This is a genomic window from Bacillus sp. FSL M8-0350 (genome assembly GCF_038593345.1).
Classification (GTDB): Bacteria; Bacillota; Bacilli; order Bacillales; family Bacillaceae; genus Bacillus; species Bacillus safensis.
Window position 1 is genome coordinate 2,413,456 of sequence record NZ_CP151985.1, and the last position, 57,153, is coordinate 2,470,608.

At 41.8% G+C, this 57,153-nt stretch carries 62 protein-coding genes (1 of these 62 only partly in view); 8 read left to right on the forward strand and 54 right to left on the reverse strand.

Features of this window, described 5'->3' with window-relative positions:
• On the reverse strand, positions 1 to 272 hold the 5' end (the start) of the coding sequence (locus NSS80_RS12630) for a DEAD/DEAH box helicase (RefSeq protein ID WP_024423009.1). 1,048 nt of this gene lie to the left of the window's left edge; only the first 272 of its 1,320 coding nucleotides appear in the window; it begins with the start codon at positions 270 to 272; the stop codon falls past the left edge of the window.
• Between the two features lie 155 nt (positions 273 to 427).
• Here NSS80_RS12630 and vrrA point away from each other — a divergent pair, with 155 nt between their 5' ends.
• Both vrrA and NSS80_RS12640 read left to right on the forward strand, forming a co-directional pair.
• Complete coding sequence (gene vrrA, locus NSS80_RS12635) at positions 428 to 1,132, forward strand: VrrA/YqfQ family protein (RefSeq protein WP_025092954.1); 705 nt, start codon at positions 428 to 430, stop codon at positions 1,130 to 1,132.
• A gap of 157 nt (positions 1,133 to 1,289) precedes the next feature.
• Complete coding sequence (locus NSS80_RS12640; protein ID WP_024423011.1) at positions 1,290 to 2,234, forward strand: 4-hydroxy-3-methylbut-2-enyl diphosphate reductase; 945 nt, start codon at positions 1,290 to 1,292, stop codon at positions 2,232 to 2,234.
• Between the two features lie 37 nt (positions 2,235 to 2,271).
• On the opposite strand, the gene NSS80_RS12645 is transcribed toward NSS80_RS12640, so the two are convergent.
• The 25 genes from NSS80_RS12645 to rpsU form a co-directional block, all read right to left on the reverse strand.
• A complete protein-coding gene (locus NSS80_RS12645) occupies positions 2,272 to 3,393 on the reverse strand; it encodes a Nif3-like dinuclear metal center hexameric protein (RefSeq protein WP_025092953.1) in 1,122 nt (373 codons plus the stop codon).
• On the reverse strand, positions 3,386 to 4,102 hold the full coding sequence (locus NSS80_RS12650; RefSeq protein WP_317221931.1) for a tRNA (adenine(22)-N(1))-methyltransferase TrmK: 717 nt from the start codon (positions 4,100 to 4,102) through the stop codon (positions 3,386 to 3,388). The genes NSS80_RS12645 and NSS80_RS12650 overlap by 8 nt, the downstream gene beginning before the upstream one ends.
• A 120-nt stretch (positions 4,103 to 4,222) precedes the next feature.
• A complete protein-coding gene (gene cccA, locus NSS80_RS12655; protein WP_024423014.1) occupies positions 4,223 to 4,582 on the reverse strand; it encodes a cytochrome c550 in 360 nt (119 codons plus the stop codon).
• 302 nt (positions 4,583 to 4,884) lie between these two features.
• Positions 4,885 to 6,006, reverse strand: a complete 1,122-nt coding sequence (gene rpoD, locus NSS80_RS12660; protein WP_008342392.1) for an RNA polymerase sigma factor RpoD — start codon at positions 6,004 to 6,006, stop codon at positions 4,885 to 4,887.
• A gap of 206 nt (positions 6,007 to 6,212) precedes the next feature.
• Positions 6,213 to 8,042 carry a DNA primase gene (gene dnaG, locus NSS80_RS12665; protein WP_024423015.1) on the reverse strand — a complete coding sequence of 610 codons (1,830 nt, stop codon included), beginning with the start codon at positions 8,040 to 8,042 and terminating at the stop codon, positions 6,213 to 6,215.
• Between the two features lie 33 nt (positions 8,043 to 8,075).
• Positions 8,076 to 8,576 carry a YaiI/YqxD family protein gene (locus tag NSS80_RS12670; RefSeq protein ID WP_024423016.1) on the reverse strand — a complete coding sequence of 167 codons (501 nt, stop codon included), beginning with the start codon at positions 8,574 to 8,576 and terminating at the stop codon, positions 8,076 to 8,078.
• A gap of 261 nt (positions 8,577 to 8,837) precedes the next feature.
• A complete protein-coding gene (locus NSS80_RS12675; protein WP_008342399.1) occupies positions 8,838 to 9,659 on the reverse strand; it encodes a pyruvate, water dikinase regulatory protein in 822 nt (273 codons plus the stop codon).
• 25 nt (positions 9,660 to 9,684) lie between these two features.
• Complete coding sequence (locus NSS80_RS12680) at positions 9,685 to 10,323, reverse strand: helix-turn-helix transcriptional regulator (protein WP_024423017.1); 639 nt, start codon at positions 10,321 to 10,323, stop codon at positions 9,685 to 9,687.
• A 167-nt stretch (positions 10,324 to 10,490) separates the two neighbouring features.
• Entirely contained in the window at positions 10,491 to 12,536 is a 2,046-nt protein-coding gene (gene glyS, locus NSS80_RS12685) for a glycine--tRNA ligase subunit beta (protein ID WP_024423018.1), read from the reverse strand.
• Complete coding sequence (gene glyQ, locus NSS80_RS12690) at positions 12,529 to 13,416, reverse strand: glycine--tRNA ligase subunit alpha (RefSeq protein WP_012010611.1); 888 nt, start codon at positions 13,414 to 13,416, stop codon at positions 12,529 to 12,531. Before glyQ ends, glyS begins: the two co-directional genes overlap by 8 nt.
• Before the next feature lie 329 nt (positions 13,417 to 13,745).
• Entirely contained in the window at positions 13,746 to 14,516 is a 771-nt protein-coding gene (gene recO, locus NSS80_RS12695) for a DNA repair protein RecO (protein WP_101676866.1), read from the reverse strand.
• A gap of 35 nt (positions 14,517 to 14,551) precedes the next feature.
• A complete protein-coding gene (locus tag NSS80_RS12700; RefSeq protein WP_003217288.1) occupies positions 14,552 to 14,695 on the reverse strand; it encodes a YqzL family protein in 144 nt (47 codons plus the stop codon).
• A gap of 148 nt (positions 14,696 to 14,843) precedes the next feature.
• Entirely contained in the window at positions 14,844 to 15,749 is a 906-nt protein-coding gene (gene era, locus NSS80_RS12705) for a GTPase Era (RefSeq protein ID WP_007501305.1), read from the reverse strand.
• Positions 15,742 to 16,140: a cytidine deaminase gene (locus NSS80_RS12710; RefSeq protein WP_008356263.1), complete on the reverse strand. Its 399-nt coding sequence runs from the start codon at positions 16,138 to 16,140 to the stop codon at positions 15,742 to 15,744. The genes era and NSS80_RS12710 overlap by 8 nt, the downstream gene beginning before the upstream one ends.
• 113 nt (positions 16,141 to 16,253) lie before the next feature.
• A complete protein-coding gene (locus NSS80_RS12715) occupies positions 16,254 to 16,640 on the reverse strand; it encodes a diacylglycerol kinase family protein (protein ID WP_024423020.1) in 387 nt (128 codons plus the stop codon).
• Positions 16,618 to 17,097, reverse strand: a complete 480-nt coding sequence (gene ybeY, locus NSS80_RS12720; protein WP_024423021.1) for an rRNA maturation RNase YbeY — start codon at positions 17,095 to 17,097, stop codon at positions 16,618 to 16,620. Before ybeY ends, NSS80_RS12715 begins: the two co-directional genes overlap by 23 nt.
• Complete coding sequence (locus NSS80_RS12725) at positions 17,098 to 19,212, reverse strand: HD family phosphohydrolase (protein WP_164512169.1); 2,115 nt, start codon at positions 19,210 to 19,212, stop codon at positions 17,098 to 17,100.
• A 111-nt stretch (positions 19,213 to 19,323) separates the two neighbouring features.
• Positions 19,324 to 20,283, reverse strand: coding sequence for a PhoH family protein (locus tag NSS80_RS12730; protein ID WP_024423023.1), 960 nt, complete (start codon positions 20,281 to 20,283; stop codon positions 19,324 to 19,326).
• Positions 20,284 to 20,286: 3 nt separating this feature from the next.
• Positions 20,287 to 21,477, reverse strand: a complete 1,191-nt coding sequence (gene yqfD, locus NSS80_RS12735) for a sporulation protein YqfD (RefSeq protein WP_024427959.1) — start codon at positions 21,475 to 21,477, stop codon at positions 20,287 to 20,289.
• Positions 21,478 to 21,495: 18 nt separating this feature from the next.
• A complete protein-coding gene (gene yqfC, locus NSS80_RS12740; protein WP_012010618.1) occupies positions 21,496 to 21,777 on the reverse strand; it encodes a sporulation protein YqfC in 282 nt (93 codons plus the stop codon).
• A gap of 206 nt (positions 21,778 to 21,983) precedes the next feature.
• Entirely contained in the window at positions 21,984 to 22,481 is a 498-nt protein-coding gene (locus NSS80_RS12745) for a hypothetical protein (protein WP_024427958.1), read from the reverse strand.
• A 31-nt stretch (positions 22,482 to 22,512) separates the two neighbouring features.
• Positions 22,513 to 23,505 carry a flotillin-like protein FloA gene (gene floA, locus NSS80_RS12750; RefSeq protein ID WP_024423026.1) on the reverse strand — a complete coding sequence of 331 codons (993 nt, stop codon included), beginning with the start codon at positions 23,503 to 23,505 and terminating at the stop codon, positions 22,513 to 22,515.
• Positions 23,506 to 23,532: 27 nt separating this feature from the next.
• Positions 23,533 to 24,846, reverse strand: coding sequence for a nodulation protein NfeD (locus tag NSS80_RS12755; RefSeq protein ID WP_317221930.1), 1,314 nt, complete (start codon positions 24,844 to 24,846; stop codon positions 23,533 to 23,535).
• Positions 24,847 to 24,987: 141 nt separating this feature from the next.
• Complete coding sequence (locus NSS80_RS12760) at positions 24,988 to 25,437, reverse strand: GatB/YqeY domain-containing protein (RefSeq protein WP_024423028.1); 450 nt, start codon at positions 25,435 to 25,437, stop codon at positions 24,988 to 24,990.
• Between the two features lie 14 nt (positions 25,438 to 25,451).
• The gene (gene rpsU / locus NSS80_RS12765) at positions 25,452 to 25,625 is read right to left on the reverse strand and encodes a 30S ribosomal protein S21 (RefSeq protein WP_003152957.1); all 174 of its coding nucleotides are present in this window, start codon (positions 25,623 to 25,625) and stop codon (positions 25,452 to 25,454) included.
• A gap of 182 nt (positions 25,626 to 25,807) precedes the next feature.
• Here rpsU and NSS80_RS12770 point away from each other — a divergent pair, with 182 nt between their 5' ends.
• Positions 25,808 to 26,737 (forward strand): Na/Pi symporter, encoded by a 930-nt coding sequence (locus tag NSS80_RS12770; RefSeq protein ID WP_041106927.1) that lies wholly within the window; start codon positions 25,808 to 25,810, stop codon positions 26,735 to 26,737.
• 41 nt (positions 26,738 to 26,778) lie between these two features.
• Here the strand turns inward: NSS80_RS12770 and mtaB are convergent, their stop codons facing one another.
• The 12 genes from mtaB to gpr form a co-directional block, all read right to left on the reverse strand.
• Positions 26,779 to 28,137 (reverse strand): tRNA (N(6)-L-threonylcarbamoyladenosine(37)-C(2))-methylthiotransferase MtaB, encoded by a 1,359-nt coding sequence (gene mtaB, locus NSS80_RS12775; protein ID WP_024423030.1) that lies wholly within the window; start codon positions 28,135 to 28,137, stop codon positions 26,779 to 26,781.
• Complete coding sequence (locus tag NSS80_RS12780) at positions 28,137 to 28,907, reverse strand: 16S rRNA (uracil(1498)-N(3))-methyltransferase (protein ID WP_224426893.1); 771 nt, start codon at positions 28,905 to 28,907, stop codon at positions 28,137 to 28,139. The genes mtaB and NSS80_RS12780 overlap by 1 nt, the downstream gene beginning before the upstream one ends.
• A 23-nt stretch (positions 28,908 to 28,930) precedes the next feature.
• Positions 28,931 to 29,866 (reverse strand): 50S ribosomal protein L11 methyltransferase, encoded by a 936-nt coding sequence (prmA, locus tag NSS80_RS12785; protein ID WP_046311816.1) that lies wholly within the window; start codon positions 29,864 to 29,866, stop codon positions 28,931 to 28,933.
• A 22-nt stretch (positions 29,867 to 29,888) separates the two neighbouring features.
• The gene (dnaJ, locus tag NSS80_RS12790) at positions 29,889 to 31,022 is read right to left on the reverse strand and encodes a molecular chaperone DnaJ (protein WP_024427952.1); all 1,134 of its coding nucleotides are present in this window, start codon (positions 31,020 to 31,022) and stop codon (positions 29,889 to 29,891) included.
• A gap of 165 nt (positions 31,023 to 31,187) precedes the next feature.
• Positions 31,188 to 33,026, reverse strand: coding sequence for a molecular chaperone DnaK (gene dnaK / locus NSS80_RS12795; RefSeq protein ID WP_041086261.1), 1,839 nt, complete (start codon positions 33,024 to 33,026; stop codon positions 31,188 to 31,190).
• Positions 33,027 to 33,050: 24 nt separating this feature from the next.
• Positions 33,051 to 33,608 (reverse strand): nucleotide exchange factor GrpE, encoded by a 558-nt coding sequence (gene grpE, locus NSS80_RS12800; protein ID WP_024423035.1) that lies wholly within the window; start codon positions 33,606 to 33,608, stop codon positions 33,051 to 33,053.
• 63 nt (positions 33,609 to 33,671) lie between these two features.
• Entirely contained in the window at positions 33,672 to 34,703 is a 1,032-nt protein-coding gene (hrcA, locus tag NSS80_RS12805; protein ID WP_003217350.1) for a heat-inducible transcriptional repressor HrcA, read from the reverse strand.
• A gap of 81 nt (positions 34,704 to 34,784) precedes the next feature.
• Positions 34,785 to 35,924: a radical SAM family heme chaperone HemW gene (hemW, locus tag NSS80_RS12810; RefSeq protein ID WP_024423037.1), complete on the reverse strand. Its 1,140-nt coding sequence runs from the start codon at positions 35,922 to 35,924 to the stop codon at positions 34,785 to 34,787.
• Positions 35,925 to 36,038: 114 nt separating this feature from the next.
• Positions 36,039 to 37,877 carry a translation elongation factor 4 gene (gene lepA / locus NSS80_RS12815; RefSeq protein ID WP_024423038.1) on the reverse strand — a complete coding sequence of 613 codons (1,839 nt, stop codon included), beginning with the start codon at positions 37,875 to 37,877 and terminating at the stop codon, positions 36,039 to 36,041.
• 141 nt (positions 37,878 to 38,018) lie between these two features.
• Positions 38,019 to 38,351 carry a YqxA family protein gene (locus NSS80_RS12820; RefSeq protein ID WP_024423039.1) on the reverse strand — a complete coding sequence of 111 codons (333 nt, stop codon included), beginning with the start codon at positions 38,349 to 38,351 and terminating at the stop codon, positions 38,019 to 38,021.
• A 13-nt stretch (positions 38,352 to 38,364) separates the two neighbouring features.
• Positions 38,365 to 39,573, reverse strand: coding sequence for a stage II sporulation protein P (locus NSS80_RS12825; protein WP_041118016.1), 1,209 nt, complete (start codon positions 39,571 to 39,573; stop codon positions 38,365 to 38,367).
• Between the two features lie 66 nt (positions 39,574 to 39,639).
• Entirely contained in the window at positions 39,640 to 40,755 is a 1,116-nt protein-coding gene (gene gpr / locus NSS80_RS12830) for a GPR endopeptidase (protein WP_041118018.1), read from the reverse strand.
• A 198-nt stretch (positions 40,756 to 40,953) separates the two neighbouring features.
• Between gpr and rpsT the strand changes: the two genes are divergently transcribed.
• The gene (gene rpsT / locus NSS80_RS12835; protein ID WP_024423042.1) at positions 40,954 to 41,220 is read left to right on the forward strand and encodes a 30S ribosomal protein S20; all 267 of its coding nucleotides are present in this window, start codon (positions 40,954 to 40,956) and stop codon (positions 41,218 to 41,220) included.
• Between the two features lie 134 nt (positions 41,221 to 41,354).
• On the opposite strand, the gene holA is transcribed toward rpsT, so the two are convergent.
• Entirely contained in the window at positions 41,355 to 42,374 is a 1,020-nt protein-coding gene (gene holA, locus NSS80_RS12840) for a DNA polymerase III subunit delta (RefSeq protein ID WP_034280095.1), read from the reverse strand.
• A 236-nt stretch (positions 42,375 to 42,610) separates the two neighbouring features.
• Here holA and NSS80_RS12845 point away from each other — a divergent pair, with 236 nt between their 5' ends.
• Positions 42,611 to 42,745, forward strand: a complete 135-nt coding sequence (locus NSS80_RS12845) for a YqzM family protein (protein ID WP_012010638.1) — start codon at positions 42,611 to 42,613, stop codon at positions 42,743 to 42,745.
• 39 nt (positions 42,746 to 42,784) lie between these two features.
• On the opposite strand, the gene NSS80_RS12850 is transcribed toward NSS80_RS12845, so the two are convergent.
• The 3 genes from NSS80_RS12850 to NSS80_RS12860 all read right to left on the reverse strand — a co-directional run bounded on the left by NSS80_RS12850 (position 42,785) and on the right by NSS80_RS12860 (position 46,369).
• Entirely contained in the window at positions 42,785 to 45,112 is a 2,328-nt protein-coding gene (locus tag NSS80_RS12850) for a DNA internalization-related competence protein ComEC/Rec2 (protein WP_317222540.1), read from the reverse strand.
• Positions 45,105 to 45,674: a ComE operon protein 2 gene (locus NSS80_RS12855; protein WP_024423045.1), complete on the reverse strand. Its 570-nt coding sequence runs from the start codon at positions 45,672 to 45,674 to the stop codon at positions 45,105 to 45,107. The genes NSS80_RS12850 and NSS80_RS12855 overlap by 8 nt, the downstream gene beginning before the upstream one ends.
• Positions 45,675 to 45,739: 65 nt before the next feature.
• Positions 45,740 to 46,369 (reverse strand): helix-hairpin-helix domain-containing protein, encoded by a 630-nt coding sequence (locus tag NSS80_RS12860; protein WP_041118021.1) that lies wholly within the window; start codon positions 46,367 to 46,369, stop codon positions 45,740 to 45,742.
• A gap of 90 nt (positions 46,370 to 46,459) precedes the next feature.
• Between NSS80_RS12860 and comER the strand changes: the two genes are divergently transcribed.
• On the forward strand, positions 46,460 to 47,308 hold the full coding sequence (comER, locus tag NSS80_RS12865) for a late competence protein ComER (protein ID WP_041118023.1): 849 nt from the start codon (positions 46,460 to 46,462) through the stop codon (positions 47,306 to 47,308).
• A 48-nt stretch (positions 47,309 to 47,356) separates the two neighbouring features.
• Here the strand turns inward: comER and NSS80_RS12870 are convergent, their stop codons facing one another.
• From NSS80_RS12870 to NSS80_RS12905, 8 genes are read right to left on the reverse strand one after another with little or no spacing between them, the layout of a single operon-like run.
• The gene (locus NSS80_RS12870; RefSeq protein ID WP_041118025.1) at positions 47,357 to 48,100 is read right to left on the reverse strand and encodes a class I SAM-dependent methyltransferase; all 744 of its coding nucleotides are present in this window, start codon (positions 48,098 to 48,100) and stop codon (positions 47,357 to 47,359) included.
• Positions 48,097 to 48,453 (reverse strand): ribosome silencing factor, encoded by a 357-nt coding sequence (gene rsfS, locus NSS80_RS12875; protein WP_003217467.1) that lies wholly within the window; start codon positions 48,451 to 48,453, stop codon positions 48,097 to 48,099. The genes NSS80_RS12870 and rsfS overlap by 4 nt, the downstream gene beginning before the upstream one ends.
• Positions 48,454 to 48,465: 12 nt before the next feature.
• On the reverse strand, positions 48,466 to 49,029 hold the full coding sequence (gene yqeK, locus NSS80_RS12880) for a bis(5'-nucleosyl)-tetraphosphatase (symmetrical) YqeK (protein WP_034280084.1): 564 nt from the start codon (positions 49,027 to 49,029) through the stop codon (positions 48,466 to 48,468).
• A complete protein-coding gene (locus NSS80_RS12885) occupies positions 49,019 to 49,588 on the reverse strand; it encodes a nicotinate-nucleotide adenylyltransferase (RefSeq protein ID WP_041118027.1) in 570 nt (189 codons plus the stop codon). Before NSS80_RS12885 ends, yqeK begins: the two co-directional genes overlap by 11 nt.
• Positions 49,589 to 49,601: 13 nt before the next feature.
• Positions 49,602 to 49,892: a ribosome assembly RNA-binding protein YhbY gene (gene yhbY, locus NSS80_RS12890; RefSeq protein ID WP_008342507.1), complete on the reverse strand. Its 291-nt coding sequence runs from the start codon at positions 49,890 to 49,892 to the stop codon at positions 49,602 to 49,604.
• Positions 49,886 to 50,728 carry a shikimate dehydrogenase gene (gene aroE, locus NSS80_RS12895; RefSeq protein ID WP_041118029.1) on the reverse strand — a complete coding sequence of 281 codons (843 nt, stop codon included), beginning with the start codon at positions 50,726 to 50,728 and terminating at the stop codon, positions 49,886 to 49,888. The genes yhbY and aroE overlap by 7 nt, the downstream gene beginning before the upstream one ends.
• 20 nt (positions 50,729 to 50,748) lie before the next feature.
• The gene (gene yqeH, locus NSS80_RS12900; protein ID WP_041118031.1) at positions 50,749 to 51,849 is read right to left on the reverse strand and encodes a ribosome biogenesis GTPase YqeH; all 1,101 of its coding nucleotides are present in this window, start codon (positions 51,847 to 51,849) and stop codon (positions 50,749 to 50,751) included.
• Between the two features lie 2 nt (positions 51,850 to 51,851).
• Positions 51,852 to 52,373, reverse strand: coding sequence for a YqeG family HAD IIIA-type phosphatase (locus tag NSS80_RS12905; RefSeq protein WP_008356191.1), 522 nt, complete (start codon positions 52,371 to 52,373; stop codon positions 51,852 to 51,854).
• Positions 52,374 to 52,734: 361 nt separating this feature from the next.
• Here NSS80_RS12905 and NSS80_RS12910 point away from each other — a divergent pair, with 361 nt between their 5' ends.
• A complete protein-coding gene (locus tag NSS80_RS12910; RefSeq protein WP_003217327.1) occupies positions 52,735 to 52,875 on the forward strand; it encodes a sporulation histidine kinase inhibitor Sda in 141 nt (46 codons plus the stop codon).
• 135 nt (positions 52,876 to 53,010) lie between these two features.
• On the opposite strand, the gene NSS80_RS12915 is transcribed toward NSS80_RS12910, so the two are convergent.
• The 4 genes from NSS80_RS12915 to NSS80_RS12930 all read right to left on the reverse strand — a co-directional run bounded on the left by NSS80_RS12915 (position 53,011) and on the right by NSS80_RS12930 (position 56,082).
• Positions 53,011 to 53,160 carry a hypothetical protein gene (locus tag NSS80_RS12915; RefSeq protein ID WP_162842499.1) on the reverse strand — a complete coding sequence of 50 codons (150 nt, stop codon included), beginning with the start codon at positions 53,158 to 53,160 and terminating at the stop codon, positions 53,011 to 53,013.
• A 78-nt stretch (positions 53,161 to 53,238) separates the two neighbouring features.
• Positions 53,239 to 53,967, reverse strand: a complete 729-nt coding sequence (locus tag NSS80_RS12920; RefSeq protein WP_041118033.1) for a GDSL-type esterase/lipase family protein — start codon at positions 53,965 to 53,967, stop codon at positions 53,239 to 53,241.
• A gap of 84 nt (positions 53,968 to 54,051) precedes the next feature.
• Positions 54,052 to 54,792, reverse strand: coding sequence for a polysaccharide deacetylase family protein (locus NSS80_RS12925; protein ID WP_025092934.1), 741 nt, complete (start codon positions 54,790 to 54,792; stop codon positions 54,052 to 54,054).
• A 168-nt stretch (positions 54,793 to 54,960) separates the two neighbouring features.
• On the reverse strand, positions 54,961 to 56,082 hold the full coding sequence (locus NSS80_RS12930; protein WP_024427938.1) for a tetratricopeptide repeat protein: 1,122 nt from the start codon (positions 56,080 to 56,082) through the stop codon (positions 54,961 to 54,963).
• Between the two features lie 218 nt (positions 56,083 to 56,300).
• Between NSS80_RS12930 and sigK the strand changes: the two genes are divergently transcribed.
• Positions 56,301 to 57,029: an RNA polymerase sporulation sigma factor SigK gene (sigK, locus tag NSS80_RS12935; RefSeq protein WP_034738387.1), complete on the forward strand. Its 729-nt coding sequence runs from the start codon at positions 56,301 to 56,303 to the stop codon at positions 57,027 to 57,029.
• Positions 57,030 to 57,153 lie beyond the last annotated feature (124 nt).

Consider the following 57,153-nt stretch of genomic DNA (forward strand, 5'->3'; position numbering starts at 1 on the left):
TCTTTGAAAATTTGATTGGCTAATTCTCTTGTAGGTGCAGTAATCACTACTTGTACCTGCTCTTTGCTTGGATCAATTGAATGAATCAGCGGCAGTAAGTAGGCATGAGTTTTTCCTGTTCCTGTTTGTGACTGGCCGATCACGCTTTCTCCTTTTAAAACAGCAGGGATGATTCTTTTTTGAATATCAGTCGGCTCATAAAAGCCTAGTTCATGAATAGCATCTATAATAAAAGGCTTTAATTCATATGTCGTAAATTTCGTTTCTTTCATGTTTTCACTCCTTAAGGCAATGCCTTTTTGCTCATCTCCTCATTATAGCTGATTTTCAGTAAAAAAACCATGTCCGCTTTTCCTACAGGAAACCAATTGGTGCTTCCTTGCATAACCTATGAAGAGAAAGAGAATGCAGTAAGGGAGGTACAAGTATGTTAGGGCAAAGGCCTATGGGCGATTTTCAGCCGCGCCGTCCCTCACGCCGGCACCTTGGAAATGGCGGACAGCCCGGAATATTTCAAAGAGGGCAGCAGCCTCCTATCCAACAGCCTTTTCAAGGGCAAGGCAATCCATTTCAGCAAATGATGCCTCGCTCCCCGTCTGTACAGGGAGGCGGTTTACCCGGGATGGGCGGAATTCCAGGAGGTGAGAGCCGTGCACTAGGCGGCGGAGCAGGAATTAAAGGCATGCTCTCTAAATTTCTTCCTGGCGCAGGAGGAGCTGGAGTCTCTGGAGGTGGTGCGGGATTACAAGGAATCCAGAGCTTCACAAATCCTGCGACCCTCTCAAGCATGTTAGGAAATGTTCAAAAAGTGCTCGGGATGGCGCAGCAATTTACGCCAATGATTCAGCAATACGGTCCTTTAGTGAGAAATTTGCCGGCGATGATTAAACTGTACAGCCAGCTTGGCAGTGCGGATGATGATGAAGAAAGTGCAAATGATGCTGATGCAGAATCAACGGAGACCAGCGCGGAAACAGAAGTGCACGAGGAAGAAGCACAAACTGACGAAATAGAAAAAAATAAAGAACCAGAAGACATCCTCGTCAAAAAAACAGCACCTCACACATCACCTGCTCCTGAAGCAAAACCGAAAAAAAGATCTGGCAGCTCTGTTCCAAAACTATATGTCTAGTGATCTTTTAACGGCGAAGTGTTCACTGCGTATAACAATCTTTGATATATACGCTTACTTTGGCTATAATGGAAGCAAGAGAATGATAAAAAGCCGTTTTTTACGGCTTTTTATATTGTTCTTCTCTAGCAGCACTTCCCTACAGGAGGACGAATAAATGAATGTAATTAAAATATCGCCGCGTGGCTATTGCTATGGCGTTGTGGATGCAATGGTCATTGCTAAAAATGCCGCACTTGATAAGAACTTGCCACGCCCAATTTATATATTAGGTATGATTGTGCACAACAAACATGTCACTGATGCCTTCGAAGAAGATGGTATTTACACACTGGACGGACCAAACCGCTTAGACATTTTAAAGCAGGTTGAAAGTGGAACAGTCATTTTCACAGCTCACGGGGTTTCTCCTGAGGTTCGTCAAATCGCAGAAGAAAAAGGCCTTGTCGCCATTGATGCGACCTGTCCCGATGTAACGAAAACACACGAACTCATTTCAGAGAAAACAGCCGATGGCTATGACATTATTTATATTGGGAAAAAGGGTCATCCTGAGCCAGAAGGAGCTGTCGGAGTAGCCCCTGACAAGGTACATCTTGTCGAAACAGAAGCTGACATTGAGGCACTCGATTTAACATCAGAAAAACTGCTCATCACGAACCAAACGACGATGTCTCAATGGGATGTCCACGACCTGATGGAGCTGATTAAAGAGAAATACCCTCACGTCGAGTATCATCAAGAAATTTGCCTTGCGACACAGGTGCGTCAGGAAGCTGTATCGCAGCAAGCTGGCCAAGCCGATTTAACCATTGTTGTCGGCGATCCAAAAAGTAATAACTCTAACCGTCTCGCACAAGTGTCAATGGAGATTGCCGGAACGCAGGCTTACCGTATTGGCGACTTAAGTGAACTCAAGCTGGAATGGCTGCAGGGCGTCAAAACCGTTGCCGTTACTGCTGGTGCTTCAACACCAACACCTATTACAAAGGAAGTCATTCGTTTCTTAGAAAACTATGAACCAGATGATGAAACAACTTGGAAGATTGAACGAACCGTCCCTCTTTCTAAAATTTTACCTCGCGTCAAAACAAAGAAATAAGAAAACGTCAGAGCGGATATGCTCTGACGTTTTTTGTTTACATAAATTGAAATGGGTTTGTGTTTGATTCAGAAACAAAGAGCTGTACGTCATATTTTTTATCCGCACATAGCGATTGAAGCTTCGCCTTTACGCCCTCTTTCATAATCTTTTCAGCATAATGTCCTGGGTCCACAACGTTCAGCCCTAGCATCATGGCATCGTGCGCAACATGGAAATAAAGGTCTCCTGTCACATACACATCTGCACCCATTCTTTTCGCTTGATGGATGTATTTATTTCCGTCTCCGCCAAGCACCGCCACTTTTTTCACAACAGCGTTTTGGTCTCCTACAAAACGAGCACCATTCACATCCAGCTTCGTTTTCACAAATTGTGTGAAATCTCTCAGTGTCATTGGCTCATTTAGCTCTCCAATACGGCCAAGACCTTTTTGAATAGGAGGAAGGTCTGTCGTGTGTACACTATAGGCGACTTCTTCATAAGGATGTGCTTTGATCATTTCGCGAATCACTTGTTTTTCTATACTTGCTGGGAAAATGGTTTCAATCCGCACTTCTTTCACAAATTCTAATTGACCCGATTCACCAATAAACGGCTCAGCTTCTTCTGATGGCAAAAAGCTGCCTGTCCCTTCATTTGAAAACGCACAATGGCTGTAGTTGCCAATATGGCCGGCGCCCGCATTTCCTAAAGCTGTCCGGATGGCCTCTTCAAATTCCTCTGGGACATACAGAGCAAGCTGTTTGATTGGATCTTCGTATGTCGGCACTAACACTCTTGTTTCTTCAAGCTCTAAGGCCTCAGCAAGCAGGTCGTTGACTCCGCCATCAGCTACGTCTAAATTCGTATGTGCCACATATACCGCAATATCATGTTTGATGCATTTTTCAATGATCCGTCCAGCCGGCTGATCCGTCGCTACATGTTTTAATGGTCGAAAAATCGGCGGATGGTGAGCAATAATAAGATCCACTTTTCGCTCGATCGCCTCATCTACTACATTCTCTAACACATCCAAGGTGATCATCACATTGGTTACTTTTTTATTTAAAGTCCCAATCTGAAGACCAATTTTATCCCCTTCCATGGCGTATGCCTTTGGTGAGAATTGTTCAAATAATTGGATGATTTCATGCCCGTTTACTGTTTTAGCCAACAGTCAAAACCTCCTTTAGCATCTTTATTTTCGCATTCAGCTCTTCAAGACGTTCTTTATTTTCTTCTGTCCGCGCCGCCTGCTGAATTTGACTTTCTATCTTCTCCATATGCTGAAGCTCTTGCATCCACTTGCGCTGGAAAACGTCATTTTGCTCTTTCGCAAGAAACGGACCAACCAGCATGCCTGCTTCAAGTGACATTCCTTTATAGGCTTTATCTTTATCGCCTTTTTCAGCGATGATGATTTCGTATATTTTGCCGTCCTCTTCTAAAATGACTTCATCTATCAATTCATACCTCTCTTGATAAAGCCATAAACGAATATGGTGGGCATGGATATTCGGCTGAAGAATGAGCCGCTCATGGCCTGCGAGCTTATGCCTTCCTTCATTTAGAATGCTTGCGATGAGTGCCCCGCCCATACCTGCAATCGTCACTGCATTCACTTCGCCTTTTTCAATGACTTCAAGGCCATTTCCTTTTCTGACCGATATCTGTTCATCTAATTCAAGTCTATGTACTTGCTGCTGCGCCGATTGAAGCGGTCCATCAGTAATTTCACCAGCAATGGCTTTCACTGCTTTTTGATGCAGAATCGCATAGCATGGCAAATAGGCATGGTCTGAGCCGATATCAGCGAAGACTGCCTCATCTGGTAAAAAGTCCGCGACTTTTTTTAATCGTTTCGATAAATTCATTTCATTCATACGTATCACTACTTTTCTTTAATGTTCATACTTGTCTATCTTATATAAATTATGGACTTTTTAAAAGTCGTTTTCAAATGAAAAAAGCTCTTCTTTTGAAAAAGAGCTTTTTGTGTAAGATTATTTAATTTTAGACACCCATTCCGCCATTTCATCGAGCTTTTCATTTGGAATCAGCCCGCCTGGCATCCCGTTGCCGCCTTCTTGAATTTTCTTCTTGATGTCAGCTACTTCAAGCTTGTCTCCAACACCTTTTAATGCAGGACCTGCGCCGCCTTCATAGTTTTCCCCGTGACAGCTTATGCAGTTCTGCTTATACAATTCTTCCGGCGTTGCATTTGCTGTCTCTTCTTGCTTTTGCTCTTTGCCCCCAGAGGCAATTTTTTCTTCATCTTTCAGCCCCTTCATTGATAAGAAAAAAGTGAGTCCAATACCTAAAATGGCAATCAATAAAAATGGTATAAGTGGATTCCGTTTCATTTCTTTCATCCTCCCCTTTGTGAAAACCCCTTTGAGACTATGCAAACAATTCTAATTCTACTTTAATTTTACAAAAAGTAAACGAATTATGATACAAAACTTTGGTCAAGTTCACAGATTAGACAAAAATGATTGTAGATGAGAAATGAAGTCTTCAGCACATTTAGATGTATTTTTTATACATCTTTTTTCTAAGAACGTTGCAAATTCATTTGTTATTCAGTAAAATATAATCAGATTGAAAAAAAGCGTTTTCATTTTTGATAAGAAAGAACGGATCTCTTTCAAGATCCGTCCGGTTTCTACTCTAAGAAGTCTTTTAATCGTTTACTTCTGCTTGGGTGTCTTAATTTACGAAGAGCTTTCGCTTCAATTTGTCTGATACGCTCTCTTGTTACGCCGAACACCTTTCCAACCTCTTCTAACGTGCGAGTTCTTCCGTCGTCTAGTCCGAAACGTAGTCTTAGCACATTTTCTTCACGGTCCGTCAGCGTGTCTAATACATCTTCAAGCTGCTCTTTTAAGAGTTCGTACGCAGCGTGGTCAGATGGAGATGTCGCCTCTTGGTCTTCGATAAAATCACCAAGATGCGAGTCATCTTCTTCACCAATAGGTGTTTCTAAAGATACAGGCTCTTGCGCAATTTTAAGAATCTCTCTTACCTTTTCTGGCGTTAAATCCATGTCTTCAGCAATTTCCTCAGGCGTTGGTTCTCTGCCTAGGTCTTGCAGAAGCTGTCTTTGAACACGGATCAATTTATTAATCGTTTCCACCATATGAACCGGGATCCGGATTGTTCTCGCCTGATCGGCAATCGCACGTGTGATCGCCTGTCTAATCCACCAAGTCGCATATGTTGAGAATTTATATCCTTTGCGGTAATCAAACTTCTCAACCGCCTTCATCAGACCCATGTTTCCTTCTTGAATCAAGTCAAGGAATAGCATACCACGACCGACATAGCGTTTCGCAATGCTGACAACGAGACGAAGGTTCGCTTCCGCTAATCTTCTTTTTGATTCTTCATCGCCCTCTTCGATCTTTTGAGCATACGTAATTTCTTCTTTAGCAGATAACAAATTGACGCGTCCGATTTCTTTTAAGTACATACGAACAGGATCATTGATTTTGACACCTGGTGGTACGCTTAAATCATTCAGGTCAAATTCTTCTTCTGCTTTAGCCAGCTGCTGAACATTTGGGTCTTCTGTCTCTTCGTTTTCACTAATGAGCTCTACACCCTGTTCGCCTAAGTATTCATAGTATTCATCCATTTGGTCTGATTCAATTTCAAAGCTAGACATACGCTCTGCAATTTCTTCGTATGTTAAAACGCCCCGTTTTTTACCCGTTTCAGTGAGCTTATCTCTCACCTGTTCAAAGGTTAATTCAGTTTCGGTTTCGTGGGCTTGTTTATCAGCCATTATGGATCCCTCCTTCCAAAGCTTGCAACGAATTCTAAAGTAACTTGCGATTTACTTCCGCCCTGCTTTTCTCTCTCTATCAAACAGATGACGAAGCAAATAGGAAATAAAATAAATAATGATGAAGGCAAGATGCTTGCGGTCTTATGCTCCTCCCGTAAAGGATTCATTGCCAGCCGTAAGTCCTGTCATTAATAATAGACGTATTACTTCAGCGAACGGTTCAACTGAATAATTTCTTTTGCAAGTGTTGCCGCTTTGAAGAAATCTTTTTGCCTCTCCGCTTCTGCACGTTCTAGTTCTTTTTCCTTTATCATTGACAAATTCCGATGATTCAACACTTTTTTTACATAATCACTTAATTCAGCTTCACTTAGTTCGTCTCCGACTTGAATCATCAATATATCCGTCAACAGCTGATTCATGACATCATCTTCTATCCGGTTCATCAGGTGCTGCGGCGTTGGTTCTTTGCCTTCTTCATACAAGGCATAAATGTACGTTGCCAGCGCCCTGTGCGAATCTATATTAAATTCAATCCCGATTCTGTCAAGTACTTTGCGGATCACGTCATCGCTTTTTAACATATGAGCAAGCAGCATTCGCTCTGCATTTTCATATGCCGGCCGCAGACGCTTTCTTCTCACTTGTGTTGACAGATGTGCACGTCGTTTTTCAAGCCCGTTTTCTTCCTGCGTGCTTTTGGTTTCTTGCCGCTGCTGTTTTTCAAACAGCTCCAGTTGTTCTTTTAATGAATCAAGTGAGATCGAAAACTCCCCAGCAAGCTGTTTCATGTAAATCTCTTGCTCCAAAGAGCCGTTTAACCGGCTGATTTCTCGGAGAACCTGCTTCATATAAGTAAGACGGTCTCCTTCGTCTGATAAGTTTTTTCCTCTTCGGAAAAAATTCATCTTAAACGTCATTAATGTCACACTTGCATCTATGATGTCATTCCTAAATTTCTCGCCGCCATATTTACGAATGTAATCATCTGGATCAAGTCCATCTGGTATCATGGCAACGCGAACTTTACATCCTCTTTTTCCAAGCAAATCTGATGCTTTCATGGTCGCTTCGTATCCGGCCGTATCAGAGTCATAGCAAAGGATGATCTCTTCTACGTTCCGCCTGAGAAGCTTTACGTGCTCTTCTGTAAGAGACGTACCCATTGTTGCAACACTTTCACCGACACCTGATGTAACAGCTGAGATGACGTCTGCAAATCCTTCAAAAAGAACCGCCCGTTCGCGTTTGCGAATATGCATACGTGCGTCATGAAAGTGATAAAGCAGCTTACTTTTATGAAAAAGCGGCGTTTCAGGACTATTCATATATTTAGGCTGCTGATCACCAAGCGATCTTCCGGAAAAAGCGATGACCGTTCCATGATGATCATGAATGGGAAACATGACACGATCTCTAAAGCGGTCAAAAAAGCCTGTGCCGTTTTCACGTTGAATCAAAAGACCAGCCTTCTCCATCATCACAGGATCAAATCCTCGTTTTTCTAAAAACTTGGTCACGAAATCCCAAGAATCAAGAGCATACCCGATCTCAAACTTGGCAATTGTTTCATCCGTAAAGCCTCTGGACCGTAAATAATCGAGTGCGTTTTGACCTTCCTTTGTATTTACCAGCAAATGGTGGTAAAATTTCTTAAGAAGCTCATGGGCCTCAATCATTTTATGATCTGCAGTGTCCTCTTGCTGAGAGGAACTCATCTGAGCATTCGCCACCTGATCAGGCAGATCAATATGGTACTTATCAGCCACATGTGAAACGGCTTCAATAAATGAGTAGCCTTCCATTTGTCTGAGGAACGAAAACACATTGCCTCCTGCACCACAGCCAAAACAATGGAAGATTTGCTTATCTGCTGAAACAGAGAATGAAGGAGTATTTTCACCATGGAATGGACAAAGACCGAAGTAATTTCGACCTTGCTTTCTAAGCTGTACGTATTCTCCAATCACTTCGACAATGTCTGCGTTTTTTTGGATCTGCTCCAAAAGTTCATCTGGTATACGTTTGCTCATCCTAATAACACTCCGTCGTACATTATTCGCCTTTTAATTTAAAAATCCTTCATGATTCGACAGGATTTTTTGTAGTTGCGCCATAAATCGCTTCTTATCCTCTTCTAAAAGCTTTTTGGGACCTTTTCCGTATACACCTTTTCTTCGCTGTTTGCTGGAAACATGCCTGCGTTCCAAATCAAAATCAATTGTTTCGTTTGTGTACATTCGTCCTCTTTCAGACAGAACAATGACCTGTCTCGGAAGCAGTAAGGAGGCAAGACCAATATCTTGGGTGACGACAATATCATGTGCGGCAGCTGAGTTTGCAATGACTAAATCCGCTGCTTCCTTATGTGTATCTACAAACCGCCAATCTTCAAGTGGAGATCTTTTGGTTTGAAAATGCTCATATGAAGCAATGAACGTCACTGGTACTTGAAATTGAGATGCGACAGAAAGGATTTCGTCTTTTACAGGACAAGCATCTGCATCGACATAAATCGTCCTCTCTTTTTTACGTTCATTCAGGTGACTAATTCTCCATCCCTCCACCTTATTCCTGCTTTAGAGAAGCAAAAAGACCATACTTTTCCCCTATAAAGCAATCAACAGTAAAACTCATTTTGTCGAAAAGTTATGTTCAGAATCACTTGACTTCTGCCAATATTAGTTTATTCGTTCTTGACTTAACTTAAACCTAAAATCAATCATTTTATCACAATTTTTTATTATAATACAAATACAGCAAATATGCCATTGTTTTTGTTTACCCGTTTCCCGCCATAGGAAAAACCCAGGAGGAGCATCCTGAGTTTATTCGGAACCTCTTTTGGTCAGCATTTGATGAATGACATTTGCCGTTTCCTCAACTGCTTTATTCGATACATCAACGACTTGACAGTTAATGCGGTCAACCACTTTTTCAAAATACTCTAGTTCCTCTTTAATCCGCTCAATGTTCGCATAAATAGCGCGATCATTTAAACCAAGAGATTTCAAACGCTCTTTGCGAATATGATTTAGTTTGTCTGGACTAATTTTCAAACCGATACATTTCTTCGGATCAACTGAAAATAATTCTTCTGGCGGATCAACTTCAGGTACAATTGGCACGTTCGCTACCTTCAGCCGTTTATGTGCCAAATATTGAGATAATGGTGTCTTAGACGTGCGTGATACACCAATGAGTACAATATCAGCCTTTAGAATACCTCTAGGGTCTCTGCCGTCATCGTATTTCACAGCGAACTCGATGGCTTCTACCTTTTTAAAATAGTCCTCATCTAATTGACGTACACGACCCGGCTCATGTTTCGCTTCATTTCCATATGCCGTCTCCATTTTATCAATGAGCGGACCGATGATGTCATAATAAACGACACCGTTTGCTTCTGCTTCCTCGATTAAGAATTGGCGCATTTCTGGCACAACAAGAGTAAAGCAGACGATCCCATTATCTGCTTTCGCCAGTGAAATGACTTCTTTAATCGTACCAACATCCTCTACATACGGGATTCTTCTAATATTTGAATGGTCTGATGAGCCGCCATCAAATTGGCTAAGTGCCGCTTTGACCACGAGCTCTGCCGTTTCTCCAACTGAATCTGATACCACAAAAATTACGCGATTACTCATAACATCCCCTCGCAGTCTTCTGTCATTAGATTATTTCGTTCTCCGATAAGCTGACAAGTATTTTCGTCATGTTTGTTTTCGTAATTCTTCCGACCACTTCAAAACCTTTATCCGTATCTTTTATCACAGGAAGTGCATCTATTTGCTTTTCAATCAAGTGCTTCGCCACATCCATAATGAAATCTTCCTTGCGGCAAACGGTGATGTTCGGCATTCTTGTCATAATAATATGGACAGGGATAGATGGAAGCTCCTGTTTCCCTATACTTGCACGGAGGAGGTCTTTTCTTGATAACACGCCTGTTAAAATAGAGTGATCGTCCACAACGAATAATGTGCCCACATCCTCTAAAAACATCGTACAAATCGCATCATAAACCGAAACATTCTCATGTATCACCACTGGAATGGATTGAAAGTCTTTCACTTGAAGTTTTTTCAGCTTATCTGCGAGAAGCTGCGTGCCTGTTTTTCCTGTGAAAAAGTAGCCGACCCTTGGTCTTGCTTCTAAAAAGCCTGACATTGTTAAAATGGCTAAATCCGGTCTGAGGGTCGCCCTTGTTAAGTTCAGCCGATCGGCGATATGCTCTCCAGTGATCGGACCATTCTCTTTGACAATCTGTAAAATCTGCTCTTGCCGTTTATTTAACTCGATTGTACTCACCACCTTTAAATAGAGAGAGCGAAATCTTTATTTTATGTATATCATTTTCATAACTCATCATATTATAGCGCATCTTTGTCCGAATGAAACAAAAATCCACTCAAAAACCGTGAATTAAATGAGTAAAAAACGATTGCCCTTCGGAAAAGGCAACCGTTCTTAGGTATTTATTTTACAATTAAATTGTTCATATTCGCAAATGATTGAATGACTTTGGCTAGTTTGACCATTTGTGCCAAACGATTTCGCTTCAGTTTCTCATCATCCGCATGAACCATTGTATGATCGAAATAATGAACAATCGGTGTTTTTAACGTATCAAGCGCCTCAAGTGCCAAGCTGTATTGTCCTGCTGCTACATGTTCCTTTACAGCTTTCTCTACTTGCTGATACGCCTCAAACAGCTTTTGCTCATGTTCATTTTCAAACAGTTCAGGCTGAATCTCTGCGTCTTCCCCTTTTTTACTGATTGAAATGACGCGCCCCAATGCTTCAGCCGTTTCTTTGAAGCTTTCTTGTTTCACACTCTCTTCAAGAACAGCTGCTTTTTTGACGACTGCATATGGCTCAATATTTTCAACATCCAGCACTGCATCAACAACATCATGGCGGATATGCTCTGCTTGAAGAACATATTTTAAACGATGCGTTAAAAATTCAATCAGAGCAGCTTCATGTTCTGCCTTTACTTGAGCAAGTGCTAACAGCTCTTTAAATGAAATATTCCAATGACGGTCGAGCAGGATTTGAACGATACCGCTCGCTTGTCTTCTAAGACCATAAGGGTCTTGAGAACCCGTTGGGATCACATCAATTGAGAAGAATGAACAAATAGAATCAAGCTTATCTGCTACTGCCACAATCGCACCAATCAAAGTGGATGGCGCCTCGTCACCAGCAAAGCGCGGCATATAGTGCTCGTTGATGCTTCTTGCTACTTCTTCATGTTCACCAAGAGCTCTTGCATATTTCTCACCCATGATTCCTTGTAATTCTGGGAATTCATAGACCATTTGAGTCACAAGGTCAAACTTCGAAATACTTGCTGCTCTCGCCACACGTTTAGTGGTTTCGTCATCTGCTCCGACATGCGCCGCTAGACGAGTTGCAATGTCTGTCACTCTCTTCAGCTTGTCGCCGATTGTTCCAAGTTTCTCATGGAATACCACTTTATCAAGCTTTTTAATATTGTCTTCAATCACTAGTTTTTCGTCTTCTTTATAGAAGAATGCAGCATCTGATAAACGCGCACGAAGTACTTTTTCATTCCCTCTTGCGACATTTTCCAGCGCCTCACTGTTTCCATTTCTGACTGTAATAAAGTGCGGTAATAATTCCCCTTGCTCATTTTTCACAGGGAAGTAGCGCTGATGCTCTTTCATTGTCGTCACCAATACTTCTTCCGGCAATGCAAGAAACTCTTCTTCAAAGGAACCAGACAGCACAGTTGGATATTCTACAAGATCGTTCACTTCTTCTAAAAGTTCAGGATCAACAGGAATGACCCAGCCTTTTTCTGTAGATAGCGCATCTAGCTGTTCAGTAATGAATTGTTTTCTTTTCTCTGAGTCTGCAATCACAAATTGATCGCGCAATGTTTGTTCATAGGAAGCAGGTGTGTCAATGCTGGCTGTCGTTCCAAGGAAACGGTGTCCTCTAGTCTCACGGCCGCTTTTCACCCCAGCAATTTCAACAGGTACAATCTCTTTTCCAAATAAACAAACAATCCATTTAATCGGACGGATATAGCGTAAATCCTCGCTTCCCCATCTCATGTTCTTTGGAAAGCTTAATGAAGCAGCGATTTCACCTAACGCTGGCAGAAGGTCTTTGACTTGCTTTCCTTCTTGAAATTTTTGGACATGGACATAATCCACTCCTTTGATCTCTTTGAAATAGAGATCATCTGTTGAAGCACCTTGTCCTCTGGCAAAGCCTTCAGCTGCTTTTGTCCAATTGCCTTCAGCATCTTGGGCAATTTTTTTAGCCGGCCCTTTTGCTTCTTCTTTGATGTCTTCTTGTTTTTCTGCGACACCTTTCACAAGTACAGCAAGACGTCTAGGTGAGTTAAATAAAGCAGTCTCTTCAAATGAAATATTTTGCGTTTCAAACCATGCTTTTACTTTTTCACCCAGCTGTTTTGTGCTCTCTGGCATGAAACGAGCCGGCATCTCTTCTAAGCCGATTTCAAGTAATACATCTTGTTTATTCATGAGAAGCCGCCTCCTCTTTTAGCATAGGGAATCCCAGTTTTTCGCGTTCTTCATAATAGGTTTTGGCTACTTTTCTTGCTAACTGACGCACTCTTCCGATATAACCAGTTCGCTCAGTCACAGAAATAGCACCCTTTGCATCGAGCAGGTTAAACGTATGAGAGCATTTGAGGACATAATCGTATGCCGGGTGAACAAGCCCTTTGTCCATTTGGCTATGTGCTTCTTTCTCATAGGTTGTAAATAGCTCGAACAGCATGTCAGTATTAGATGTTTCAAATGTATAAACAGAGTGCTCGTATTCAGCCATTAAGAATAAATCTCTGACCGTAAATCCGTCTGTCCATTCAAGATCGAAGACATTTTCTTTGTCCTGGATGTAAGAAGCAAGACGTTCAATACCGTATGTGATTTCAACAGAAACGGGCTTACATTCTAAGCCGCCGACTTGTTGGAAATACGTGAACTGCGTAATTTCCATCCCATCAAGCCATACTTCCCAGCCAAGTCCTGCACAGCCAAGAGATGGATTTTCCCAGTTGTCTTCCACAAAACGAATATCATGTTTCAGCGGGTCAATGCCAAGTGCCTTCAATGATTCAAGATATAGCTCTTGAATATTGTCAGGTGATGGCTTAATGATCACTTGAAATTGGTGATGCTGATACAATCTATTTGGGTTTTCTCCATATCTGCCATCAGCCGGGCGTCTTGAAGGCTCTACATATGCTACCTTCCACGGCTCTGGGCCGATGCTTCTGAGGAACGTGTATGGACTCATCGTTCCGGCACCTTTTTCTGTGTCATACGCCTGCATTAATACGCACCCTTCATTTGACCAATGCTTTTGCAGCGTCAAAATCATGTCTTGAATATTCAATGATCGCACCTCCATCTTTTCTAGACCAACCGCTATGTATGGCGGGTGGGATTAGAACCTTGTAAGAGAACACAAAAACTCCCGTCTCTATGCTCGCAAGGTTCTTGCAAACATAGGGACGAGAGTTTTTTCCCGCGGTTCCACCCTATTTGCTGGTGTCGTAGCACCCAGCCGCTTTGTTTTACGTTGCTCAAGAATGCCTTTCGTTACGCCTCCATCCTTAGCTCACACCGCCCTAAGGTCGCTTTTATGGATTTTACGTAAGTACTTCTTTCTGTCAATGCAACATATTTTATCTTAGATGATCTTACAAAAAGTCATGGGAGATGTCAACTTTTGTTTTCGTCACCCATTAGCTTTTTCATGGATTCCATCTGATTCATGAATTTTTTTGATTTTAAATAGAGGCCGGAATATTCGTCATAGTAGTGATCAAGCACTTGACGAATTTCTTGTTTCGTCTGCTGTTTCACATCAACCTGACCAAGCCTTGATAAATCAAAATAATGAAACAAACGGAGCAGCCTTGCAGCTGCGGGGGATAAGGGCAGTTTATATGGATCTTTCGAAAAACAATTTTGGCAAATGAAGCCGTTATCTCTTATCGAGAAATGGAACTGCCCTTCTTTTTGACCACAGTGGACACATTGATCAAGTTCAGGCTTCATCCCCATCACTGATAACATTTTGACCTCTACGATAAATAAAATAATATCAGCATCTGTGCCTTCGTTGAGATGACGCAGAGATTGAAGCAGAAGCTCAAACAAATAAGGGTTTGACTTTTTTTCTTCTGTCCCTTTATCCATCAATTCCGTCATATATGCGGCATATGCGGTGAGAAATAAGTCTTCCCGAATGGCCCGCATACTTTCAATCATTTCGCCTTGCTGGAGCGTTCCAAGTCCTGTTGATGATTGGATGAGAAAGGTGCCGTATAAAAACGGCTGGCTTATGGCTGACAGGCGGCTGTTTGATTTTTTAGCGCCTCTGGCCATCACACCAATTTTTCCATGTTCTCTAGTGAGCAGCGTGACAATTTTGTTTGTTTCGCCATAATCTGTTGTTCTAAGGACGATTCCTTCACTTTTAATGAGCATTTGTCTACACTCCGAGCGCTGGAGGGGGTCAAGAATTATAAGATTGGAAAATCAAATCGTGCTATTTCTTCTTCAAGTACATCGGGTCTTTCCAGGTTCTCCTTTTCTAACTCTTTGAAAAGCAGATACGTGTCAACGCTTCCTGTTTGTGAAAATACGTTCCATGTAAAATTCAACATAAAAACCCCACCTTTCTTTATTAGAAGCAGCAACGCTACATCCAACATATTAATTTTATCTTGACCAGGCTACCTCCATTTCATGATAAACAATTTTTACTAATCGAGCCGCACCATTGTCAGATTAGCTGACAAATGCAGCGATTTTTTAATATTCGTCTTCTCTAAATCCGAAGTCACGCAGGTGAGTGGATTTATTACGCCAGTCCTTCTGAACCTTGACCCAAAGCTCTAAATACACTTTTGAGCCTAGAAGTGCTTCAATGTCTCTGCGCGCTTTTTGTCCCACTTCTTTTAACAAGCTGCCTCGTTTACCAATGACGATCCCTTTTTGCGAATCACGTTCTACGACAATGGTCGCCGCGACATGGATCTTGCCATTTTCATCTGGCTTAATCGATTCAATCGCAACCGCAATACTGTGCGGAATCTCTTCTCTCGTTAAATGTAGCACTTTTTCACGAATTAATTCAGAAATAATAAACCGTTCTGGATGATCTGTTACTTGATCTGCCGGATAAAATTGAGGGCCTTCTGGAAGATAACCTTCAATCTGCTGAAGAAGTGTGTCGATATTGTTTCCTTCAAGAGCTGAAATGGGCACAATTTCCTTGAATGGATAACGTGTGCGGTATTCATCAATTAAAAGGAACAGTTCATCTGGATGAATTTGGTCAATTTTATTGACGACTAGGAACACCGGTGTAGACGTTTGCTTTAGTCGTTCAATGATGAATTCATCACCTTTGCCATAGCCTTCCTGTGCGTTGATCATAAACAAGATCAGGTCGACTTCCTTCAGTGTATTTTGAGCCACCCTCATCATAAAATCACCAAGCTTATGCTTAGGTTTATGAATCCCCGGTGTATCGATAAAGATCGTTTGTGATGTGTTTGTTGTCAGAACACCTTGCACTTTGTTTCGCGTCGTTTGGGGCTTATCGCTCATGATGGCGATCTTTTGTCCAATGACACGATTAAGAAAAGTTGATTTCCCTACATTTGGTCTTCCAATAATTGATACAAATCCTGATTTGAAGCTTTCGTTAGTCATTTAAATCCTCCGGTGAAAATGCGCCTGGCAATAGTTCGTTTACTGTTGTTTCGTATATATGGCCTTTTAAGTTCGTTAGAATCACTGGCATATCAGGTGCACATAGCTCTGAAATGACCTGTCTGCATGCGCCGCACGGCGAAACAGGCCGGTCTGTATCAGCCACCACTGCTAACATTTGAAAAGATGTAATGCCTTCTGAATAGGCTTTAAAAAGTGCTGTCCTTTCCGCACAATTACACATACCATATGCTGCATTTTCAATGTTGCAGCCGCCATACACTTTTCCATCATTCGACAGTAATGCTGCACCGACTTTGAATTTAGAATAGGGTACATATGCAAAATCTCTTGCTTTGATTGCTTCTGAAATCAACTCTTGTTTGTTCATTCCTAGTTCCCACTTTCAGAAGAAATGGTACCACTGTCACATTTATATTTTACATAATTCACGTGACATTTTCACGCCCATTTCTAAAAATGTTAATAAATAGTAATATTGTTCTATTGCATGATCTTCGGTAAGAAGATGATCAACCCAATCATAACCGAAATCGCGGCGTAAACGCAAACAGCGCCTGCCGCAGCGTCCTTCGCTCTCTCTGCAAGCGGGTGCCTTTCTTCTGTCATCAGATCCACTGTATGTTCAATGGCTGTATTGACAAGTTCAAGCGCAAACATCCCCCCGCAAAGAAGAAGAACGATCAGCCATTCAAATGGGTCAATGCGGAACCAAAAGCCGCAGATCACCACGATGATGGCTGCGACTGTGTGAAATCGAAAATTCCGTTCATTCAAGAAAGTTCGCCATATTCCTCTAAATGCATAGTAAAAACTCCGAAAAAAACGGGCGAGCGGCCTTCTTTTCTTACGATGATCTCGAAAGGCCATAATCATCCAAAATTTTTGTCTGTTTGGCGAACATTTCTTTTTCATCTTCCTCTGTCATATGATCGTACCCGAGCAAATGGAGGAAGCCATGAATCGTTAAGAATCCAAGCTCTCTCATAAAGGAATGTCCATATTCCTCTGCCTGCTCTTTCGTTCGATCCACACTAATGATAATGTCACCAAGTACAGGCGGGATATCATCCGCTCCTATGATTTCAATCTCCCCTTCTCCTTCTTCCTCAAGTGCAAAGGAGATCACATCCGTTGGTGCGTCTTTTCCGCGGTATTCTTTATTGATTTGATGAATCTCTTCATTCGAAACGATCGTCACTGATACTTCCGCTTGATCCTTGACCTCAAGTTCGTCCGCAGCAAACTGAAGAAGCTTTTCCACTTCTTCAAGCTGCTCTTTTGATACTTGTCCTGTTTCATCTATTAAATCGATTAACAATGTCATTTACTTCACCTTCTGCTTCGGGGCATCTGGATATTCAATCCGAGAATGGAAAATCCCCTTTAATGTTGTACAAATCGTTTGGCTGATAATATTTAATTCTTTAAATGTGAGGTCACACTCACTAAATTGCCCGTCCTGCATTTTATCTGAAATAATGCCTTTGACAAGCTTTTCAATCCGCTCTGGATTTGGATTATGCATGGAACGAACCGCCGCTTCAACGCTGTCAGCCACAGAAATAATCGCTGCTTCTTTTGACTGCGGCTTTGGACCAGGGTAACGGAATTCTTCTTCTGTCACCTGATCATCACGCTCTTTCGCCTTATAGTAAAAGAACTTTAAAAGAGACTTCCCGTGATGCTGTTCGGCAATGTCGACAAGTTCTTCAGGAAACTTCTTTTCTCTCAGCATATCAGCGCCATCTGTCGTATGGGCAATAATAATATTTTTACTCAGCTGAGGAGAAAGCTTGTCATGCGGATTATCAATGTTCATTTGGTTTTCGATAAAGTATTGCGGTCTTTTCGTTTTCCCAATGTCATGATAATAAGCGCCGACCCTTGCTAAAAGACCATTTGCGCCGACTGCTTCACATGCAGCATCCGCTAAATTCGCCACCATGACACTATGATGATATGTACCTGGTGTCTCGGTTAAAATCTTTTTGAGCAGCGGATGATTTGGATTGGATAATTCAATCAGTTTCATTGTGGAAAGAATACCAAACATGCTCTCAAAAACAGGCATTAACCCAATGACCAAGATAGATGATGCAAACCCTGACACAATTGCCATCATGAGGTTCACACCGATTTCAAGCCCTGATGGTGAAGAGTTTTGGATCAGTGTAATGGATAAAACCACAAGTACATTCACCAAAGCCACCAAAAGTCCGGCCTGCAATATTTTTGATCTTGCATTATGTTTTCTTAAAAATAAAATACCAGCCATCCCGCTCACAAGATAATAAGCGCAGATCACATAGTTAAAGACGCCGGTTACTCCTTGATTAAACATCATACTGCCGCAAAGAGCAAATACAAGACCGGAGAAGATCGCTAACCGCTCATTAATGAGCAGCTTGATCAGCATCGTGCCAAGTGCCACTGGCACGACATAGCCTATCGTCGTATACTTCGTTTCCTGGAAGAGGCTGAACACTTCCATGATAATTAATATAATCGTGAAAATAAGCGAGTAAAGCAGTAATGACTTATTCTTATGGACAAGCGATTTTTTCCTCGATTCAAGGGAATGAATAATCGCTGCTAAGAAAAGTCCAATTAATATGAGGAGACCACTTACAGGCTTAAATAAATTTGAGCTGTTTAACAGACCCGTCAGTTCTAATTTGCGATAAACTTCCCGGTCGATGAGCTCTCCTTCTTCAACTAAGATTTGCCCCTGCTTAATTTGCACAGGCTGAATATTGTCAGCCGCTTCCTGTCTTTTCTTTTCTGTTGCCACTGGGTCAAATACATAGTTTGGAATGATCGCAAATTCACCGATTTCTGTCGCTGCATTTAAGTATTTTGATGGAATTGAATTGTTTTTAAGCTCTGTTTTGACTTGTTTTTTCTCATCTTGTAATTTCGCTGCTGTGATTTCTTTACTCATCAGTGAATTCACCACTGTGATGATGGAATCCTTAGTAAATGAGAGATTTTCATCACTTGCCTGGAGCAGTGCTTTGATGGATTGATCCGAAACAGCCTCCTGCATATCTGTTGTGAGCTTTTCTTTGACACGCTTGACCATTTCTTGATCTGATGGCGCGTTCTCTTTATCATCAGCTGCTTTCTTCTCTTCTTTAATGGCTTCAAAGAGGGATGAGATGAGGTCTACGCGATTATCAGAATACGCTTTTTTGAGCGTATATTGATCTTCTACCTGATCTGTTGCTTCTTGTTTCTTTTCTTCTGTCGCTTCTTGATCATCAACGGTTGACGGAGAATAGATGGTCTGTTCGCTCACTGAAAATAAATCTAAGTCGAGCGATTCAGGCTTTACATGGAAGAAGAGCACCACGAATAAAATGGCTGCTAAACCAGCGTACAGCAAAACATTTAAATAACGTGAGCGCTCCATTTTCTGAGGTTCTTTTTTAGACAGCATTCTTTTGCGCTTACTGCCTTTTTGATTCTTTCTCAAGGAAAGTACCTCCTTTTTTACTTTAAACCACGATCGAAACAAAATGACCCGATGAAGACGATCGGGTCACTCAGTTCATTTTTGCTTTTCGTATGCGCCAATGATCTTCGCCACAAGCGGGTGTCTGACCACATCTGTCTGGTCTAATTCAATAAATGAGATGCCCTTGATCTCTGCAAGCATGTCCTTTGCAGCCGCAAGACCTGACTGCATGCCCTTTGGCAGATCGATCTGTGTAATATCTCCTGTAATGACCATTTTAGAGCCAAACCCAAGTCTCGTCAAAAACATTTTCATTTGGGCAGGTGTTGTATTCTGCGCTTCATCTAAAATCACAAATGCATCATCAAGCGTCCGGCCTCTCATATAGGCAAGGGGCGCTATTTCAATCACGCCGCGCTCGATTAAACGTTCCGTATGATCACTGCCAAGCACATCATGCAGGGCATCATATAGTGGTCTTAAATAAGGATCTACTTTTTCCTTTAGATCACCTGGTAAAAAGCCAAGGCTCTCTCCTGCTTCAACAGCTGGTCTTGTCAGGATAATCCGTTTTACATGTCCATTTTTCAGTGAATGGACCGCATTGACGACTGCCAAATACGTCTTCCCTGTACCAGCGGGTCCAATTCCAAAGACCAGGTCATCTTTTTTCATCGCCGCAGCATATTCCCGCTGGCCGATTGTTTTCACCCTGATCGATTTTCCTTTGGCATTTTTTGTTATTTCATCTTCATACATATTTTCAAAATAATTCAGCTTGTTTTTTTGCGCCATTTTAATGGCATAGACGACATCCCGTTCAGATATCTCAATTCCTTTACGGATGAGATGTAAAAGAGATGTGATCAAACGGCTTACTGTATCTCTTGATGCTTCCTCACCAGAAACATACACTTTTTCTCCACGCGTAATAATGGAGACGTTCAGCTCGTTTTCCATTAGTTTCAGATAAGCATCTTGATTGCCAAATAAAGCAATCGCTTCGTTTGGGCTATCCAATTTTTGTTGAATCTCAAGTAAATGTTCTGTCATTCTCTAGTCTCCCTGAACAATAGGTGTTGGTTGAACAATATCTTCTATTACTTGGTAAAGGATGATTAACTTAACTTTACCATTCCCTGTTGTCTCGTGCAAAACTTTTTCACTTTTCACCTCTCCTGTTTGACCTAGCTTCTCTTCTAATTCTTTTTTACCCATTTTAATCCCTGCTTGAACCGCTTCTTTATTTGTGTATTCTCGATTTATTTTCTCACTTTCGCGTGTAATTTCCTTTTCATAAGAGAATGGGAGCTGCATGTTTAAGAAATGAAGCGGATGAACTTCTGTTTCTGTTTTTGGCTGCTTAAAATCATCCTTTTTAAAAGAAAAGCCCCAAAATGGCAGTGAGCCTCCAAATGCGGAGAGCTTGTGCTTTGTCTTCATTTTACCCGTAAAGACGTCAAAAGATGTTCGAAGAGGGACAGAAACTTCAGAACGATACCACGTTTCACCATAGATTTTCGCTTTGGCTCCTACCGTTTTTTGCTGATCTTCGCTGCCAATGAGTCCAGAGACAAGCATCTGTCCTTTCTTTACATGTTCATCAACCGCGGCGAGCGGCTCCCCTTTTTCTACATACATTCTCGTGATGACAGCCTTTTTCTTGGCAACGATATGCTGAGGACTCGTGTATTTCTCTTTTTCAGGTTCATTTTTTTCCACAACTTTCATTTGAAAGGTTGTGCCGTTTAGTTCTACACCGACCCATGTGATGCTTGGAATATTGGTTGTCAGGGATTTTTGAATTTTTTCAGGTGTTCCCATTAGAAATTGAAAACGTCCTTTTTGCACCCCGATGTCATCTAAATGCTTTCTCATTTGATGTTCAGTTTCTGGATTGGCTCCTTTAATATCAATTTTCCATACCATGTTTGAAAGCGCCAATATCGTCACTAGAAAGCATACAATCCCAAGGGTAAATCCGATATTCTTCCTTGACCATAGGAGTAGAAATGGAAAGCCCTTTTTTTGATGAAATGAACATGTCACGTCATGATGTCTGCGTACCTTTCTGAAGGCATGTACATCTGATAAGCGAATAAATAAGCGCACGCTGTCTTGACGGCGGCTCACTTGAAACATTGTGATCCCCTGCCTCGTGCACTCATTAATGAGCCGCTCAATGCCATTTCCTTTGATCTCCACTTCCACTCTGCCAATAAAATAGGCGAACCATTTATTCTTCACGCTTCTCCCCTCCGTCAGTTAAGAATCAATATAACGGACCTCATCGATTTTCCCTTCTAATAAAATCTCTTCTGGCAAAATCGTTTTAATCACAAAATCTTTCCCTGAAATAATGCATTGTCCCTGTTTGAGCATCAGCCTTACCTCTTGATCACTGAAAAGCAAAAGCCCTTTATGGTTCTCTATGTAAATGTGGAGTCTGCCAACCATCGTAATACGGGGAAGATCCATCATCACGTCTGGAGGGATTTCAAGTGTTCTTGTCAGCCATGCTTTAAGTCGATTTTTTCTTTTTCCCATTCAATAAGAACCCCTTCCCACCTCATGTGTATGAGATCAAACTGAAAGATGGTGAGACTGATGAGAAAGCCTCTATATCATCCTATTCCTCAGGGGTTCATATCATGCTAATGAATCCCGTAAAATAGCCTTTTCAGCATTTTCTTTAAGAAAAATCGTCATCAGGCAAAAAAAGCCCCCCTTTATGAAAAAGGGGGCTTTCTTCTTTATCTTTTATATGGCCGTTTCATCGTTCTGTGCGGCTTTTTCGCGCGCGGCTCTCCAAATACTTCTCCAAGGATCATTCCTTGAACAATTGTATCTTGGTTCAGCTTCTCAATGAATTTTGGCCTCATTTCAGCAGATGCAGCCTTTGGCCTTGTCAGCTCTCTTTCAAGCGATTGGAACTCTTTGTTCAGCTCGTTTTTTCTTTCTTCCATTTCGGCAAGTGTAGCCGTATAGCGATCTTGTAAGGACTGAGAAGTTTTTTTCTTCATCCCGCCATGATCATGCACATCGCCGAAATCGTCCAGCTGATCGGTCACGACTGGATCTGGACTTGTTTGCTTTGTTTGCTTTTGGGGCACCTGCTTACGCTGAGGAGCGGGCTTCTTTTGCTGATTCTGCTCTTCGTTCTCCTCTTGTTTGCCGATCTTCCCAAAGACGGCAGAGATGATACCGATGATAATCGCAATTAGTAGCGGATTTTCAAATAAAATGTCCAATGGGCTCCCTCCTTAAAGCGTGAGAGGATGCTTATTTGTTTTCATTATCAGATGGACCTTTTGTCATTTTGCCAAATGAATCTCTCATATCCGTATCAGCATCGATATTCTTAATATTCATGTAGTCCATGACACCAATATTGCCTTCACGTAATGCTTCAGCCATTGCAAGTGGTACTTCAGCCTCTGCTTCAACGACTTTCGCGCGCATTTCTTCAACTTTCGCACGCATCTCTTGTTCTTGGGCAACAGCCATTGCGCGGCGTTCTTCTGCTTTCGCCTGTGCAATGTTTTTGTCTGCTTCTGCTTGGTCTGTTTGCAGAATTGCCCCGATGTTCTTACCGATATCAACATCTGCGATATCAATCGAGAGAATTTCAAATGCAGTACCTGAATCTAATCCTTTCCCAAGAACCGTTTGAGAAATCATATCAGGATTCTCAAGAACCTTTTTATGATTATCTGATGAACCGATTGTAGAGACAATCCCTTCACCTACACGGGCAATAATTGTTTCTTCCCCTGCACCACCGACAAGTCGGTCGATGTTTGCACGAACTGTAATACGTGCTTTTGCTTTGACTTCAATCCCGTCCATCGCAACACCAGAGATAAATGGTGTTTCAATGACTTTAGGGTTTACACTCATTTGAACTGCTTCAAGTACGTCACGGCCTGCTAGGTCGATGGCTGCACAGCGGGCAAAGTTCAATTCGATATTCGCGCGTTGAGCTGCAATTAATGCGTTCACAACTCTGTCCACGTTACCACCTGCAAGATAGTGGCTCTCCAGCTGGTTAATCGTCACATCAAGACCTGCTTTATGTGCTTTGATGAGCGGGTTGACCACTCGGTTTGGAATCACTCGGCGCAGTCTCATTCCGACAAGTGTAAAAATGCTCACTTTTACGCCAGCCGCTAGGGCAGAAATCCACAGCATCACCGGTACAAAGGTGAAAAAGATCGATAGAACAATCAAACCTGCTGCGATAATCACAAATAATAGTAAAGTAGATGGATCCATTTTATTCCTCCTCTAAAATCAGTATATCTATACTTTCCTCACGACAATGCGTGAGCCTTCCGCTTTCACAATTTTTACTTGTTCATCTTTATCGATAAATGCACCTTCTGACACAACATCAATGCGCTCATCTCCGAGTACGATCGTACCAGATGGACGAAGTGCAGTGGCTGTCACTGCGATTTGCCCAACAAGATCTTCTCTTGTTTCATTTGAGACATAACCGCTTTCCTTATTGGTTGAATCGGTTAAAATGAACTTTTTAAAGAATTTCATACGTTTCCCCAACACCTTTGTCAATAAAATAACTGCTATGATTGAAACAGCAGTGGCAATCAAGATGGAAATCGCCATTTCTGTAAAGCTTCCAGCTGCTAAAAATAAGCTGACAACGACACAGATCAGTCCAATGACACCTACGATTCCCCCTGGCAAAAACAATTCCAAAATGATGAGTGCAATCCCTGCTAAAAACAGGAACAACGTCTCATATCCTGCAAAACCTGCCACGAGATGACCATAAAAGAATAGAAGAAGCGCTGTCACTCCCATGGTGCCCGGGACCCCAAAGCCAGGTGAATAGAGCTCAACAACTAACCCTAAGCTTGCAATGGATAAAAGGATTGGAATGACAATTGGGTGCGTAAGAAAACGCGCAACCTTTTCAGCAAAGCTCACTTCATCGTATTGAACAGAAGCGTCTTGTAATTTCAGCTTCTGAAGCAAGTCATCCATATTTTTTGCTTCCCCTTCTGCATACCCGAATTGAAGCGCACGGTCTGTATTGAAGGTGAGCAATTCTCCTTTTGGTGCACCGGCTTCTTTTGCGTCTATATCTATATCCGCCATGGCAAGAGCATACTTTGGATCACGCCCCTGCTTTTCAGCAGCATCACTCATTTCAGCAAGCCATAGAGATTCAGATTTTTGATCGGCAGCATTGCCTTCTCCATCAATGATCGCAGCAGCCCCCATTTTTCCATTCGGGGTCATATAAATTTGATCGGCATTTAATGCAAGGAATGCCCCCGCTGAAAGCGCTCTATGATTGACAAATGCTGTCACTGGGATATCGGAAGCACGAATCGTATCTGCGATCTCAAGCGCTGCATCAACTGCACCACCTGGTGTATTGATGTCGAGAATAATATGCTTCGCCCGTTCCGACTTTGCCTGCTCAAACGATCGTTCAATGAATTTAGAAAGTCCTTTTTCTACTGTATCTTCAATTGGGATAACATGAACTTTCTGATCTGCTGATTTCGCGGTCAATTGAACCCCTAATAACAAGCATATTATAAAACAACTGAAGAGAGCAATAGAAATTTTTATTTTTTTCATCTATTTGGTGATCCCTCCTCTCTTTCTTCCATTTTACCGTTCCTTTACATACGTTACAAATGTATCATAGGTTTCATTTTTATATGACAGAATCACGAGGGCATAAAAAAAGTACCCTTCTAACAATAGAAGGATACTTTTTTATTGAGACAGCTGCTCGCTGACAAGTCTGTTAATGACAGCTCCATCAGCTTTACCTTTTACTTTTGGCATAATAGCGCTCATGACTTTACCCATATCAGCCTTCGAGGAAGCACCTGTTTCAGTAATCGTTTCTTTCACGATCGTTTGCAGTTCTTCTTCAGAAAGCTGTTCAGGTAAATAAACGTCTAATATGTCAATCTCTTTTTGAACTTTATCTACTAAATCTAAGCGATTAGCTTTCGAAAATTCATGGAGGGAGTCTTTACGTTGCTTAATCTCGCGGGAAAGGACGGTTAGTTCCTCATCGCCGGTCAAACTGTCTTTCTTAAGCTTAATTGCTTCATTTTGCAGCGAAGCCTTTACCATACGAATGACAACAAGCTTGTCTTTCTCACGGTTTTTCATCATAAGCTTCATATCAGAATTTAATTGCTCAAGAAGACTCATAAAATCCACCCTCTTTAGAATTTACGTTTTCTAGCAGCTTCAGACTTTTTCTTACGCTTTACGCTAGGCTTTTCATAAAATTCACGCTTTCTTGCTTCTTGCAATGTTCCAGTTTTGGATACACTGCGTTTAAAGCGACGAAGAGCATCTTCAAGCGATTCGTTTTTTCTAACGACCGTTTTTGACATTCTCTTTCCCTCCCTCCGAATACACCAATCGACTGCATTAAAAAAAGATATACATGCAAAACATGTACCTAGACATTATAATATAAGCCTAGTGTGAGGTCAACTAAGTGATTTGGAAATATATTTTCGTCATGAGCAGGTAGACAAGTCCATATATTCATTGGTAAGAGGAGGACTTTTCTATGATGGCGATTATTTATTTTTGTGCACTTATTTTCATTTTTTTATGGTCAATGGGTTTGCTGAGAAAAGGATTAATGGCGCTTGCGTCGTCTCGTATTGAGAAATCACTTCTTCTCTTTACAGATCACCCGGTCAAAGCATTCTTGGTCAGCATTGTGTTTACAGGGGTTCTACAAAGCAGTTCTGCTTTTATGGTCATCGTCATTGGCTTTGTCAGTACTGGCATTCTCTCTTTTAAAAAATCGATCCCAATGATTCTTGGAACCAATATCGGCTCCACGTTTACGACAGAATTTATCGCCATTAAAATGGACGTATTCATGTGGGTTTTGATCATAGCCGGTCTTGTATGCATTCTTTTTGGCAGGACATCTTTTAGACATGCAGGAAAAAGTTTATTTGGGCTCGGGATGATCTTTTTTTGCATACAAGGCTTTTCAAAAATTGCAGGGATGATGACAAGCCAGCCTGAGACATTGCGTTTTCTTGAAATGATGCAGCATTCAGACTGGACAGCGCTGCTTTCGGGTACCATTTTCACAGCAATTGTTCATTCGAGCTCAGTCTGTATCGGTATTTTAATGGGATTTATGAATGAAGGAACTGTGGCACTTCAGGAAGGCATCAGCTTTGTGTTGGGGTCCAATATTGGGACATGTATTACGGCTGTGATGGCTGCGATATCCGGCGGCTACGCAGCACGTCAAACGGCTTATGCACACGTCGTGTTTAATGTGCTTGGGGTTCTTTTATGCCTGCCGTTTCTCGCCCTGATCACAGAGGTTGTCGCCCTTCTCGCAAGCTCTCCTGCCCAGCAGATTGCGCATTTCAGCCTGCTGTTTAATGTGGCAAGCTCTCTCCTCTTCTTTCCGTTCATTCGCCCTTTTCACGCATTGATCTTGTGTCTCATGCCGAATCAGTCAAAATAAAAGAAACCGGCTTGCCCTTTTGGCTGCCGGTTTTTTATCTATTATGAGGTCATTCTCACTTTGTCTGGCTGCACATCATCGCTGATGCGAACGAATTGTCCTTCGTTATAAGGATAGCCCGCTTTCGTAATTTTCACTTTGACCAGACGGCCGATCATGTCCTCTGTCCCTTCAAAAACAACCTTCATGTAGTTATCGGTATAACCAACATAAAGATTGTGGTTTCCTTCTTGTTCTTTGAAGGATTCTTCCGGAATAATCTCTAGCACATCACCTTCGTATGCTGATGCATACTCTTTCGCAAGCTGGTCAGAAAGAGCGATCAAACGGTGGACACGTTCGTTTTTCACATTCTCATCCACTTGATCTTCCATTCTTGCAGCAGGGGTACCTGTACGTTTGCTGTAAGGGAAGACGTGCAGCTCAGAGAATTGATGATCTTTGACAAAATTGTACGTTTCCAAGAACTCTTCTTCTGTTTCCCCAGGGAATCCAACGATGACGTCAGAGGTGACAGCAAGTCCCGGCAATGCTTTTTTCAGCTTTGTTAAACGCTCTGCAAAGAATTCCATCGTATATTTACGGCGCATTCTTTTCAGCACAGTATTTGAGCCAGATTGAAGCGGGATGTGTAAGTGTCTGACAATTTTATCTGACTGATCAAGCACTTCAATCACTTCATCTGTAATTTGACTTGCTTCAATAGATGAAATACGGATTCGTTTTAAGCCAATAACACGTTCATCTAATTCTCTCAGAAGCTTTGCAAAGTTATAATCCTTTAAGTCTTCTCCGTATCCGCCTGTGTGAATACCTGTCAGCACAATTTCTTTATAGCCCGCATCAACAAGCTGCTGCGCTTGATTGATGACCTCTTCTGGATCACGAGAACGAAGAAGTCCGCGTGCCCAAGGAATAATGCAGAATGTACAGAAATTGTTACAGCCTTCTTGGATTTTTAATGAAGCGCGCGTTCTGTCTGTGAAGGCAGGAACATCAAGTTCTTCAAACACACGTGCTTTCATGATATTGCCAACCCCGTTGATCGGCTGTCTTTCTCTGCGGTATTCTTCAATATAGCCTAGTAATTTATGTCTGTCCTGTGTTCCAACCACAATATCAACACCAGGAATCGCCATGATTTCTGCTGGTGATGTTTGCGCATAGCAGCCTGTTACACAAATGACACCATCCGGGTTATGGCGAATGGCTCTTCTAATGACTTGGCGGCTTTTCTTATCGCCTGTATTCGTGACCGTACATGTATTAATGACATATACGTCTGCTTTTGATTCATACTCTTTTCTTTCATAGCCAGCTTCTTTAAACAGCTGCCAGATCGCCTCTGTCTCATAGTGGTTGACCTTACAGCCAAGTGTATGGAACGCTACTGTTCCCATCATGATTCACCTCTTAATAACTCTGTTTGATAAGATATAGCGGAAAGCGCATATAAAGGAGCAGTTTCTGTTCTTAAAATGCGTGGTCCAAGCCCGCAAATGACTGCACCAAGCGTTTCAAGCTCTTCAATCTCCTTTTCTGCCAAACCGCCTTCAGGGCCAAAAACCACTAGCAAGGTTTGTCCGCCTTTCATCTGTTGAAGCACAGTTTGAAAGCGGCTTTGCTCTCCTTCTTTCGATGATTCTTCGTATGCAACGACACATTTATCGAATTCACCAGCTAATTGCGTCAGCTCTTTAAACGTTGATACTGAATAAACACGGGGAATGATATTCCGGTAGGACTGCTCGGCTGCTTCTTTCGCGATTTTCTCCCAGCGCTCTCGTTTTTTATGGGATTTTTTTTGGTCAAGCTTTGTAATAGAACGAGCCGCTTGAAACGGGATAAAAGCACTTGCGCCAAGCTCTGTGCCTTTTTGGATAATGAGCTCAAGCTTATCTCCTTTTGGAAGACCGCTTGCAATCGTCACCCTAATCGGAAGTTCTCTGTTCTGATTTGTCCAGCTTTCAAGGTGGCAAATCACTTCTTCCTTTGTTATTGTATCAATTTTACTGAGCGCTTCAAAGCCGTCTGTCGTTAAACAAAGGATTTCCTGCCCTACTTTCATCCGCATGACATTGGAAAGATGATGTACATCTTCACCTTTTATAACGATGGCTCCCTTTAACGTCACTTCTTCTTTCGTGAGGTCGATAAAATATCGTTGCATACGTGTCCTGACACCTACTCGCTTTATTTTTTCGCTATAATGCTGACCCAATCTTCCATTGACAGCACTTCAACAATGTCAAAACCTGCTTCTTCTAATGCTGTTTTGACCTGTAATTTCTTTTGTCCAATGATGCCTGATGTAATGAAATAGCCATCTTTCTTCAATAGGTCATAGGCTTGATCTGTAAAGCGCAAAATCACTTCTGCCAGAATGTTGGCGACAATCACATCACGCTCACCTGAAATTCCATCAAGCAAATTGTTTTGTTTGACCGTCACTTGGTTACTTACACCATTTAATTCGATGTTTTGCTTCGCACTTTCTACCGCAACGGTGTCGAGATCAAAGGCTTGAATGTCCTTTGCACCAAGCATCGCTGCTGCCACACTTAGAATTCCAGAGCCTGTTCCAACATCAATCACCGTATCGTTTTCCTTCACGTAGCGCTCAAGCGCCTGAATGCAAAGGACGGTTGTTGGATGCGTACCTGTTCCAAATGCCATTCCAGGGTCCATTTCAATAATCAGTTCATCAGAATGAACTGGTGTATATTCTTCCCACGTTGGAACGATGGTGAATTTTTCAGAGATTTTCACAGGATGATAGTATTTCTTCCATGCGGTTGCCCATTCTTCTTCATTTACTTCACAAATTGACAGTGTATTGCGCCCAAGGTCAATATCGTATAGAAGAAGGTTGTTGATGGCTTCTTTGATCTCATCTACCGTTTCCATCAAAAAGCTGTTCATTGGAAGATAGGCTTTCACAATGACACCTTCATCTGGATAGTCATTCGGATCGAGCTGGTAGATCTCACCGTATACATTTTCACGTTCCTTGACTAAATCAAGCGGGTCCTCAATCACGACACCACTTGCACCTGCTTCATGCAAAATATTGGTGATCGGTTCCACCGCTTCATTTGTTGTATGGACGCTAATTTCTGACCACTTCAATACTACCAACTCCTTATCCGTCTTACTCGCCTTTAAATGCGCGTTTTACCTTATCGAAAAAGCTCATTTCTTGTTCGTCTGGTTTATTTCCGCTCACTTCAGCAAATTTTCTAATGATATCTTTTTGATTGTCTGTTAAATTTGTCGGTGTGACAACACGTACAACGATATGCTGATCGCCTTGGCCGTAGCCGCGTACATTTTTCACGCCTTTACCTTTAAGTCTAAACTTCGTGCCAGTTTGAGTGCCAGCAGGAACTTTTAATTTTACTTTTCCGTGTAATGTCGGCACTTCAATTTCGTCACCTAATGCAGCCTGCGCAAAGGTAAGCGGCATCTCGCAGTAAATGTCATCTCCATCACGTTCGAAGAATTCATGCGCACGCACATGGAATACAACAAATAGATCGCCTGGAGGTCCTCCATTTACGCCTGGTTCACCTTGCCCAGACACTCTGAGCTGCTGGCCATCATCAACACCTGCAGGGATCGTCACGTTAATTTTCTTACGCTTACGCACTTTGCCAGAGCCGCCGCATGTTGAACATTTATGATCAATTTGTTTCCCTGTTCCGCTGCAGTAGTTACATACTCTGCGGTTGACCACTTTACCAAACGGAGTAGATTGCTCAACATTTAACTGACCAGAACCGCCGCAATGTGAACAGGTTTTTGCCTGCGTACCAGGCTTTGCACCTGATCCATGACATGTCTCGCAAGATTCTTCACGAGGGATTTCAATGGTTGCTTCTTTTCCAAATGCCGCTTCTTCAAACGAAAGCGTCATTGTATATTGCAGGTCCGCTCCTTGGCGCGGTGCATTTGGATCTCTTCTTCTGGCTCCGCCGCCAAAAATACTAGAGAAGATGTCATCAAAGCCGCCGAAGCCGCCAAAGTCTCCTCCTCCGCCAAAACCGCCGCCGCCAAAGCCTTGGTTTGGATCGGTATGACCGAACTGGTCATAATGCGAACGTTTTTGATCATCAGAAAGGGTTTCATAGGCTTCTTTTACTTCTTTGAATTTCTCATCTGAGCCAGCTTCTTTATTAATATCAGGGTGATACTTTTTTGAAAGCTTGCGGTATGCCTTTTTGATTTCGTCCTTTGAGGCGCTCTTACTTACGCCAAGCACTTCATAGTAATCACGCTTACTCATCTCTTCACACTCCCGATTTTCTCACATAAATACGATTGTATCATTTTGATTTAACCTTTTTCAATTCCTTTCATCGTTGAAAAGAAAAAAAGTCAAAGCCAAGAGATCCTGACTTTGACTTTCTGACGAGTACGTTTCAGCAGTCTTTTTCAAAAGTAAAGGTGATTATTTTTTCTCTTGATCGTCGTTTACTTCTTCGTATTCTGCATCCACTACATTGTCATCTGCTTTTTGAGCACCTTCAGCGCCTTCTTGCTGAGCTTGTGCTTGTTTTGCAGCTTCTTCATAGAGCTTTGTCGTTAATTCTTGAACGATTGTTTGCAGCTCATCTTTTTTCGCTTTGATGTCTTCAAACTCGCCTTTTTCGATCGCAGCTTTTAGCGCATCTTTCGCGTCATTTGCTTTTTTCACTTGCTCTTCATCGATTTTGCCTTCTAGATCTTTTAATGTTTTTTCAGTTGTAAACACTAATTGATCTGCTTCGTTGCGCACTTCGATTTCTTCTTTTTTCTTCGCATCTGCTTCAGCATTTTCTTCTGCTTCTTTGACCATTTTTTCGATCTCATCATCAGAAAGACCTGAAGAAGATTTGATTGTGATGTTTTGCTCTTTGCCTGTACCCATATCTTTCGCACGTACGTTGACAATACCGTTTTTATCGATATCAAAAGATACTTCGATTTGCGGTACGCCGCGTGGTGCTGGCGGGATATCAGTCAATTGGAAGCGGCCTAATGTTTTGTTATCTGCAGCCATTGGGCGCTCACCTTGCAGGACATGGATATCTACAGCTGTTTGATTGTCAGCAGCTGTTGAGAATACTTGTGATTTACTTGTTGGAATTGTTGTATTACGTTCAATCAGCTTCGTGAATACGCCGCCCATTGTTTCAATTCCTAAAGAAAGTGGTGTTACGTCAAGAAGAACAACGTCTTTGACATCTCCTGTGATCACTCCACCTTGGATGGCTGCACCAAGTGCAACTACTTCATCAGGGTTTACACCTTTATGAGGCTCTTTGCCTGTTTCTTTTTTGATTGCTTCTTGTACTGCAGGAATACGAGTTGATCCACCAACAAGGATGACTTTATCAATCTCACTAGCAGATAAACCAGCATCTTTCAGTGATTGACGTACAGGTGTCATTGTACGCTCTACAAGATCTGCAGAAAGCTCTTCGAATTTAGCACGCGTTAACGTTAATTCAAGGTGAAGAGGTCCTGCTTCTCCAGCTGTGATAAATGGCAGTGAGATTTGTGTAGAAGATACACCAGAAAGATCTTTTTTCGCTTTTTCAGCAGCATCTTTTAAACGCTGAAGCGCCATTTTATCTTTAGAAAGATCAATGCCATTTTCTTTTTTGAATTCAGCCACTAGGTGATCAATGATGACTTGGTCAAAATCGTCTCCACCTAGACGGTTGTCCCCAGCAGTTGAGCGCACTTCAAAGACGCCGTCTCCAAGCTCAAGGATCGATACGTCAAATGTACCGCCGCCAAGGTCGTATACAAGAATCGTTTGATCTTCTTCTGTTTTATCTAAACCATACGCAAGTGCAGCTGCTGTTGGTTCGTTGATGATACGTTCTACTTCAAGACCAGCAATTTTACCAGCATCTTTCGTTGCTTGACGTTCTGCATCGTTGAAGTAAGCAGGAACTGTGATAACAGCTTTTGTTACTTCTTCGCCAAGATAGCCTTCAGCGTAAGATTTAAGGTGCTGAAGAATAATCGCAGAGATTTCCTGCGGTGTATAGTTCTTACCTTCAACTTCTACTTTATAATCAGTACCCATATGTCTTTTAACAGACATGATCGTGTTCGGGTTTGTAATTGATTGACGTTTTGCTACTTCACCTACTTGGCGCTCTCCGTTTTTAAAAGCGACAACAGATGGTGTTGTACGTGCTCCTTCAGCGTTAGCAATGACTTTTGGCTCGCCGCCTTCAAGTACTGCAACACATGAGTTTGTTGTTCCTAAGTCAATCCCAATGATTTTACTCATATTCGATGACCTCCCATTATGTAGTTATTGATTTACTTTTACCATTGATGGACGAATAACTCGGTCTTTGAGTTTATAGCCCTTTTGCAATTCTTCTACAACGATATTTGAATCGTAGTTTTCATCTTCAACTTGCATGACGGCTTGATGAAGGTTTGGATCGAACTCTTTGCCGACAGCTTCAATTGGTTCAACGCCTTCATTTTTCAACGCTTCTACCAGCTGGCGGTAAACCATTTGCATTCCTTCTAACAAACTTTTCGTCTGCTCATTGTCTGGATCAATTCCAAGCGCTCTTTCAAAGTTATCAAGAGCTGGGAGAAGATCACTGACAACATGTTGAGAACGATATTTTTGCACGGTCTCCACTTCAGTTCGAGCACGGCGTTTATAGTTTTCAAAATCTGCTTGAACACGCAGAATTTTGTTTTCTTTTTCATCTAGAAGCTGCTGCAATTCATCGATTTTTTCTTGGAAGGCAGACTGTTCATCATTTGTTACTTCCTCAGTATCTGCTTGAACTGCTTCTTCTTGTGCTTCAACCTCTGCTTCTTGCTCAGGTGTCTGTTTTTCTTCTGACATTGTGTTCACCTCCCTCAAAAGATTCAAAAATACGAAGGGGCTGTGCCCCTATCTTTTATCACCCTACTCATCATACAAATTGGAAAGTGCGTTTGACAAGTCTTTTGATACATGATGCAAGAGACTGACAACCCTGCCATAATCCATACGGGTTGGACCAATGACGGCAATGGAGCCGAGTGATTTTTGATCAATCGAATAAGTAGCTGTGATTAAGCTGCAGTTCTCCATCGCTTCCAAATTGTTTTCTGAACCGATTTTAATGGTGATTCCTTGTTGATTTGGATGAAACAGCTGCATGACATCATTCTTTTGCTCAATAAGCATCATGAGTGAACGGATGCGGTCAATGTCATGAAACTCCGGCTGATTCAACATATTAATCTTCCCGCCAAAGAAAAGTTTTGATTCATTTTGAGTCGATGTAAATGTATTGCCGAGTGCATCTAAAATATGATCATAATCTTTTAAATGCGTACGAAGAAGCATCACAACTTCTTTATACATTCTGTCCTTCAGCTGATCCATCGGCACTCCGGCTAGGCGGCTGTTTAAAATATTCATCAGCTTCTCAATATCGGAGACATCGAGATGCTCAGAGAAGGTAATGGTTTTGTTTTCAACATGTCCGCTGTCTGTAATCATGATCGCCACTGCTTTGTTTGGCTGAACAGGGACAAGCTGAATTTGCTTTAATCGATTTTCACTTAGCTTTGGACCAAGCACAATCGATGTATAGTTTGTGAGATCTGATAAAATTTCCGCCGATTTTTGAACTGTCTTTTCCAGCTCAAAAATTTTCTCCTGAAAGGCCGACTGGATGAGTACTAGCTCTTTAGACGACAGTTTTCGCGGAGAGAGCAAATGATCTACATAATAACGATATCCTTTTTCGGAAGGAATTCTTCCTGATGAAGAATGGGTCTTTTCAATAAAACCAAGTTCCTCCAAATCAGCCATTTCGTTTCTAATCGTCGCAGAGCTGAATGTAATGTCTTCTTTTTTAGAAAGAGTCCTTGATCCAACTGGCTGCGCCGAACGAATAAAGTCATTAATGATGACTTGCAGAATCAAAAGCTGACGATTTGTTAACATCATCATCACCCCTGTTAGCACTCTCTTTCAACGAGTGCTAATTGTATAAACAAAATTACCAAACTCAAATTAAAATGTCAATTATAACTCACCGAGAAACGCTTGAAATACTTCATTGCCTAACAATTTTCCTTTTCTTGTTAAACGTATCCCCTTGTCATCTTTTACAATGAGGCCTTTTTCTTCTAAATCTTCAAGAACAGTGGAAAAAAGTGCTTCTGGTGCAGCACCATATTTTGCTTGGAAATCAGCGCTTTTCACCCCTTCGATTTTTCGAAGACCTAAAAACATTTCTTCTTCTATTTGCTCTGCTTTTGTGACCTGGTGTGTTTCCTTATACGGGAACCCTGTTTGGTCAATCAGCTCCAAATAATGTTTCACCGGCCCTGCGTTCACATTTCGGATGCCATCTACATACCCGTGTGCGCCTGCACCAAAACCGAAGTAATCTTCATTGCTCCAATAGGTCAGGTTATGCTGGCTTTCAAAGCCAGGTTTGGCGTAATTGCTAATTTCGTACTGCTTTAATCCATGGCGCTCCATTTCATCCATCACAAGCTCATACATTTCAGCCTCACGTTCTTGCGGCGGTAAATGAAGTTTTCCTTTTTGCATTAAGTTGTAAAAAACGGTTTTCGGCTCGACGATGAGTGAGTAAACCGAATAATGCTCTGCCCCCAGTGAGAAAGCTGTCTCAAGTGAATTCATCACATGATGCTTTTCTTGATGCGGCAAGCCAAACATGAGATCGAGGCTAATATTATCAAATCCAACCGCTCTAGCTCGCTCAAAGGATGTAAGGACATCCTTCTTTTGATGAACTCGTCCAATTTTCTTGAGCAAATCGTCTTCAAAAGTTTGAACGCCAAAGCTCAGCCGATTCACGCCGGCTGCTTTAAGCACATGCAGTTTCTCAAGCGATAATTCATCTGGGTTTGCTTCTACTGCAAATTCAATCAGATTTTTTGTCGGCTTTAATACGCTGTGAATGCTGTTCATGAGCTTGTCTAGCTGACTGACAGTCAGTGATGTCGGGGTTCCCCCGCCAATAAAAATTGTCTTTAGTTCCTGCTCGCCTTTTTGCTCGATCGTGTGCTGCATCTCTTTCTCAAGAGCCGCTAAGTATTCGTCGACTGGCTGCGTTTTGATGAAAAATTTATTGAAATCACAATAGTGGCAAATATGCTCACAAAATGGAATGTGAATGTATGCTGCTTTCATTAGATGACACCTTCTTTACAGGTAAAGAGCCGCAGTTTATCGCTGCGGCGTCTTTGTTTGTTATCGACTATAAACGTCAAGGCAGACATTGTAAAGCAGGTAGCCTTGAGGATGTTATTTTTTTGGTGTGCTGTCGTCCATCTTCAGCACGGCCATAAATGCTTCTTGCGGGACTTCAACAGAGCCCACTTGCTTCATGCGCTTTTTCCCTTCTTTTTGCTTCTCAAGAAGCTTTCTTTTCCGGGAAATGTCTCCACCATAACATTTAGCAAGTACGTTTTTACGCATCGCTTTAATGGTGGAACGAGCAACGATTTTTTGACCGATCGCTGCTTGAACCGGCACTTCAAAGTGCTGGCGTGGAATTAGTTCTTTTAGCTTTTCTACGATGATCTTGCCTCGTTCATATGCATAATCGCGGTGAACAATAAAGGAAAGGGCATCGATTTTTTCGCCATTCAGCATGATATCCATCTTCACCAGCGTCGAAGGACGATAGCCAATCAGCTCATAATCAAAGGACGCATAGCCTTTTGTGTTGGACTTTAGCTGATCAAAGAATTCGTATACGATCTCTGCCAAAGGAATTTCGTACACAATGCTCACGCGGTTCGCATCAAGATACTGCATATCAATGAAATTCCCGCGCTTTCCTTGGCAAAGCTCCATCACAGAGCCTACATAGTCATTCGGCACCATCATTGTTGCTTTTACATATGGTTCTTCAATTCGCTCAATCTTTTGCGGATCAGGCAGATTGGACGGGTTATCTACGACAATTTTTTCTCCATCTGTCATATATACATCATAAATAACACTTGGCGCTGTCGTAATCAGATCAATTTTAAATTCACGTTCAATCCGTTCCTGGATGATTTCCATATGAAGCATTCCAAGGAAGCCGCAGCGGAAACCGAAGCCAAGTGCTTGGGATGTCTCTGCCTCATATTGAAGTGAAGAATCATTTAATTCAAGCTTTTCTAACGCTTCACGTAAGTCGTTGTATTTCGCTGTATCAATTGGATAAAGTCCGCAGTATACCATTGGGTTTAGTTTTCTGTATCCTGGAAGTGCTTCTTTCGCAGGGTTTTCCGCGCTTGTGATCGTATCCCCTACACGTGTATCACCGACATTTTTAATCGCAGCGGTTAAGTAGCCAACATCTCCAACGGTGAGTTCGTCTGTTGGCATGGCTTTTGGTGTGAAAACGCCAACTTCAAGTACTTCAAATTCTTTCCCCGTCGCCATCATTTTAATTTTCTGACCCGGTCTGACGGTTCCTTCGACAATTCGTATGTACGCAATAACGCCGCGATACGCATCGTAAAGAGAATCAAAAATAAGGGCTTGAAGTGGTGCTTCTGGATCTCCAGCGGGAGCCGGCACCTTTTCAACGATTTGTTCTAAAATATCCTCGATTCCAATACCCGCCTTAGCAGAGGTGAGAACAGCTTCAGACGCATCCAACCCGATGACATCTTCAATTTCTTCTCTTACACGCTCAGGCTCTGCACTTGGCAGATCGATTTTGTTGATAATCGGAAGAATTTCTAAGTTGTTATCAAGAGCTAAATAAACGTTCGCAAGTGTCTGTGCTTCAATTCCTTGTGCTGCATCTACTACAAGAATCGCACCCTCACAGGCAGCTAGGCTTCGAGATACCTCATAGGTGAAGTCGACATGCCCTGGAGTATCAATCAGGTGCATGATATATTCTTCCCCATCCTTCGCCTTATACTTCAGCTGGACAGAGTTTAATTTAATCGTTATGCCGCGTTCACGCTCTAAATCCATGGAATCAAGCAATTGTTCTTTCATTTCCCGTTGAGTAATCGCCGCTGTTTTTTCCAAAATACGGTCTGCCAATGTGGATTTCCCATGGTCAATATGGGCGATAATGGAGAAATTTCGAATTCTTGATTGCCGCTCTAATCGTTTTTCTTTATCTGTCACAATCTATCACTCCTACTATAAAACGCGGGTTGCGCTAGGTTAGATTATATCAATAGGGCTGTAAAGATTCAATCGAAATCAAGAAAAGCCGCTTATTGGTCAGCGGCTTTGATCAAAAGGGTGATATCTCATGAAATTCGCTTATTTCCCATTCACCCAATCATAAAGAGAACGGGCTGCATGTGTCATGCCATCAGACAGGGCTTTTCCTGCCTTGGAAAAGGCATTAAAGCCCTCTATTTCCTCCAGCTGTTTTTGTTTTTCGGCAAGATCCTTTTCTGTAACAGCCGTTCCTAAGATAGAAGCTTCCTTCTCTTCATTGTCGTTCATTTGAATGGAGAAAGCTCCTTTTAATTGCGGATCATGGTAGCCCTTCATTTGCAGCATGCCATTATTCGCTTGCTGCATTCCTAAAAAGACACCAAACAGCAAGACCAATCCTAAAATAATGGTTTTTCCAATAAATGAGCCCATCCCCGTCACCACCTTAAGAGCGTTTTTTCTCATCCTTTGCTTTGCCGTCCACCTTTTCCGCGTCCCAGAAAATGTCGCTGAATACATCAGCTGCCGCATTGGATGCATTTCTTAATTCTTCCATATTATTATCTACTCCACCAAATTCTAAAAGAAGGGCTTTGTCGGATAAATCTTGATTATAGATTCCATTATCGCCAATTTCTCCTTTGGCAAACACACCGACACTAAGACCTTTATATTTTTTCTCCATCAAATGGTGGAACTCTGTCGCAAGCTTTAAGTTTTTCTCATAGCTTTGATTCTTCTTCCCAACAACAAACGCAATTCTCGCATATTTTTTCCCTTTGATTTCGACAGTCGTATCTTTCTTTCTTCTTGAGTCCCGGTGAATATCAATTAAATAATCGAGGTCATCATTTTTCGCTAAGGCTTCTTTCACGACCAATCTTGATTCATTATAAGACTGCGGATATTTTAATCCTTTTTTCACCAGTCTTTTTTCAATTTCCGTTTTGTCGACTGTATTGCCGATTCCTTGCTGATCAAGCGCCTTTCCAAACATGTCGCCGACAAGGGTGACATTCACTTTTGAGTGCCGTGCATTATTTGGATTCGTTTCTCCTTTTAAAAATGGTAAATATGATTCCGTATTATGTGTGTGGTAAATGTACACAGCTTTTCGTTTTCCTGTTGACCGGTCCGGTTCTTTGGCAGGGTTTTTCGGCGTATCATCATCGAGCTTGTCCAGCTCAGCCAAATTTGCTTCTTTTTCATCTTGGATCACTTCACTAGGCGGCGGCGATTCCATCGGCATATTGGTATAGTCTGTTCCTTCACCCGCTAAGATGATTTTTGTATCAAAATGTTCAAAGCCTGGGAGCTCTCTTCCTAGGAAACTGCGCGGGTCTTCTAAATTAATACTGGTTGCAAGCTTCAGTGACAGCCCAGAGAAATGAAATCCTTTTTGATCTTCTGGAACTGCTGAGGCGAAATATTGGTTTTCCATGCCCATTAATGTGGCAAAAAATGCGCCAGAGAGCTCATCTGCTACACCATATAACGAGGCTTGCGGCCTCAGCTCAGGTTTTAAAGAGGTCAAAGCCCCTGACATCACAAACACCACAACAAGAGAGGCAATAAATAAGAAGATGCTTTTTACTACTTTCGTTCCATTAATCGCAACGACCAACTGTCGAGGACGGCGGGGTCTTTTTTTCATGATTTACTCCCTCCAGCACGCTTTCTAGTAATTACACTATGAGCGAGCTAGAGAAAGTAGAACCGATTAATGATTATATGAACCCATATTATCTTGAGTGATTTTTTGATGAAGCGCTGTGTTTAATCCGTTGGCAAGTACGTTTGCCATATCATCAATGAATGTATCGACTTCCTTAGGCGTGACCATTAAATTTTGCCCCAGGGGCGCAAGCACTTCGTGGATCAGCTGCCTTTTTTCTTCTTCAGGAAGGGTTCCTACGATGCCTAAGAATGACTGACGCGTTTCTTCATCTGGCAAGTCTTCTTCGTTAAGTACTTTTTTCTTCCCGAATGTCAAACCAGCCGGCACAAGAGAGCGGGATGGTCTATCATCTTTTAGTTCTCTACCAAAATGCTTTAAGACATAATCAATTGTGTCACTAGCAATCGTTACTGCATCCACCACTGTCGGAACGCCAATCGCAATCACTGGAATGCCCAATGTTTCTTTGCTTAATTCTTTTCGCTTATTCCCTACACCAGAGCCGGGGTGGATACCTGTATCAGAAATTTGAATGGTTGTATTCACTCGTTCCACCGCACGAGCAGCAAGGGCATCGACCGCAATAACAAAATCAGGCTTAGACCGCTCGATCACGCCTTGGATAATGTCACTTGTTTCAATACCGGTCAGTCCCATCACCCCTGGAGACAAAGAGGAAACCGGGCGATAGCCTTCCTGAACATTTTCCGGCTGCAATTCAAAGAGATGGCGGGTTACAAGCAGGTTTTCAACTGTGAGAGGACCTAATGCATCTGGCGTAACATTCCAGTTTCCCAGCCCCACTACAAGGCAGCTTGCATCAGCCTGAATGCCTCGGTCTTTTAAAAACTGAGCAAAATGACGTGCAAAGACTTCGACGACTTTTTCTTGCATCTCAGAGTCTTTCTCCCGAATGCCTTGTGCCTCAAACGTCAAGTATGTCCCTGCCTTTTTGCCGGTCAGCTCCTCCCCTTCTTTCGTGATTTCCACAGTACGTATGCGGATGCCTTGCTCTTCTTTTTCCTTTTCGACAATCCCTTGGATCCCGTCCTTTTTGACGACATTCGGATCGTTCTCTTGTTCTAGTATCTCTTTTGTTTCAACAGCGAGGTCTGTCCGGATTTGATAAACGCTTAAATCGAGTTTCTGTTTCTCCATAAAAAGACTCCTTCCACCAAGTAATTAACAGTAGTCTTTCCATCTCTTGAAAGAAACATTCGAGCACGTCATCAATGAAAAATACTTTACATTTATATTGCATTCTAAAGGTGTGTTTGATAGAATACAATTTGTTCTATTGTGAAGATTTAACCTTAAGACAATTGTGTTTAGGTTGTATCTTAGGAGGTGAAACACATGCCAAATATTAAATCAGCGATCAAACGTACAAAAACGAATAACGAACGCCGTGCACATAACGTAACAATCAAGTCTGCGATGCGTACTGCGATTAAACAAGTTGAAGTTTCTGTAGCTAACAACGATGCTGAGCAAGCAAAAGCTGCTCTTGCTTCTGCTGCAAAACGCATTGACAAAGCCGTTAAAACTGGTCTTGTACACAAAAACGCAGCTGCGCGTTACAAATCAAGACTTGCTAAACAAGTAAACGGACTTTCTGCATAATGCTTGCAACGCCTCAGTGATGAGGCACCTGTTTAACTGTACGTCCGTCCTGACCGGCCGAGCCTTAAGGACAGACTGGCAATTATACATCTAAACAAAAACGACCCTCTTTTTAGAAGGTCGTTTTTTTATGTTCAAGCGCCTAACAAACGAAGCAGGAACAATTCTAACAGCAGCTGCTTGTCCTTTTTACCGGTTTTCATTTCATAATCAATCGTTGAAAGCTCTTTGACGATCTGCTTGAGCTCTTCTTCTGAAAACAGTCTTGCCTGATCCATCGCAAGTTTGACCCGAAACGGATGGACTTTTAGATTTGAAGCAATTTGTTTTTGTCCATAGCCTTGCTGAGCGAAGTACTTCGTCTGCAAAATCAATCGAAATTGAGTTGAAATGAGTGCTAATATTTTAATGGGTTCCTCATTTTGCTTCAGCAGGTCATAAAACATCTGCATGGCCTCAGAGCGGCGTCTGTTTACGATTTGATTAATCAGCTCGAAAATATTTTGCTCTAAGCTTCTTGCAACGAGCTGATTGACATCTGCTAACTCAATTTCTTCCCGCTCTCCAATATATGTACTTAGCTTTCGAACCTCTTGGAATAGAGAGGAGAGACTTCCGCCGCATAGCATCACAAGCTGCTCAGCCGCTTCGGATGTAATCGTCTTTCCTTCTGTCTTCACCAGTGTGATGGTGAAATCAGTTGTTTCTTTTGGGTTTAACTCTTTCGCCTCAACGACAGCAGCTTTCTTTTTTAGCAATTTGGTGATTTTCTTACGCTCATCCAGCTTTTCATATGGTGCCAATAACACGAGAATGGTATAGGGCGCTGGCTTTTCTAAATAAGCTTCTAATACAGAAAGCTCATGCTCAATCTTTTCCTTTTTCTTTTCAGCAGTAAGAAAATAAGGATTCTTGATCACGACGAGACGTCTTTCTCCCATAAACGGAAATGTTTCTGCATCCGTCACAGCCTGTTCAAGCGGCACTTCTTCCATATCGAAGACGGAGTAATTAAAATCCTTCGTTTCTTCCTCTACTACAGCTTGTCTCAATTTAGCAGCGGTTTCTTGCAGTAAATATGTTTCTTTCCCATATAAGCAATAAACGGGATGGATATCCCCTCGTTTTAAATTATTCCATACATCAAAGACCATCAATTGACTCCCTCTCTTTCACTTCCTCCTCTATCCTAAAGTGTGTGAAGACATTAGTAAAGAGGAAGCTGAAAGTGCCGCCTCCTCATTTATAGTAAACGTCCGGCGCAAGCTCCCGGGTCAGCCTGCTGTCAGACGATATTCATAAAATGATCATAAAATGGAAAACGGTTACTTTACCTTCTAGCAATTCCAAATGAGTTCAAGTATACTAAAATTAGCCAGGAGGGATGAAAATGAATGAATTTGAAAAAAATGTTCAAAGCAAGCGGAATGATGTGACCGACTCAGCCGTTGGTTTTATCGTCACATTCGGATTTTTCGCCTCAATGTTTATTTTGGCAACCATTATACACCTCGTTGGATCTTAACTTCATGAAGGTTACATGACTGCCGTTTTGGCAGTTTTTTTATTGATTTTGTAAGATATCATATGGAGGATGAGTGTAAAACGTTCCTTGCTCATCGAGAAATTCATACGTCACGCTCCCATCGATATCTGTCCGATACACTTTCATTTGTTGATCCTTTAATTTTTTCAATACTTCCTGATGTGGATGCTGATAACGATTGCGTTCACCTGCTGAAATGAGTGCATGTGAGGGCTTGAGATGCTGAAGCCATTCTTCGCTTGTTGACCCTTTACTCCCGTGATGTCCAACCTTTAAGATATCTGCCCGCAGATGAGGAAAGGCTTCTATCATGTCTCGCTCCCCTTCTTGTTCAAGATCTCCAGTGAGCATAAACCGCTTCCCGCCTAGAGTAAATGTCAAAACGAGTGAATCATTATTCTTAGTTGTTACCCGATCACGCGATGGATGAAGGACCTTAAATATTTGCTCTCCAATCTGAAGCTGATCTCCTCTCTCTAATTCATCAATCATGATCCCTTGATCAGCTGCTTCTTTTAACAGCTCCGCATCCTCTGGACTTCGTGCAAAGCCTTTTGGAATAGCCAGCCGCCTTACTTTATTTCGTTTGATTAAACGAGCTGCTTCTCCCATATGATCTTGATCCGCATGTGTAAGAATAAGAACATCAAGTTTTGCAATACCTTTAGAATGCAGAAACGGGATCAGCGTTTGATCACCGATCGAAGACACTTTACGCCTTTTTTTCCACGGTTCTTCTTCAAAAGAAAGTCTGCCTCCTGTATCCACAAGCAGGTGCCCCTTTCGATAGGGCAGCTGAATAAACAAACTATCCCCCTGTCCTACATCCAGCATCGTCACTTCCCCTTTTTCGAAAAAATTCGGGGTGAAATAGTGTGCACTCAAGACACCAATAAGAAAAAGGATCGGCAGTGCATAGGATTTCACAGAAGTTTTGCACTCCATCACAAATAACAGAACAATTAAGGCGCTCACCTCAAGAACAATATGCCACCAAGCAGACTTCACAAAAATCAAGTTAAATTCATCAAAAACAGCCATATAGGCTGACAATTGATGACTAAGCTGAATCACCGAATCAAGCAGCTGAAACAATGTTTGTCCAATCGGAAGATAAATAGTAGTGAGAATAAAAAAGAGTAAGGATAGCGGCATAACGACCGTCGTATATAAAGGAACAAATATCATGTTCAAAGGTACGCTCAGTAAAGAGAATTGGTGAAAATGATATAAAAGAACAGGAAGTGAAGCAAGCTGTGCAATAAAGGAAATCAGGAATAATTGCATGACTGAACTTTTTGCTTTTGATAAAATCCTAGTCGATAACAAAATAAAAAACGTGACCGCGAATGAAAGCTGAAATCCGATATCAAATAAATAAAGAGGATGAATTGCTAATAAGAGTAAAAACGTTGCACTTAATACTACAGCAGAAGGCTGTTTCATTTCTTTTGGCAGACTAGTCATCACTAAATAGATTCCTGCCATGAGGCAAGCTCTTAAAACAGATGGTGCAGCACCTGTCAAACAAGCATAAATAGGAAGAAAGCATAATAGAAGAATACGTGCTGTCTCTCTTGTCACGCCCGCACGAAGGAGACACCAAAATAAACATGCAAGAAGCGTTTGTACATGCAATCCTGAGATCGCTAGTAAATGAATAATCCCAAGCATTTGATAATCTCTTAATGTGTCAGGGTCTATCAACTCACGATCGCCAAAAATAAGTGCCTGTACAATGCCAACAGAGTGTTTAGGCACATGATCTTCTAAAAATTTCAACCCCTTTTGCCTTATCACTTGAAGATAATAGGAAGAACTGTCTGTTTTTGTACAGTTTTTGATCGACTGTGGCAGAAAAATGGCGTCAATGCCTTTTGATTTTAAAAATTGATCATATTGAAACCCGTTAGGAATGGTTGCGTGCTTTGCTGGACGAACATCACCTGTCATGTGACAGCTCATACCAGGTTCTACCTCTTTTAATGCCTCTTTTTCACGCTCTGTTTGAATTGTATAAAAAGTAGCTAGTTGTTCATGGTCTGTTGAAACAGTCGCTGAAAAACGATTGCCATCTGTTTTCGGAATACTTTCAATCACAACGGAACGAGATAGGAATTTTTCTAGTACGGGTTGATCCGTTTCAAGAGACTCATGAATCATAAAAATGAGTATATAGACAGCACCGCATAGGCTGACCATTAAAAAGAGCTGAGGCATTTTTTTCAGTAGGCTTAGAAGTAATATGATGAGAAGAAAGAGAAGGAAATACATATGAAGATGATATGCAGCCAGAGCAATTCCAACAGCTGCTGAAATTGCCCCAAACGGCAAATATTTAAACATAGGAAGTAAATAATTGATTCGCCTTCTCATGCATATCGCGAATTTCTGTTTCGCTAAGTCCTGATTCACTCAGCTTCCCAATTAAATCTGCAACAAAGGCCAATTTTTCTTGATTTTTTAAGTCGATGATCATTTCATCTAATTCAACTTGCTCTGTTTGAACACCCGCCTGCTCGAATAAATCAATCGCATATGGATGATTTTTATAATCCTTTGCATAGTACACTGTTCGTATGCCCGCTTGAATGATGGCTTTACAGCACTGTAAACAAGGAAAATGTGTGACATATATTTCAGCATCAGCTGTAGGTGCACCAAATTTGGCACATTGTAAAATAGCATTCATTTCCGCATGGATGGTGCGAACACAGTGATGATCAATGACATAGCACCCTACATCCGCACAATGAACATCACCGGCAATGGAGCCATTATACCCCCCTGCAATGATGCGCTTGTCCCTTACGATGGTCGCCCCAACAGCTAACCGCTCACAGGTGCTTCGTAAAGCAAGCAAATGGCTTTGTGCCATAAAATATTGATTCCATGAAATTCTTTCCACGAGCTGATCCCTCCAGAATGATGGTTGATATTAAGTGTACATGCCTTTCTTCTCTACCGTCAATTCTACTTCACGGTCAATTGACTTTTCAGCCGTTCAATCGTCTTTTCCCCAAAACCTGAAATATTCCGCAAGTCTTCAATTTGTTGAAATTCTCCGTGTTCCTCTCTATACGTAATGATAGCTTCGGCTTTAGCTGGTCCTATGCCGTTAATGGTTTGCAATTCGGCTGCATCGGCCTGATTGACATTCACACCTTCACTCTTTTCAACGCCCGTTGATGCGTCAGCTGATGCTGTTTGCGTCTCTCTTTCCGCTTCCCCCTGCTTCCGAACATAAATCATCATACTATCCTCTAATTTAGCTGCTTGGTTGATTTCAATCGAGTCTGCTTTGCTGGTAAAGCCTCCTGCCCTTTGAATCGCTTCCTCTACCCGAGCATCAGATTGAAACGTATAAACACCTGGCTTCCTTACAGCTCCTTTGACCTCTACAAAAATCGTCGATGGCTCTTTTTTTGTCTTTTCTTGTTTGTCTTCTAATGTGACTTGTATGTCTTTATTTTCCTTCAATACACTTGGCTCTCTGCTGCCCTCTCCTTTTCCAGTGAAAAAGAAGAAACTGAAGATGATTACGACTATGAGTCCAGCGGCGATATAAAGACTGTATTTTTTTAATGAAATGAGTCGTTTCACTTACTCACGCTTCTTTCAATCATATTTTTCTACTGCTCAACATACTGTTTAGAAGATAACAGATCCTATGCGTCTAAGGAGGGAGAACGTTTGAATATAGGGTTAATCGGTACAGGAAACATGGGTACCATACTTACTGAGGCATTTATTGAATCAAAGGCAGTCAATCCCTCATCGATTACCATTACAAACCGAACCATTGAAAAAGCGTTCAATATAAAAAAGAACCATCCAGAGCTTGAAGTAACGAAACAGCTTTCAGGGGCTGTCACGAATAAAGATTTCATTTTTGTTTGTGTCAAGCCACTTGATATTTATCCACTTTTAAAAGAGCTGAGCCCTCTTTTAACGGAGCAGCAAACCATTGTCATCATTACAAGTCCGGTTCATCCTGAACAGCTTCAGGATATCGTTCCTTGTCAAACAGCCAGGCTGATTCCAAGCATTACAAACCGCGCTTTATCAGGCGCATCACTTTTAACTTTTGGTTCATCATGCAATGCCGCGACGAAAACTGCGTTAAGACAGTTAGCTTCGTGTATTTCAACACCTATCGAGATCCATCATTCAATTACTAGAGCGGCTTCCGATATTGTCAGCTGCGGACCTGCTTTTATCAGTTTTCTCGTTCAGAAAATGATTGAAGCAGCCGTAGAAGAAACGGATATTTCCAAAGAAGAAGCCACCACCTTATCAGAGGTTATGCTTGTTGGTCTTGGCCGTTTGATTGAAAAAAGAGTCTATACCCTTCCGACACTGCAAGACAAAGTATGTGTGAAAGGCGGCGTCACTGGCGAAGGCATTAAAGCACTTGAAGCAGGTGTGCAAGATATGTTTCACCGTCTCTTTCAAAATACCCATGAAAAATTCGATGAAGATCTAGAAGCGGTTGCGCATCAATATCCGTCAAGTGTGTTCACTGATGATCGCAGAAATTAATCATCTTTGCAACAAGCGAAAAAAGGGTTTTAAAAAACCATCGTTCTATTAAACGATGGTTTTTGGTTTCTTAGCTGAGATGAAATATCTTTCGGCGAATTCACCGGGGGCTTCATTTGTAAAATCAGCAGTCACTTCTATTTGTTCAAAGCCAGCGGACTCAAGGAACGCTGCATATGTTTCAAATGGAAATGTGCGCTGTTCATGTGTCTCATCATAACGCTGATACATGTCTCCGTCTTTTACAAAAAAGCTTAAATCATGTATGACCGAATACATGTCATCCCCTTTATCACTCTGCCAAATATAGCTGATCTCTTCATCTTGATCTGCATAAGTCGAACCTGGGAATACCTCTTCCATTTTATAAGGCGTATGAACATCAAAAAGTAAAATCCCATCTGCCTCTAAAAGCTGAAACATGTTTTTAAAGGTTTTTTTGACGTCATTTTCGTTTTTTAAGTAATTCAAGGAATCACAGCAAATAACGGCTGCTTGGAAGGCTTGCTCAAAGCCCGTAACCTCTCTCATATCTTGATGTAAAAATTGAATCGACTGCTTTTTCGCCTGCGCTTTTTGCTGCGCAAAGGCCAGCATTTCTTCACTGAGGTCAATTCCTGTGACCTTGTGGCCCTTTTCAGCTAACCGAAGAGAAATCTCTCCAGTTCCACAGCCTACATCGATGATGGCAGCATTCGGCTTCATATACTGCTGGATCCACTGAACCCATTCATCATAAGGTGCATGTGTCATGAGCTCGTCATACACACCTGCAAACCCTTGATAAATCATGAGTTAATGCCAAGTGAAAGCGTTTCTCTCGGCGCATCTCCCCATAGCTTTTCTAGATTGTAGTATCCTCTTTCTTCTTTGTGGAACACATGGGCAATGACATCACCTAGGTCAATCAATACCCATCTTGCTTCATCAAAGCCTTCCATTTTCTTCACTTCGATTCCACTTTCCTCTGCAAGATGTTTTACTTCTCTTGCAATGGCTTGCACTTGTTTATCAGAATTCCCGTGACAAATGAGAAAATAATCTGCAACAAGTGAGATTCCTTGCATATTAAGGGCAATAATATCCTCAGCCCGTTTATCATCGCATGCTCCTGCTGCGACGTTTAAAATTGATGATGAATCCATCCAAATTCCTCCTTAGTTGTTCTTATGCACAAGCGAGTTGTAAGTAGCAAGCGTATCTGGAAAGACTGGCTGATTCTTTTTCATTAGAAAACTGATGGTGTTTTTTAATGATTGGATCAGTGCACGATCTAGATCATGTTCTGCTAATTCCCTTACTTCTTCGACACCAGGGAAATGACGTCCTGGTTCAATATAATCTGCGACATAAATGACTTTTTCAAGTAAGGTCATGTCTGGTCTGCCGGAAGTATGAAATTCAATAGCTGTTAACACATCTTGATCATCAATTCCAGCTTCTTTTTTGACCAAATAGGCACCAACCGGGGCGTGCCAAAGCTCGGGCGAATATTCAAGCAATAAAGGGTTCATCTGTTCTTTTTGGATAATCCCCTTCATTTCTTCTTTTGGCCTAAATTTCGCATAATCATGAAAAATAGCGGCGATCTCTGCTTTTTTCACATCTGCACCGAACCGTTCCGCTAATGAAATGGCTGTCTCCATGACTCCGAGTGTATGTGTATATCTATGCTCTGTTAACTGCTCTTTGACACAGTTCAATGCTTCTTCACGATTCATATAAATGATGCTCCTTTATATAACGCTCAACAGCTTTCGGAATCAAATAATCGACAGGGTTCCCCTGCTCTATTCGCTGCCTAATCAATGTCGATGATACATCAAAAGCTGGAACATCTGCAAATAAAAGAGGATATGCCGTACTTCCAACGTAACCCGGCCTTTTCATCCCAATAAAGGTGATCATTTGAAGCAAATCATCGATCCGATGCCATTTTGGCAAATACTCGACCATGTCCGCTCCTATCATAAAAAAGAACTGATCTTCTGGATGACGCTTCTTTAACAGATCGACTGTATCTACCGTATAAGACGGACCCTCCCGCTCCATTTCAATAAGCTCGAGCCGAAAATACGGATTTGATTGAATCGCTGCCTCCACCATTTTTATGCGGTGATGACTATCTGCTCGTTTCCGTCCAGTTTTATGAGGAGGCATATGGTTTGGGATAAACCAAATTTCATCAAGCCCCACTTGAATCCGCACCTCACTTGCCATCAGCAAATGCCCGTTATGGGGAGGATCAAACGTACCGCCGAACAACCCTATTTTTTTCATATCGCATCCACCTTTACGGCAGCTTAATTTGTTTATTTTCCTTAGATTCTTTGTAAAGGACAATCACATTTCCGATCGTTTGAACGAGCTCAGCCTTTGCACCTTTTACAAGTGCTTTCGCAACTTCTGTTTTGTCCTCGTCGCAATTTTGCAATACGCTGACCTTTAACAGTTCTCTTGCTTCAAGCGCCTCGGAAATTTGCTTGACCATATTGTCATTTACCCCGCCTTTTCCAACTTGAAAAATAGGTGATAAATGATGTGCTTGTGCACGTAAAAAACGTTTTTGCTTACCTTTTAACATGGTGTTCCTCCTAATTTCTCTATGACAATTGACTTCATTTTTCCGGCGTCAGGCGTAATGCCTGTCCACAGTTCAAAGGCTCTTACTGCTTGTCCAACAAACATGCCAACCCCATCCACTGTTTTCAAGCCTAACCCTGCTGCTTCACTTAGCAGTTTTGTTTCTATTGGATTATACACAATATCACAAACGACCGCTGTTTTTTTTGCGTTCGCTAAAGAAATCGGGGTTTCTTCAACATTCGGATACATGCCGATCGAGGTCGTATGGATGATGACATCATATTCCCCAAGCCGCTCTTCTGCTGCATTTAATGTGATTGCTTGAGATGTGATTTTTCCCTCTGCAGTTTCAATTAAAGCTTCAGCTTTTTCAATGGTGCGGTTCGTAATATCAAAGCTCTTCGGTGCATACTGAGCAATTGTCGTATAAATCGCTCTTGCGGCTCCGCCAGCACCAATCAAGAGAAATGACAGCTCTGATAACGGCTGATCCAAGGCTTCAAGCAATGAATGAAGAAAGCCTTCTCCATCTGTATTGTACCCAACGAGCTGATCCCCTTCGAGCCGCACCGTATTGACGGCACCGAGGCGTTCAGCTGTCACATCAATTTTGTCAAGGTACTTCATGATTTCTACCTTGTGAGGAACAGTGACGTTAATGCCGCTGATTCCTAACGCCTTCATGCCGCTAATCGCATCTTTCAGGTCATCATTTTCTACTTGAAAGCCATGATAATGTCCATCAATTCCAGCGTCCTTTAGTGCTGCATTATGAATATCCGGAGACATTGAGTGGCCAACAGGGTTACCGATTACTCCGTATAAAGGTTTCAAGGTCTCTCCCCCTTTAACATTTAAATTAACGAACGTCTCATAAACACATGAACGCCTTTTGGCGCATAAACTTTGATTTGCTTGCCCGCATCATTTGCAGTAACCCAGCCTAAACCTGAAAAGACGATGTCCATTTTTGGCTGATCAATGGTAAAGGTATGCGGAACGAGCGGCGGGAAATCTTCCATTCCCTCTTTTGATGGCGGTGACAGCAGTTCCCCTGCATGTTTTTCATATAAATCATCTGCGTTCTCCAGCTTTGTACGGTGAATGTTCAGCTCATTTGGCATATAGCAGACAAATGATGTTCTGCCGCCTTTTACGTAATCGAATCGAGCCAGTCCGCCAAAATAAAGCGTTTGTGCTTCATTTAATTGGAACGTTCTAGGTTTCAATTCTTTTTTCGGCGTTAAAATCTTCAAGTCATTTTTGCTGACATAGTGCGCCATTTGATGGCGGTTGATGATGCCCGGCGTATCAAATAAAGCAGACCCGTCATCAAGCGGAATTTCAATCGCATCAAGTGTAGTACCTGGATATTGGGATGTAGTAATAACGTTCTCTTCGCCAGATACTTCTTTGATGATTCGATTGATAAATGTTGATTTTCCAACATTCGTACAGCCGACAACATAGACATTTCTTCCCTCGCGGTAATGATCGATCGCTTCCATCACCTCAGGCACACCCTGGCCTCTGCTTGCACTGATTAAGAAAACATCCATAGGATTTAATCCGTTTTCCTTTGCTTCCCGTTTCATCCAATGAATCAGACGATCTTTTTTCACGGATTTCGGTAAAATATCCACTTTGTTGCCGACAAGTAAAATCGGATTACCGCCGACAATACGGCTCAGTCCATTGATCCAGCTTCCGTTAAAGTCAAAAATATCAACGACCTTCACAATGAGAGAATCTGTCTCTCCAATGCTGTGCAATATATTTAAAAAGTCGTCTTCTGTTAAAGAAACATCTTGAATCTCATTGTAGTTCTTTAACCTAAAACAGCGCTGACAGATCACATCTTCTTTCAATAGAGATGCTGCCGGCGCATATCCTAATTGATCTTTATCTTCCGTCTGAATGGCTACACCGCAGCCAATACAAACAACCTTTTCCATTATTACTCTTCCTCCCACTGAATGTGGCCCTTACGCTTTAAGGCTCCTAAAATTCTGCGTTCAATCTGCCTGTTAAACTTTGTAAAAAATCCGTCCGAGGCAGCAACAGGAACGACCAAAATCGTATGGAAGCCATGACGATTCCCGCCAAGAACATCTGTCATGAGCTGATCCCCAATGACAACCACATCTTCTTTTTTCAACTGCATATCAGCGACTGCCTTATTAAAGGCTCTTCCCATAGGCTTTCTCGCTTTATAAATAAACGGGATATGAACCGGTTCAGAAAAAAGCTTGACCCTTTTTTCATTATTGTTTGATACAATCGTCACTTGTATCCCGTGATCTTTCATTTCTTGAAACCATTCAATTAAGCGCGGTGTCGCACTTGGACGGTCCCATTCTACTAGTGTGTTATCTAGATCGGTAATAATTCCTTTTACATTTCGTTCTTTTAATTTTTGCGGCGAAATGTGGAAAATACTTTTCACAAATTCATCCGGTAAGAAATACTTCTTTAGCACAATTTGCACCCTTTCTTCCATTGGTTTTCAGCGATTGTGTCGAATCAAATCACAATTTGTCTGTCTATCGAATACAATGAAAAAGTTTTCGACATATGATGAGGACCTTCAACAGGTGTGGATAATTTTACACACATTATCCACCTATATTTCATCATGCTTTCATTCAATTATAAACACTCTACCCACAAGTTATCCACTTAACCATGTGGATAACAGAACGATTGTTCTTGTTTCCCATTCATGGTAGATTAAAGGTACTTCAAAGACAGTCGATCAACCTATGATGATATGTCTTTTCCTCAAATTTTATGCCAACTTTTTCAGGGGAGGTGTTTTTCCCATCATATGGGTTTCTAGTATGAAAAAGCTGTCAGATGATTTACTTATAGAATCGTATTATAAAGCAAATGAAATGAACTTAAATCGCGACTTCATTGAATTAATTGAGACAGAAATGAAAAGACGTTCGCTCGGGCATATGCTCTCTGTTTCCTCTTAATTCCATATCACAGGAACCATGCCTCCCGAGCACTCTCCTTTTTTAAACTCAGGTGACTGATATTATATCACTTGCGCTATAGGCTTACTACTATTTTCCGTAAAAAACACCCCTTCTGATGAAAGAAGAGGTGTCTTAATTGCAAGGCTGTTCATTCCAAAACCATAACCCTCCGCCTACGACTAAAATGACCACAAGGAACACAACAAGAAAAGCGTAACCGATTCCTGCTCCTTGTGCTGGATAAGGCGAACACGCAGGGTAAGGATAAGGACATCCCCACATATCAGTTACCTCCTTCTAGGAAGATATACTGTTAGACTATGCTGGATGGATGGTCTTGTTTAGGCAGATGGCCATCATTTAAAAATGTTTGATGACATCACGCTCTTTGATTTCGTTATAAATAATTCTCGCCCCTTTTGGTGTCATATGATTGCCAGAAGGGTCGATCAAGCCTGACTGAATCAGGGCATGATCACTATCTTCTCCAGCTTCTCGGATGAAAGCTTTCCAGTTGTCGACAAGCGGTACCTGCTCATCCTTCGCTACTTCTCTTGTGATGTCATTATAAGAGTTTTGCCAAGCTCTTGCCCCGCCTCTCCCGGCAAAATAAGATGACTTATATCTGGAGTAATAATACAAGCCCTTTTTCCCGCCTTCTACAACAGGCACACAGGTCATGAGAATCGGGGTAATGCCTTCTTTTCTACTTTCAGAAATGAAGTAGGTTAAATTTTCTTTAAACCGTTTTTTCGTCACTCGGGGATGTTTCCCGTCTAAAATCGCCGCATCATTCGTACCGAACATGATGAGGACGTAAGTTGGTTTCTGTTTTAAAATATCCTGCTCAAAGCGCAGTTTCGCGTCTTCAGTCGTCTGCCCGCCAATGCCTGCATTCTTCACTTGAATTTGGCCGCGCTCGACGTTTTTCATGAGATTCACCCATTTTCCAGATGTTGGATAATCTCGAAAGTCCCAGTTTGATCCTCTTGTATTGCTGTCACCAAATGCAATGACGCTTTCTTGTACTGGCTTAGAGCACCCAGCAGCAACACATAATAGGATGAAAAGGAAAACATATTTCTTCACAACATTCACCTCCAAAAGCCCTCTTCATATAGTAAACGACAAGACTTTTGGTTTCAATGAATGAATGTTTTTGACGAATGCTGCCTATTGCATCTGAACAGGCATATATGCTTTGTCGTGGTGCAGCAGTTCACTTACTTTTACAAATTCATAGCCCCTCTTTTTCAACTCAGGAATTACTTGTTTCAATGCTTCTACCGTTTGCTTGCGATTTCCCCCGCCATCATGTAAAAGGATAATATCGCCGCCTTGAATATGATCAATAATTCGGCTTGCAATTTTACGTGCGCCTGGTCTTGACCAGTCCTTCGGATCTTGCGTAAAGGACCACATGACCACATCGTACCCTTGCTTTGACAGAATGCGGAATGATTTCATTGTTAAGCGTCCACCAGGAGGGCGAAATAATAAGGGACCGCCAGGCTGGAGTGAAGCGATATGAGCCGCTGATTCTTTTAATTCCCGCTTGATCTCCTTTGACGACAAAAGGTCAAAATACGTATGATTCATCGTATGATTGCCGAGTTCATTCCCTTCGTCCACAATCCGTTCTGCGATCATTGGATAAGCATGGATTCTGCTTCCTATCACAAAAAAGCTTGCATTCACTTGATGCTCCTTCAGCACATCTAATATTTGATTTGTATACACTGGATGAGGTCCATCATCAAAGGTGATCGCAATCTTTTTCCGTTCCGCTCTCATGTCCCAAAAGGCACGTCCCGTTTTTTCAAGATCGACTCGTTTTAATGTATGTGCCTCTACTTCATTAGGAACAAAAGCACATAGCAGCCATATACACATCAAGATATGCAGCCCTCTCATTCGACCGCCTCCTCCACCGAACATCATTACCGATAAATTGCCCGCTTTCGCATCAATTCATGCAAGCTTCATGGTGATATCTGCTTCTTTTTCAAATAAAAAAAGCCGGCCATACTGGCCCGCTCTTTGTTTCACGTTTGGTTTCTCTCTTCAACTGTCGAACGTTGCTTAGAATTCATACAGACACTCTCCTTCTTGGATTTGATTTTGAGCCCATAATAATTTCTGATAATACTGGTTGGACTTTTTGTATTGTTGAGAGGCTTCTAAGGCTGTCGCAATTTCTAGTGAGATATCCTCTATATAAGAGTATAGGCTAAGTTTTTCCAAATAATCAATGGTTTTTTGCAGTTGGTCTTCATTGATTTCCTGAACATATAAAGCATCCAGATACTCAAACATATGACAGAACAGCTGGTCTTCATGCTTCTTTGCAGCCAATTTCCCATCTTCTAATATGCGCAGGGCATCCGCCTGTTCATTCTGTCTAAAAAGCAGCTTCGCCAGCGTATAGAGCGTATGCGGAAGCGTTGGGAGCAGCTCTTTGCGGGCAAGATCAGCGGATTCCGTTAAATATCGTTCCGCTTCCTCTCTATAGCCAAGCTCGCCATAACATTTTCCTAAATTATAGAGCGCTGAACTGTATATGCGCGGGTGATCAATTTGAGATGCGAGCTGTTTTGCCTTTTTTAAATGAGGCAGCGCCCGGTCTTTTCGTTTTAAATCTTGATAATTTCCTGAGATGACAAAGAGACATTGAATGATGCGAATCGTATACGCATCATGCTGATCGTATATTTCCAGCGCCTTTAAAATATGGTGCATGGAGACATGTGTTTGTTTCATGATATAGTAGGCTTCTGCCACTTTAAAATGAAACTCTGCCTGCTCAATATCATCAAAAACCATGGACAGCTGCTTTTCTGCGACTCGATAATATTTGACGGCTTCTAAATATTCTTTTTGACTAAATTCATGCATGCCACGAAAAAATGCATGGTAATAATGCAGCATATCAGATAACTCATGATTGGAGTTTTCGATTTTATCGACTAGATTAGATACTGAGAAAGGTTGATATTTTGAAGGGTGTATATAGTCAAGCATGATTTGGTGCCGAAAACACATGAGCTGATAATAAATCAGTAAATGCTGGTCCTCTTCCATCTGTTCAATTTCCGCTTCAACTTCCGCTTTCAAGATTTCCGCATCTGGAACACTGAACTGCCGTATCATTCGATACCATTCATTGATTTTCATACCTACATGTGAAGATAGAACCTTCCCCATGTTCCGAAATTACCCCTTCCTTTTCGGTCTAATATTACATATTTTAGCACGCTTCTTGACCGCCAAGCACCGCAAAGAAACCGCAAACATAAAAAAGAGACGAACTGAAGCACGATTTTTTTGAAAAAGATGATTTTTTCATCGTACAGACACAGACAATCCCTCCTTCACATACATTTGAGGATATAGGCAGCGGCCTAAACATGGTGGAGGTGAAAATCGTGGCAGGAGTATTTACAGCGATGGGATTGATGGTCAAAGAATTGGTGTTTTTAGTGTCCTATGTCAAAAACAATGCCTTTCCACAGCCCCTTTCGGGAGATGATGAAAAAAAATACTTAGCCCTCATGGCACAGGGCGATGAACACGCAAGAAACATGCTGATTGAACATAACCTTCGGCTCGTCGCCCATATCGTAAAGAAATTTGAAAATACCGGGGAAGACGCTGAAGACCTCATCTCCATCGGGACGATCGGACTCATTAAAGCCATCGAAAGCTATTCCTCTGGAAAAGGAACAAAGCTGGCAACGTATGCGGCGCGGTGTATTGAAAATGAAATTCTCATGCACTTACGCGCGCTCAAAAAAACGAAAAAAGACGTCTCCTTGCATGACCCCATCGGTCAGGATAAAGAAGGCAACGAAATTTCATTAATTGATGTCTTAAAATCCGAAAATGAAGATGTGATCGATACCATTCAGCTCAACATGGAGCTTGAAAAAGTAAAGGAGTATATTGACATTCTCGACGGCCGAGAAAAAGAAGTGATCGTCGGCCGGTTCGGCCTTGATTTAAAGAAAGAAAAAACGCAGCGGGAAATAGCCAAAGAGCTTGGGATATCACGGAGCTATGTGTCACGTATTGAAAAGCGCGCGCTGATGAAGATGTTTCATGAGTTTTACCGGGCGGAGAAGGAGAAACGGAAGCGAGAGAAGGGGAAGTGAAAATAAACTTCCTAACTTCTTACAAAAACAGACCTCACTAGGTCTGTTTTTTATTTCGGCAATAAGCTACTGTCTCGCTTCATTTCTTTTGATAATAGCTACCGCCTTAGCCCTCAAGAACAAT

What these genes read in the sequence shown, in the direction of transcription:
- vrrA (WP_025092954.1), top strand. Translation starts at nt 428, where the DNA reads ATGTTAGGGCAAAGGCCTATGGGCGATTTTCAGCCGCGCCGTCCCTCA.
- NSS80_RS12640 (WP_024423011.1), top strand. Translation starts at nt 1,290, where the DNA reads ATGAATGTAATTAAAATATCGCCGCGTGGCTATTGCTATGGCGTTGTG.
- NSS80_RS12650 (WP_317221931.1), bottom strand. Translation starts at nt 4,102, where the DNA reads ATGAATGAAATGAATTTATCGAAACGATTAAAAAAAGTCGCGGACTTT.
- cccA (WP_024423014.1), bottom strand. Translation starts at nt 4,582, where the DNA reads ATGAAACGGAATCCACTTATACCATTTTTATTGATTGCCATTTTAGGT.
- rpoD (WP_008342392.1), bottom strand. Translation starts at nt 6,006, where the DNA reads ATGGCTGATAAACAAGCCCACGAAACCGAAACTGAATTAACCTTTGAA.
- dnaG (WP_024423015.1), bottom strand. Translation starts at nt 8,042, where the DNA reads ATGAGCAAACGTATACCAGATGAACTTTTGGAGCAGATCCAAAAAAAC.
- NSS80_RS12675 (WP_008342399.1), bottom strand. Translation starts at nt 9,659, where the DNA reads ATGAGTAATCGCGTAATTTTTGTGGTATCAGATTCAGTTGGAGAAACG.
- glyS (WP_024423018.1), bottom strand. Translation starts at nt 12,536, where the DNA reads ATGAATAAACAAGATGTATTACTTGAAATCGGCTTAGAAGAGATGCCG.
- recO (WP_101676866.1), bottom strand. Translation starts at nt 14,516, where the DNA reads ATGCTCATTAAAAGTGAAGGAATCGTCCTTAGAACAACAGATTATGGC.
- NSS80_RS12700 (WP_003217288.1), bottom strand. Translation starts at nt 14,695, where the DNA reads ATGTTGAATTTTACATGGAACGTATTTTCACAAACAGGAAGCGTTGAC.
- era (WP_007501305.1), bottom strand. Translation starts at nt 15,749, where the DNA reads ATGACTAACGAAAGCTTCAAATCAGGATTTGTATCAATTATTGGAAGA.
- NSS80_RS12710 (WP_008356263.1), bottom strand. Translation starts at nt 16,140, where the DNA reads ATGAACAAACAAGAGTTGATTTCAGAAGCAATCAAAGCAAGAGATTTT.
- NSS80_RS12715 (WP_024423020.1), bottom strand. Translation starts at nt 16,640, where the DNA reads ATGGCCTTTCGAGATCATCGTAAGAAAAGAAGGCCGCTCGCCCGTTTT.
- ybeY (WP_024423021.1), bottom strand. Translation starts at nt 17,097, where the DNA reads ATGACATTGTTAATCGATTTAATAGATGAAACAGGACAAGTATCAAAA.
- NSS80_RS12725 (WP_164512169.1), bottom strand. Translation starts at nt 19,212, where the DNA reads ATGCTGTCTAAAAAAGAACCTCAGAAAATGGAGCGCTCACGTTATTTA.
- NSS80_RS12730 (WP_024423023.1), bottom strand. Translation starts at nt 20,283, where the DNA reads ATGACAGAACATTTACTTGAGATTCAACAAAAATTGGATAGCCCAAAC.
- yqfC (WP_012010618.1), bottom strand. Translation starts at nt 21,777, where the DNA reads ATGGGAAAAAGAAAAAATCGACTTAAAGCATGGCTGACAAGAACACTT.
- floA (WP_024423026.1), bottom strand. Translation starts at nt 23,505, where the DNA reads ATGGATCCATCTACTTTACTATTATTTGTGATTATCGCAGCAGGTTTG.
- NSS80_RS12755 (WP_317221930.1), bottom strand. Translation starts at nt 24,846, where the DNA reads ATGAAAAAAATAAAAATTTCTATTGCTCTCTTCAGTTGTTTTATAATA.
- NSS80_RS12760 (WP_024423028.1), bottom strand. Translation starts at nt 25,437, where the DNA reads ATGAGTCTTCTTGAGCAATTAAATTCTGATATGAAGCTTATGATGAAA.
- rpsU (WP_003152957.1), bottom strand. Translation starts at nt 25,625, where the DNA reads ATGTCAAAAACGGTCGTTAGAAAAAACGAATCGCTTGAAGATGCTCTT.
- NSS80_RS12770 (WP_041106927.1), top strand. Translation starts at nt 25,808, where the DNA reads ATGATGGCGATTATTTATTTTTGTGCACTTATTTTCATTTTTTTATGG.
- mtaB (WP_024423030.1), bottom strand. Translation starts at nt 28,137, where the DNA reads ATGGGAACAGTAGCGTTCCATACACTTGGCTGTAAGGTCAACCACTAT.
- NSS80_RS12780 (WP_224426893.1), bottom strand. Translation starts at nt 28,907, where the DNA reads ATGCAACGATATTTTATCGACCTCACGAAAGAAGAAGTGACGTTAAAG.
- dnaJ (WP_024427952.1), bottom strand. Translation starts at nt 31,022, where the DNA reads ATGAGTAAGCGTGATTACTATGAAGTGCTTGGCGTAAGTAAGAGCGCC.
- dnaK (WP_041086261.1), bottom strand. Translation starts at nt 33,026, where the DNA reads ATGAGTAAAATCATTGGGATTGACTTAGGAACAACAAACTCATGTGTT.
- grpE (WP_024423035.1), bottom strand. Translation starts at nt 33,608, where the DNA reads ATGTCAGAAGAAAAACAGACACCTGAGCAAGAAGCAGAGGTTGAAGCA.
- hrcA (WP_003217350.1), bottom strand. Translation starts at nt 34,703, where the DNA reads ATGTTAACAAATCGTCAGCTTTTGATTCTGCAAGTCATCATTAATGAC.
- hemW (WP_024423037.1), bottom strand. Translation starts at nt 35,924, where the DNA reads ATGAAAGCAGCATACATTCACATTCCATTTTGTGAGCATATTTGCCAC.
- NSS80_RS12820 (WP_024423039.1), bottom strand. Translation starts at nt 38,351, where the DNA reads ATGGGCTCATTTATTGGAAAAACCATTATTTTAGGATTGGTCTTGCTG.
- NSS80_RS12825 (WP_041118016.1), bottom strand. Translation starts at nt 39,573, where the DNA reads ATGAAAAAAAGACCCCGCCGTCCTCGACAGTTGGTCGTTGCGATTAAT.
- gpr (WP_041118018.1), bottom strand. Translation starts at nt 40,755, where the DNA reads ATGGAGAAACAGAAACTCGATTTAAGCGTTTATCAAATCCGGACAGAC.
- rpsT (WP_024423042.1), top strand. Translation starts at nt 40,954, where the DNA reads ATGCCAAATATTAAATCAGCGATCAAACGTACAAAAACGAATAACGAA.
- holA (WP_034280095.1), bottom strand. Translation starts at nt 42,374, where the DNA reads ATGGTCTTTGATGTATGGAATAATTTAAAACGAGGGGATATCCATCCC.
- NSS80_RS12845 (WP_012010638.1), top strand. Translation starts at nt 42,611, where the DNA reads ATGAATGAATTTGAAAAAAATGTTCAAAGCAAGCGGAATGATGTGACC.
- NSS80_RS12850 (WP_317222540.1), bottom strand. Translation starts at nt 45,112, where the DNA reads ATGTTTAAATATTTGCCGTTTGGGGCAATTTCAGCAGCTGTTGGAATT.
- NSS80_RS12870 (WP_041118025.1), bottom strand. Translation starts at nt 48,100, where the DNA reads ATGATTTATCAAGGGTTTGCAGGTGTGTATGACGAGCTCATGACACAT.
- rsfS (WP_003217467.1), bottom strand. Translation starts at nt 48,453, where the DNA reads ATGGATTCATCATCAATTTTAAACGTCGCAGCAGGAGCATGCGATGAT.
- yqeK (WP_034280084.1), bottom strand. Translation starts at nt 49,029, where the DNA reads ATGAATCGTGAAGAAGCATTGAACTGTGTCAAAGAGCAGTTAACAGAG.
- NSS80_RS12885 (WP_041118027.1), bottom strand. Translation starts at nt 49,588, where the DNA reads ATGAAAAAAATAGGGTTGTTCGGCGGTACGTTTGATCCTCCCCATAAC.
- yhbY (WP_008342507.1), bottom strand. Translation starts at nt 49,892, where the DNA reads ATGTTAAAAGGTAAGCAAAAACGTTTTTTACGTGCACAAGCACATCAT.
- yqeH (WP_041118031.1), bottom strand. Translation starts at nt 51,849, where the DNA reads ATGGAAAAGGTTGTTTGTATTGGCTGCGGTGTAGCCATTCAGACGGAA.
- NSS80_RS12910 (WP_003217327.1), top strand. Translation starts at nt 52,735, where the DNA reads ATGAAAAAGCTGTCAGATGATTTACTTATAGAATCGTATTATAAAGCA.
- NSS80_RS12915 (WP_162842499.1), bottom strand. Translation starts at nt 53,160, where the DNA reads ATGTGGGGATGTCCTTATCCTTACCCTGCGTGTTCGCCTTATCCAGCA.
- NSS80_RS12925 (WP_025092934.1), bottom strand. Translation starts at nt 54,792, where the DNA reads ATGAGAGGGCTGCATATCTTGATGTGTATATGGCTGCTATGTGCTTTT.
- NSS80_RS12930 (WP_024427938.1), bottom strand. Translation starts at nt 56,082, where the DNA reads ATGGGGAAGGTTCTATCTTCACATGTAGGTATGAAAATCAATGAATGG.